39 protein-coding genes and 1 other RNA gene are annotated in these 43,818 nt (G+C 69.3%); 18 read left to right on the top strand and 22 right to left on the bottom strand.

Annotated elements, in window-relative coordinates; genetic code table 11:
- Positions 1-216: 216 nt before the first annotated feature.
- On the bottom strand, positions 217-444 hold the full coding sequence (locus D7W82_RS15145; protein ID WP_014397861.1) for a hypothetical protein: 228 nt from the start codon (positions 442-444) through the stop codon (positions 217-219).
- Positions 445-634: 190 nt separating this feature from the next.
- On the opposite strand from D7W82_RS15145, the gene D7W82_RS15140 reads away from it, so the two are divergent.
- The 6 genes from D7W82_RS15140 (at position 635) to D7W82_RS15110 (ending at position 7,462) form a co-directional block, all read left to right on the top strand.
- On the top strand, positions 635-1,576 hold the full coding sequence (locus D7W82_RS15140) for a MoxR family ATPase (protein WP_120619037.1): 942 nt from the start codon (positions 635-637) through the stop codon (positions 1,574-1,576).
- 124 nt (positions 1,577-1,700) lie between these two features.
- Complete coding sequence (locus tag D7W82_RS15135) at positions 1,701-2,651, top strand: branched-chain amino acid transaminase (RefSeq protein WP_120619035.1); 951 nt, start codon at positions 1,701-1,703, stop codon at positions 2,649-2,651.
- Between the two features lie 60 nt (positions 2,652-2,711).
- Positions 2,712-4,049 carry an AAA family ATPase gene (locus D7W82_RS15130; RefSeq protein WP_120619034.1) on the top strand — a complete coding sequence of 446 codons (1,338 nt, stop codon included), beginning with the start codon at positions 2,712-2,714 and terminating at the stop codon, positions 4,047-4,049.
- 120 nt (positions 4,050-4,169) lie between these two features.
- Positions 4,170-5,009 carry a Fic family protein gene (locus D7W82_RS15125; RefSeq protein WP_014397865.1) on the top strand — a complete coding sequence of 280 codons (840 nt, stop codon included), beginning with the start codon at positions 4,170-4,172 and terminating at the stop codon, positions 5,007-5,009.
- Positions 5,010-5,198: 189 nt separating this feature from the next.
- Positions 5,199-6,320, top strand: coding sequence for a bifunctional oligoribonuclease/PAP phosphatase NrnA (locus D7W82_RS15115; RefSeq protein ID WP_120619033.1), 1,122 nt, complete (start codon positions 5,199-5,201; stop codon positions 6,318-6,320).
- Entirely contained in the window at positions 6,317-7,462 is a 1,146-nt protein-coding gene (locus D7W82_RS15110; RefSeq protein ID WP_120619032.1) for a cysteine desulfurase family protein, read from the top strand. The genes D7W82_RS15115 and D7W82_RS15110 overlap by 4 nt, the downstream gene beginning before the upstream one ends.
- Positions 7,463-7,495: 33 nt before the next feature.
- Here the strand turns inward: D7W82_RS15110 and D7W82_RS40955 are convergent, their stop codons facing one another.
- The 3 genes from D7W82_RS40955 to D7W82_RS15095 form a co-directional block, all read right to left on the bottom strand.
- Entirely contained in the window at positions 7,496-7,669 is a 174-nt protein-coding gene (locus D7W82_RS40955; protein WP_199727758.1) for a hypothetical protein, read from the bottom strand.
- Between the two features lie 108 nt (positions 7,670-7,777).
- Positions 7,778-8,770 carry a serine/threonine-protein kinase gene (locus tag D7W82_RS15100; protein ID WP_120619030.1) on the bottom strand — a complete coding sequence of 331 codons (993 nt, stop codon included), beginning with the start codon at positions 8,768-8,770 and terminating at the stop codon, positions 7,778-7,780.
- Entirely contained in the window at positions 8,767-9,693 is a 927-nt protein-coding gene (locus D7W82_RS15095; RefSeq protein WP_120619029.1) for a hypothetical protein, read from the bottom strand. Before D7W82_RS15095 ends, D7W82_RS15100 begins: the two co-directional genes overlap by 4 nt.
- Positions 9,694-9,930: 237 nt before the next feature.
- On the opposite strand from D7W82_RS15095, the gene ssrS reads away from it, so the two are divergent.
- From ssrS to tyrS, 3 genes are all read left to right on the top strand, one after another.
- Positions 9,931-10,123: non-coding RNA, 6S RNA (gene ssrS, locus D7W82_RS15090), on the top strand.
- Between the two features lie 19 nt (positions 10,124-10,142).
- Positions 10,143-10,775 carry a 5-formyltetrahydrofolate cyclo-ligase gene (locus D7W82_RS15085; RefSeq protein ID WP_171424632.1) on the top strand — a complete coding sequence of 211 codons (633 nt, stop codon included), beginning with the start codon at positions 10,143-10,145 and terminating at the stop codon, positions 10,773-10,775.
- 104 nt (positions 10,776-10,879) lie between these two features.
- Positions 10,880-12,142 (top strand): tyrosine--tRNA ligase, encoded by a 1,263-nt coding sequence (tyrS, locus tag D7W82_RS15080; RefSeq protein WP_120565964.1) that lies wholly within the window; start codon positions 10,880-10,882, stop codon positions 12,140-12,142.
- A 31-nt stretch (positions 12,143-12,173) separates the two neighbouring features.
- Here tyrS and D7W82_RS15075 read toward each other — a convergent pair whose 3' ends face one another.
- Positions 12,174-12,998, bottom strand: a complete 825-nt coding sequence (locus tag D7W82_RS15075; protein WP_120619028.1) for an SDR family oxidoreductase — start codon at positions 12,996-12,998, stop codon at positions 12,174-12,176.
- 86 nt (positions 12,999-13,084) lie between these two features.
- Between D7W82_RS15075 and D7W82_RS15070 the strand changes: the two genes are divergently transcribed.
- Positions 13,085-14,188 (top strand): EndoU domain-containing protein, encoded by a 1,104-nt coding sequence (locus D7W82_RS15070; RefSeq protein WP_120619027.1) that lies wholly within the window; start codon positions 13,085-13,087, stop codon positions 14,186-14,188.
- Positions 14,189-14,234: 46 nt separating this feature from the next.
- Here the strand turns inward: D7W82_RS15070 and D7W82_RS15065 are convergent, their stop codons facing one another.
- Together D7W82_RS15065 and D7W82_RS15060 are read right to left on the bottom strand one after the other, a co-directional pair.
- A complete protein-coding gene (locus tag D7W82_RS15065) occupies positions 14,235-20,297 on the bottom strand; it encodes an alpha-2-macroglobulin (protein ID WP_120619026.1) in 6,063 nt (2,020 codons plus the stop codon).
- Positions 20,298-20,348: 51 nt separating this feature from the next.
- Positions 20,349-20,990: an RlmE family RNA methyltransferase gene (locus tag D7W82_RS15060; RefSeq protein WP_120619025.1), complete on the bottom strand. Its 642-nt coding sequence runs from the start codon at positions 20,988-20,990 to the stop codon at positions 20,349-20,351.
- An 81-nt stretch (positions 20,991-21,071) separates the two neighbouring features.
- Between D7W82_RS15060 and D7W82_RS15055 the strand changes: the two genes are divergently transcribed.
- Together D7W82_RS15055 and D7W82_RS15050 are read left to right on the top strand one after the other, a co-directional pair.
- Entirely contained in the window at positions 21,072-21,479 is a 408-nt protein-coding gene (locus tag D7W82_RS15055; RefSeq protein WP_120619024.1) for a hypothetical protein, read from the top strand.
- Between the two features lie 52 nt (positions 21,480-21,531).
- Positions 21,532-21,819, top strand: a complete 288-nt coding sequence (locus D7W82_RS15050; RefSeq protein WP_120576063.1) for a hypothetical protein — start codon at positions 21,532-21,534, stop codon at positions 21,817-21,819.
- Here D7W82_RS15050 and D7W82_RS15045 read toward each other — a convergent pair whose 3' ends face one another.
- Entirely contained in the window at positions 21,820-22,959 is a 1,140-nt protein-coding gene (locus D7W82_RS15045) for an acyl-CoA dehydrogenase family protein (protein ID WP_120619023.1), read from the bottom strand.
- 331 nt (positions 22,960-23,290) lie between these two features.
- Here D7W82_RS15045 and D7W82_RS15040 point away from each other — a divergent pair, with 331 nt between their 5' ends.
- Genes D7W82_RS15040 through D7W82_RS15025 form a run of 4 tightly spaced genes read left to right on the top strand, consistent with a single transcriptional unit; the run spans position 23,291 to position 29,302 of the window.
- Positions 23,291-24,391: an efflux RND transporter periplasmic adaptor subunit gene (locus D7W82_RS15040; RefSeq protein WP_120619022.1), complete on the top strand. Its 1,101-nt coding sequence runs from the start codon at positions 23,291-23,293 to the stop codon at positions 24,389-24,391.
- 36 nt (positions 24,392-24,427) lie between these two features.
- On the top strand, positions 24,428-27,577 hold the full coding sequence (locus D7W82_RS15035) for an efflux RND transporter permease subunit (protein WP_120619021.1): 3,150 nt from the start codon (positions 24,428-24,430) through the stop codon (positions 27,575-27,577).
- Entirely contained in the window at positions 27,577-28,140 is a 564-nt protein-coding gene (locus D7W82_RS15030; protein WP_120619020.1) for a MarR family winged helix-turn-helix transcriptional regulator, read from the top strand. The genes D7W82_RS15035 and D7W82_RS15030 overlap by 1 nt, the downstream gene beginning before the upstream one ends.
- A gap of 52 nt (positions 28,141-28,192) precedes the next feature.
- The gene (locus D7W82_RS15025; RefSeq protein WP_120619019.1) at positions 28,193-29,302 is read left to right on the top strand and encodes a hypothetical protein; all 1,110 of its coding nucleotides are present in this window, start codon (positions 28,193-28,195) and stop codon (positions 29,300-29,302) included.
- Positions 29,303-29,308: 6 nt separating this feature from the next.
- Here D7W82_RS15025 and D7W82_RS15020 read toward each other — a convergent pair whose 3' ends face one another.
- From D7W82_RS15020 to D7W82_RS14980, 9 genes are all read right to left on the bottom strand, one after another.
- The gene (locus tag D7W82_RS15020) at positions 29,309-31,060 is read right to left on the bottom strand and encodes an AMP-binding protein (RefSeq protein WP_120619018.1); all 1,752 of its coding nucleotides are present in this window, start codon (positions 31,058-31,060) and stop codon (positions 29,309-29,311) included.
- 28 nt (positions 31,061-31,088) lie between these two features.
- Entirely contained in the window at positions 31,089-32,006 is a 918-nt protein-coding gene (locus D7W82_RS15015) for a serine aminopeptidase domain-containing protein (protein ID WP_120619017.1), read from the bottom strand.
- On the bottom strand, positions 32,003-32,449 hold the full coding sequence (locus D7W82_RS15010) for a thioesterase family protein (protein WP_120619016.1): 447 nt from the start codon (positions 32,447-32,449) through the stop codon (positions 32,003-32,005). Before D7W82_RS15010 ends, D7W82_RS15015 begins: the two co-directional genes overlap by 4 nt.
- A gap of 39 nt (positions 32,450-32,488) precedes the next feature.
- A complete protein-coding gene (locus D7W82_RS15005; RefSeq protein ID WP_120619015.1) occupies positions 32,489-32,854 on the bottom strand; it encodes a holo-ACP synthase in 366 nt (121 codons plus the stop codon).
- On the bottom strand, positions 32,854-33,813 hold the full coding sequence (locus tag D7W82_RS15000; protein ID WP_120619014.1) for an acyl-ACP desaturase: 960 nt from the start codon (positions 33,811-33,813) through the stop codon (positions 32,854-32,856). The genes D7W82_RS15005 and D7W82_RS15000 overlap by 1 nt, the downstream gene beginning before the upstream one ends.
- The gene (locus D7W82_RS14995; RefSeq protein WP_120619013.1) at positions 33,810-34,106 is read right to left on the bottom strand and encodes a hypothetical protein; all 297 of its coding nucleotides are present in this window, start codon (positions 34,104-34,106) and stop codon (positions 33,810-33,812) included. The genes D7W82_RS15000 and D7W82_RS14995 overlap by 4 nt, the downstream gene beginning before the upstream one ends.
- A 148-nt stretch (positions 34,107-34,254) precedes the next feature.
- Positions 34,255-35,433: a CaiB/BaiF CoA-transferase family protein gene (locus D7W82_RS14990; RefSeq protein ID WP_120619012.1), complete on the bottom strand. Its 1,179-nt coding sequence runs from the start codon at positions 35,431-35,433 to the stop codon at positions 34,255-34,257.
- Positions 35,434-35,525: 92 nt separating this feature from the next.
- Positions 35,526-35,855 (bottom strand): SCP2 sterol-binding domain-containing protein, encoded by a 330-nt coding sequence (locus D7W82_RS14985; protein ID WP_120619011.1) that lies wholly within the window; start codon positions 35,853-35,855, stop codon positions 35,526-35,528.
- A 99-nt stretch (positions 35,856-35,954) separates the two neighbouring features.
- Positions 35,955-36,329 (bottom strand): response regulator, encoded by a 375-nt coding sequence (locus D7W82_RS14980; protein WP_014397893.1) that lies wholly within the window; start codon positions 36,327-36,329, stop codon positions 35,955-35,957.
- 208 nt (positions 36,330-36,537) lie between these two features.
- Here D7W82_RS14980 and D7W82_RS14975 point away from each other — a divergent pair, with 208 nt between their 5' ends.
- Entirely contained in the window at positions 36,538-37,587 is a 1,050-nt protein-coding gene (locus tag D7W82_RS14975) for a sensor histidine kinase KdpD (protein ID WP_120619010.1), read from the top strand.
- A 78-nt stretch (positions 37,588-37,665) separates the two neighbouring features.
- Complete coding sequence (locus D7W82_RS14970) at positions 37,666-37,902, top strand: twin-arginine translocase TatA/TatE family subunit (RefSeq protein WP_120619009.1); 237 nt, start codon at positions 37,666-37,668, stop codon at positions 37,900-37,902.
- Between the two features lie 128 nt (positions 37,903-38,030).
- Here D7W82_RS14970 and D7W82_RS14965 read toward each other — a convergent pair whose 3' ends face one another.
- The 5 genes from D7W82_RS14965 to folE form a co-directional block, all read right to left on the bottom strand.
- The gene (locus D7W82_RS14965) at positions 38,031-39,899 is read right to left on the bottom strand and encodes a long-chain fatty acid--CoA ligase (protein ID WP_120619008.1); all 1,869 of its coding nucleotides are present in this window, start codon (positions 39,897-39,899) and stop codon (positions 38,031-38,033) included.
- On the bottom strand, positions 39,896-40,636 hold the full coding sequence (locus D7W82_RS14960) for a tetratricopeptide repeat protein (RefSeq protein ID WP_120619007.1): 741 nt from the start codon (positions 40,634-40,636) through the stop codon (positions 39,896-39,898). The genes D7W82_RS14965 and D7W82_RS14960 overlap by 4 nt, the downstream gene beginning before the upstream one ends.
- A 146-nt stretch (positions 40,637-40,782) precedes the next feature.
- Positions 40,783-41,523, bottom strand: coding sequence for an RNA polymerase sigma factor RpoD/SigA (locus D7W82_RS14955; protein ID WP_120619006.1), 741 nt, complete (start codon positions 41,521-41,523; stop codon positions 40,783-40,785).
- A 230-nt stretch (positions 41,524-41,753) separates the two neighbouring features.
- Positions 41,754-43,181: an FAD-binding oxidoreductase gene (locus D7W82_RS14950; RefSeq protein WP_120619005.1), complete on the bottom strand. Its 1,428-nt coding sequence runs from the start codon at positions 43,179-43,181 to the stop codon at positions 41,754-41,756.
- Complete coding sequence (folE, locus tag D7W82_RS14945) at positions 43,178-43,747, bottom strand: GTP cyclohydrolase I (protein ID WP_216619233.1); 570 nt, start codon at positions 43,745-43,747, stop codon at positions 43,178-43,180. The genes D7W82_RS14950 and folE overlap by 4 nt, the downstream gene beginning before the upstream one ends.
- Positions 43,748-43,818 lie beyond the last annotated feature (71 nt).

Here is a 43,818-nt window from a genome sequence, read left to right as displayed (position 1 = left end):
ACCCCCGTCCCCGTCCCCGTGGACGAGGAGGCCCCGGAGCGCACCATGGTGATGCAGCTGCCCACCGCCCCCGAAGCCGGTGGGGAGGACGACTGGACGGCGCTCGTCGACGAGCTCGACAAGTAGCCGTCACCCCCCGCGGAAACGACAAGGGCCCGCGCACTCCGTGGAGTGCCGGGCCCTTCGTCCATCTCAAGACGGTCCTACGCCGGCCGGTTACAGCGCCGTGGCCGCCCGTGCCTCACGGATGAGGTCCCGGAAGTGCAGCGCGCCCACCACGTCCCGCACCACCGACACCGGACGGCCTTCTTCCCGGGCCTGCGCCTGGGCCACCCGCCAGCGCTCCAGCAACGTCCGCGTCGCGATGTACGCCAGCACGAGGGGAAAGCCCCCCGGCATCACCACCACCAACACCGCCATCGCCAGCTTCAGCCACGCCCACATGACCCGCGACCTCGTCGTCCTGAGATACGCCCGCATAGATGCACGGTGCATGCCCGCGGTGCGAAAATAGTTACGCACTCTGATTCCGCAGGTTTACAGCTCCCACGGTCCTCAAGAGTGCGGACGGCGCCCCCACAACCCTGGCATTTTTGCCGCAGTCGGCGGGAAACCGTCGGTTAAGTTGACGGGCGTGAGCCCCCCTCGACTGACTTCGGAGATCCGCTCGTTCACCAGCGTGGAGGACGCGGCGCGTCGCCTGGAGGCGGTGGGCTACCTGTCGTCTCCTGAAATCGCCACGGCGGTGTTCCTGGCGGACCGCATGGGCAAGCCCATCCTGGTGGAGGGCCCGGCCGGCGTGGGCAAGACGGAGCTGGCCAAGGCCCTGGCGCAGGCGCTGGACCGGACCTTCCTCCGCCTCCAGTGCTACGAGGGCCTGGACGAGGCCAAGGCCCTCTACGAGTGGGAGTACGCCAAGCAGCTGCTCTACACGCAGCTGCTCAAGGACAAGATTGGCGAGCTGACGCAGGGCACGGCCACGCTGGCGGAGGCCGCGGACCGGCTCGCGTCCGGCGACGCGGTGTTCTTCTCCGAGCGCTTCCTCCTCCCCCGCCCCATCCTCCAGGCCCAGCTGTCGGACACGCCCGCGCTGCTGCTGGTGGACGAAATCGACAAGGCGGATCCGGAGTTCGAGGCCTTCCTCCTGGAGGTCCTCTCTGACAACGCTGTCACGGTGCCGGAGCTGGGGACCATCAAGGCGAAGCATGTCCCGCGCGTCATCCTCACCAGCAACAACGCCCGCGAGCTGTCGGACGCGCTCAAGCGCCGCTGCCTGCACCTGCACATCGACTTCCCGGACCGCGAGCGCGAGCTGAGAATCGTCCGCTCGCGCCTGCCGGAGGTCCCCCAGGTGCTGGCCGAGCAGGTGGTGGAGGCCGTCGCCGCCATCCGCGCGCTGGACTTGAAGAAGGCCCCGTCCATCAGCGAGACGCTGGACTGGGCGCAGAGCCTGGCGCTGCTCAACGCGGAAGCGCTCAGCGCGGACGTCGTCGCCGCCACGCTCAACCTCGTCCTCAAATACGAAGGCGACATCGAGAAGGCCCGCGCCAACCTGCCCACCATCGCGCAGGCCTGACGCAGAGCGCCGCGGATAAAGGACACCGGACAGGCGATCGTTGGCGTTTCACGCTTTGCGCTCCCGGTGTGCCTGGGTACAAGTTCCTCAGCTGTCCCACCCCTAGCCCGAGAGGAACACCCCGATGAGCTCGACCTCATCCACCGTGCTGCGCGCCGAACACATCTGGCTCGATGGGAAGCTGATGAAATGGGACGAGGGCAACGTGCACGTGATGACGCACGCCCTCCACTACGGCCTGGGCGTCTTCGAGGGCATCCGCGCCTACAAGACCCATGATGGCCGGCTCGCCGTCTTCCGGCTGCGCGAGCACATCCGCCGCCTGCTCGACTCCGCGCACATCATCATGCTGCAGATTCCCTACAGCGAGGATGAGCTGATCGAGGCCACGGTGGACCTGCTGCGCAAGCAGAAGCAGCAGTTCGCCAACGGCGCCTACCTGCGCCCGGTGGCCTTCATGGGCGACGGCGCCATGGGCCTGGGCGCGGTGAACCCCACCCGCGTGGGCATCACCGCCTGGGATTGGGGCGCGTACCTTGGCGACAAGGGCATCAAGGAAGGCATCCGCGCCAAGGTCAGCTCCTTCACGCGCAACCACGTGAACGTGAACATGGTGCGCGGGAAGATCACCGGCCAGTACGTGAACTCCATCCTCGCCAAGCGCGAGGCGGTGATGGCCGGCTACGACGAGGCCATCCTCCTGGACATCAGCGGCTTCGTCGCGGAGGCCTCGGGCGAGAACATCTTCATGGTGAACAAGAAGGGCGTCATCAAGACGCCGCCCCTCTCCTCCCCCGTGCTGGACGGCATCACCCGCGACACGGTGCTCAAGCTGCTGAAGGACGCCGGCCACACCACCATCGAGGAGGTCACCGTCACCCGTGACGCCCTCTACATCGCCAACGAGGTCTTCTTCACCGGCACCGCCGCGGAGATCACCCCCGTGCGCGAGGTGGACAACCGCCAGATTGGCGACGGCAAGCCCGGCCCCATCAGCAAGTTCGTCCAGGACATGTACTTCCGCGTCGTGCGGGGCCAGGAAGCCCGCTATGCGGACTGGCTGACCTACGTTTGACGGACAGTCCGTGGACGTGAAGTCCCGGCGGACGGGGGAATCGGGTAGAACCCGTACCCGATGCCTCCCGCCGGCTACGCGTACGAAGACAATCCCTTCAAGCTGGAGAACCCGTCCGTCCTCGACATCGCTCCGGGTGAGCCGAAGTCGCTGGAGGACACGGGACTGAGGATGGGTCTGCTCGCGGACCTGGGCCTCAAGTTCCTCTACTACGCCGGCACCGGGACGGGCGTGGCCATCGCCGAAAGCATGTGCCTGCCCTGGTCCGGCGTGGTGGAGCACGTGGTGGACTTCCTCGCCGCGGAGAAGCTCGTGGACCTGCGCGGCGGCAAGGGCTTTGGCCGCGCGTCCGTGGAGTTCGCCCTCACGGAGAAGGGCCGCGAGTACGCGCGTGACGCCCTCACCCGCTCCACCTACGTGGGCCCCGCCCCCGTCCCGATTGAACAGTACAACGCCCTCATCAGCAGCCAGACGGAGGAGACGCCCGTCGTGGGCCAGGAGGACCTGGTCTCCGCCCTGGGCCACCTCACCGTCTCCGCGGAGCTGATGGACAAGCTGGGCCCGGCCGTGAACTCCGGCCGCTCGCTCTTCCTCTACGGCCCGCCGGGCAACGGCAAGACGAGCCTGGCGGAGGCGATTTCCCACATGTTCGGCGGCGAGGTGTTCGTCCCGCACTGCCTGGAAATCGACAACCAGATCATCAAGGTCTTCGACCGCATCATCCACACGCCCGTGTCGCTGGAGGTGGGCCGCGACGCCAACGGCCGCCGGCAGACCTTCGAAATGGACAAGCGCTGGTCGCTCTGCCGGCGCCCCGCGGTGGTGGTGGGCGGCGAGCTGACGCTGGAGACGTTGGATCTCATCTACTCGGAGAGCACCCGCTTCTACGAGGCGCCGTTCCAGGTGAAGGCCAACGGCGGCATGCTCCTCATCGACGACTTCGGCCGCCAGAAGGTCCACCCCACGGACCTGCTCAACCGGTGGATCGTCCCCCTGGAGAAGCGGGTGGACTTCCTCACCCTGCACACCGGCAAGAAGTTCGAGATTCCGTTCGATCAGCTGCTCGTCTTCTCCACCAACCTGGACCCCAAGGAGCTGGTGGACGAGGCCTTCCTGCGGCGCATCAAGTACAAGATCGAAGTGGGCAACCCGGATGAGGAGTCCTACCGGGAGATCTTCCGCCGGGTGTGCGAGGCGGCGGGCATCCCCTACGTGGACCAGGCCATCACCTACCTGGTGGAGCACTACTACAAGCCGCGCAGCATGGAGATGCGCTCCTGCCACCCCCGCGACCTCGTGTCGCTCATCCGGGACGCCGCCCGATACCGGCAAATCCCGCCAGCCCTTTCAAAAGACCTGCTGGACCAGGCGTGCGAGGTGTTCCTGGTGAATCTCTAGTCGGGTTTTATTTGTTCCAACCGCGCGGAATTTCTAGACTCCGCGTGCCGTTGTACCTCCCGGCGCAGCCTCTGAGAACCAGCGCCCGGGGCGGGCCGGAGCGAGAAGGAGCCGCAGTCCGTGAAGGAACGCTACCAGGACATCGACGAGAAGAACGAGCAGCTGCGCGAGTACCTTGAGATCTACAAGGGCAAGCCGCCAGCGCGTGAGTACCTCGACCGCTTCGAGATGTCGTGGATCTACCACGACGCCGCGCTCGAAGGCGTCGTGTACACGCACCAGGAGCTGATGGCCGCGCTCTTCCCGGAGCGCACGGCGGCGGAAGCCTCCATGATCCCGGTGGTGCTGGAGATCCGCAACCACAAGGCGGTGGCGGACTTCATCCGCGAGGAGGCCGCGGGCGCGAAGAAGCAGTCCGCGCTCACGCTCACCACCATCAAGCGGATGCACGACCTCTTCCTGGGCAACACGCCGGAAGCCCTGGCCGAGCGTGCGCGCATGGAGCGCCGCGAGCGCACGGAGAAGGAGCTGGCCAAGGAGCGCGACCGCGCGGGGCTGCGCAAGGACATGCCCCTGCACCGCACCTACTTCCACGACATCACCCAGCCCGCGAAGATCCAGGCCCGGCTGGAGAAGCTCGTGGACCACACCGCCAGCGCGGAGTTCCGCGAGTTCCACCCCATCAAACAGGCGGCGGTGGTGCAGCACGAGTTCCTGCAGATCTTCCCCTTCACCGAGCACAGCGGGAAGGTGGGGCGCATGTGCAGCAACCTCATCCTGCTGCGCAACGGCTACATGCCCGCGGTCATCCACTCCATCGACCGGCAGCGCTACTACGAGTCCTTCCGCGCGCCCGTGGCCACGTTCCGCACGGTGCTGATGGACGCGATGGAGAACTCGCTGGACAACGGCGTGAAGTACTTCCGCGACCTCGGCCGCAAGTACAAGACGGTGGAGTAGCGCGGCCCGGGGCGGCGTGCCCCCGGAGGACTGGCGAGGGGGCAAGCGTCCCGCCCGTCCTCCGCCGTGGCGTGAAGAACGCGCGGCACGTCGACACCATTGGGGTGTTGGAAACACCCCTGGAACGTCATGGGGAGGACATCCGACTTCTCGAATCCCCGTGCCGGAGGAAGTAAAAGAAGAGTTCCCATGCCCGTCACCCCGTCCCTCCAAAGCCGCCGCGCCCAGCTGCCTGCCGGGAGCGAGCTCACGGAGCCTCCGCCAGCGCGGTTGGCGAAGCTGCCCGCCGCCGACAAGCTGGCCCGCCTGCTCCAGGTGGCCAAGGGTCACCGCCGGGCGCTCATCCTCACGCACGACAACCCGGACCCGGACTCCATGGCGGCGGCGGTGTCGCTCGCCCATCTGCTGGAGCGCAAGGCCGGCATCGAGGCCCACGTGGGCTACGGCGGCATCATCGGCCGGGCGGAGAACGTCGCCTTCGTGCGCGTGCTCCGGCTGCCGGTGTCGCACGTGTCGCAGATCGACTTCAGCCAGTACGACCTCTTCGGCCTGGTGGACACGCAGCCGCCGGTGCGCAACCACTCGCTGCCGGCGCGCTACCGCGCGGACCTGGTGGTGGACCACCACCCGCTGCGCGAGGAGAGCCTGCTGGCCCCCTTCGCGGACGTGGGCGGCGACTTCGGCGCCACCTCCACCATGCTGGCGGAGTACCTGCGGGCCGCCCGGCTGGAGCCGTCCGTCGAAATCGCCACCGCGCTCTTCTACGGCATCAAGGCGGACACGCGGGACCTGGGCCGTGAGACGACCCAGACGGACGTGGACAGCTACCTGTGGCTGTTCCCCCGCTGTGACAAGCAGCTGCTGGGACAGATTGAGCACCCGGAGCTGCCGGCGCGCTTCTTCCAGCTGTTCCACACGTCCATCGAGAAGGCCAAGGTCTACGGCACCGCCATCATCACCGACCTGGAGGAGGTCTACTCCCCGGACCTGGTGGCGGAGGTCGCGGAGCGGATGATGTACCTGGAAGGGATGAAGTGGTCCCTGGCCTACGGGACGTACCGCAACCAGCTCTTCTTGAGCCTGCGCGTGAAGGACCGGCGCATGAACGCGGGGCGCCTCATCCGCGAGCTGTGCGAGGACCTGGGCGGTTCGTCCGGCGGCCACGGCAGCATGGCGGGCGCGCGGCTGCCCCTGTCCGGCAGCGCGAGCAAGCGCAAGGCGCTCAAGCGCGAGGTCGTGTCTCGCTTCCTCGAAGCCTTCGGTGTCTCCGAGGAGCGGCCGAAGTCGCTGCTGTCCGCGCAGGACACGTGATCTACTGGGACCACAACGCCGCCGCGCCGGTGCGCGCGGAGGTGGGCGCGCTGCTCGCGAGGGCCTTCACGGAGGGCGGCTTCGGCAACGCGTCCAGCGTGCACGGTGGCGGGCGCGAGGCCCGGGCCCGGCTGGACGCGGCGCGAGCGAAGGTGGCGCGCGTCCTGGGCTGTGAGCCGAAGGAGCTCACCTTCACCGCGTCAGGCAGCGAGGCGGACGCGCTCGCGCTGGTGGGAGCGTACGCGGCCCGCCCAGTGAAGGACCGCCGCCGCGTGGTGTCCACCACGGTGGAGCACCCGTCAGCGCTGGGCGCGCTCACGCAGCTGGAGAAGGACGGCGCCCAGGTGGTGCGGCTGGCGCCTGATTCCAACGGCCGGGTGCCGCTGGAGGCCGTGCTGGAGGCGCTCACGCCGGACACCGCGCTGTGTTCGCTGATGTGGGCCAACAACGAGACGGGCGTGCTGCAGCCGGTGGCGGAGACCGCGCGCGCATGCCGTCAGCGAGGCATCCTCTTCCACACGGACGCCGTGCAGGCCGCGGGCAAGGTGCCGCTCACCTTGCGCGAAGTGGACGCGGACCTGCTCTCCCTCTCCGCGCACAAGTTCGGGGGCCCCCAGGGCGTGGGCGTGCTCGTGGTGCGCAAGGGCGTGGACGTGCGGGCGCTGACGCCCGGACACCAGGAGGGAGGCCGGCGCGGAGGCACGCAGAACGTGCCCTACGCGGAGGCCCTGGCCCTGGCCCTGGAGCTGGCCGCCGCGGAGCAATCCAGCACCGCCGCGAGGGTCGCGGCCCTGCGAGACACCTTCGAACAGCAGGTGCTCCAGCGGCTTCCCGGGGTGACGGTGAACGGCGCTGGCGCGCCCCGGGTGCCCAACACCAGCAACCTGCGCTTCGAGGGCGTGGAGGGGGAGGCGCTGCTGATGGCGCTGGACCTGGAGGACATCCGCGTGTCGTCGGGAGCGGCCTGCGCCTCCGGTACGCTGTCCCCGTCCCACGTGCTGCGCGCCATGGGCCTCTCCCCCGCCGAGGCGCGCTCAAGCCTGCGCTTCAGCCTGGGCCCCAGCACCACCGGCGCGGAGGTCTCTCGCGTCGTGGACGCGCTGTGCACGCATGTGCCCCGGGTGCGAGCCCTCGGAGGCTGAGGCCCGCGCCTTGAAGCAGGCCTCGGGGGCAGGTCACCACTTCTGGTCGGGCAGGTTCTTCTCGCGGACCTCCGGGTCGGGCTGGCCGTAGCCGGGGATGCCCTCCTTGGCCTCATCGGGCTTGGGCGGGAGCCGCTCGTCGCCGTGCCGCGTCTCGCGGGTGGGCTGCTCCTGCTCGGGCTGCTGCTGCTTTCGCTCGGTCGCCATGGACTCCTCCCGGTGCATGTTCGCGGGAGGAAAGGTCATCATCCAGGGCAGGCGCCGCAGCGGGCTCCACCGGCTGGGAGCCCGGGCGTCAGGGCCCTGCCCGCCCGGCTACCCGTTGTCGTCAGAAGGGCCGTTGGGCGGAGAGCCCCGGTACGCGGGCATCTCGTCCGTGGTGCCGAACAGGCCGCGCACCACCGCCGCGATGGCCAGCGGCGTCCCCACGTTCTCGTCGAAGTGCGGAGACAGCGCCTTCGCGTACTCCTCCGCGGACGCGAAGCGGTCCTCGGGGTTCTCCGCGAACGCGCGCGCCAGCACGTCGTCCAGCGCCTGCGGGATGTCCGGACGCACCGAGCGCAGGAGCCGGTACTTGCGCGACAGGATGCCCGCGAAGACCTCTTCCGGCGTCGAGCCCACGAAGGGCCGGCCCAGCGTGAGCAGCTCGTAGAGCACCACGCTCGCGGCCCACAGGTCCGCCTCTGGCGTGACGGCGCCCTGCAGCGACTCCGGAGACAGGTAGTACGGCTTGCCCAGCACCTCGCCGCCCTGGAGCTTGCCGTCCACCAGCACGCGCGACACGCCGAAGTCGCCCAGCTTGATCTCCCCCACGCGGGAGATGAACAGGTTGGACGGGGACACGTCGCAGTGGACGATGCCCAGCGGCTTGCCGTCCGGGCCGGTGGCGGTGTGCGCGTACGCGAGCGCCTCCAGCAGCACCTTCGCCAGGTACACCGCGAAGTCGACGGGGAGCGGAATCCCGCGCGCCTTGCACCGGCGCAGGATGTGGCCCAGGTCGCGCCCGTCCACCAGGTCCATCACCAGGAAGGACACGTCGTCCAGCATCCCGGCGTCCAGCACCTTCACGATGTTCGGGTGGTCCAGCTGGCGCGACAGCTGCGCCTCGCGGCGGAAGAGGTCCACCGACGCCGGGTCGCGGGTGAGCGCGGGCAGCAGCCGCTTGAGCGCGACCGTCCAGCCTTCGTAGGGACCGGAGCGCACGCGCGCGCGGTACACCTCGGCCATGCCGCCCTTGCCCAGCAGCGATTGGATTTCGTAGTTGCCGAAGACGCGGATGGGCTTCGACACGGGAGTCGGCGCGTTCACGGGCTGGCGCTTCCAGCTCCTTGCGGATCACGGCCCTGGACCCGCTTGCGGCCACGGGCCTGCTTCAACTGCGCCTCGTACACCGTTCCCTCTTTGGCGAACTGCTGGAGCTCGCGCTCCACCAGCACATTGCCCTCCGGCGGAGCCCAGCCTTCCGTCAGCGCCCGCCGCAGCGCCTCCTGGGCCACCCGAGGCTCCTGGGCCGCGCGCTTCACGCACGCCATCCAGAACCAGGCCTCCGCCCGCGCCGGTCCAGGGCCCACGCTGCGCGCCTGCTCCAGGTACTTGAGCGCCTCCGGCTGCTGATTCAGCAGGAAGTGCGACACGCCCATGCCTGTCAGCGCCCAGGCGTTGTTCTTCTCCTTCTCCTGGGCCAGCACCAGCTGGAACTGCCGCGAAGCGGCGATGGGGTTCTGGGCCAGCAGGGACTGCCCCTGCTTCAGGGTCGCCGCCACGTCCACCGGCTCCAGCCGGCGCTGCGCGGCCACCTGCGCGGCCCCACCGGACGGAGGAGGAGGCACGGGAGCCTGCGCCTGACGCTGCTCAGGAGCCTGCGCCGACACGGGCGACAGCGTCGGCGTCAGCGCGGCCCCCTGCTCCGCCGCACGGAGCACCAGCATCCGGTTCTTGGGCAGGGCCGGGGACTCGCAGCTGTCCTCCAGCTTCACCACGCCGCCCAGCGCCCGCTCCTCCACGTTGTAGACGAGCATCACCGGGAAGCTGCGGGACGGGGTGCAGGTGTCCCCTGTCTGACAGAGCGTGAGCTCCCCCAGGAAGACGTTGCCCTGGAAGTCCCCCGTCAGGATCTGCTCGGCGACCGGGCGCTGGCAGGGCCCCCCGGCCGGCGCCGTGCCGACGAGGTGCTCCCCGTCCGAGCGCAACTCGATGGGGCCGAAGGCATCCGCCTGGTAGGTACTGTTCATCTGCGGACCCGCCCAGGCGAATCCGGAGGCGAGGCAGGCTACCGCCGCGAGAGCCAATGTTGGGGTCGGGAGCGACATGTCGGGGACCCGGGCATCATAGAAGTCCACGGGGCGGCTTGTAAACGCGCGAGGACGGCTTGACCGCACGCTTCTCCATCCTTATCATTTTCCCAGAACGCCCTGGGAATTTCCCAGTGATTCTAAGGACTTGTAGCGAGCTTTGAAGCAGTAAAGGTCTGTTCCCTGCGGGGTGCGTGATGCCCAGCAGAAATTCGAACCGATACGTCCATTCCGGGGTCCGTTTCGGTCGCCATGTGCAAGCCCTCCCCCTTCACCGGGGATGAGGGAAGCCTGCGGTGACATGATTTCGGTCCCCACCTGGCTTCTAAGGGTTCAATGGACGCTGGACACACGGCTCGGCGGGGGACTCTTTCTTTGGAGCGGCGGCGGTGAGCGAGACGGCGGCGGATACGGTGGCGGCGGCGGCGGAGAAGAAGGTAACGCTTCGTGAGGAACTGACGGCGCGCCGCAAGGCGATGACCAATGACCTCATCGACGAGCGTGGCCTCAAGGTCCAGTCTCGATTCCTGGCATCGCCCTACTATCAGAATGCGCGGACGGTAGCCCTCTACGCCCCCATCCGGGGCGAGGTGCCTACCCGGGACATCCTCATCGCGGCGCTGCAGGACGAGAAGATCGTCTGCTACCCGCTGTCCCACGTGCACGGGCGCATCCTGGCCTTCCGGGCCATCAAGTCGGAGAGTGAGCTGGAGCCGGGGCGCCTGGGCGTCCGGGAGCCCACGAACTCCTCGGATTTGATCGCGGTGGATCAGATCGACCTGTTCGTGGTGCCCGGTCTGGGCTTCAGCCCGGACGGCAAGCGGCTGGGGCGCGGCGGTGGCTACTACGACGCCACCCTCAAGGCGGCCAGCTCGCGCAGCCGCCGGGTGGGTCTGGCCTTCAACGACCAGATCGTCCAGGTGCTGCCCACGACGAGCGACGACGTGGACATGGATCAGATCGTCACGGAGAGCCAGACGCTGCGCGGCCTGTGCCGCAGCTTCGACTTCCTGGACACCTGACCGGTACCTGAGCCGCGGGACAGGCGGGGTGACAGCCACGGGTGGGGCGGACATGGAAGTCCCGCCCTGCCCGTCGTCTTTTTTGGGCTAGTGTCCGCGGCGCCATGAACCCGGACGCACTGCGCAAGGCGACCCCCGAAGAGCAGTTCGAAGAAGTCACTCGCGGCACCGTGGATTTGCACGTGCCGGAGGACCTGAAGAAGAAGCTCCAGCGCTCGTATGACAAGGGCAAGCCGCTCGTCATCAAGGCGGGCTTCGACCCCAGCCGTCCCGACCTGCACCTGGGCCACACGCTGCTGCTCACGCGCATGCGGCGCTTCCAGGAGTTCGGCCACACGGTGGTGTTCCTCATCGGTGACTTCACCGCGCTCATCGGGGACCCGTCCGGCAAGAACGCGGCCCGGCCTCCCCTCACCCGCGAGCAGGTGAAGGTCAACTCGGAGACGTACAAGCAGCAGGTCTTCAAGGTCCTGGACCCGGACAAGACGGTGGTGAAGTTCAACTCGGAGTGGCTCGACGCGCTGGGCACCGAGGGGATGATCCGCCTGGCGGCGCGCTACTCCGTGCAGCGCATGCTGGAGCGCGACGACTTCAAGAAGCGCTACCGGGAGAACACCTCCATCGCCATCCACGAGTTCCTCTACCCGCTCCTGCAGGGCTACGACTCCGTGGCGCTGAAGGCGGACGTGGAGCTGGGCGCGACGGATCAGCTCTTCAACCTGCTCGTCGGCCGGCAGCTGATGAAGGAAGAGGGCATGGAGCCGCAGGTCATCATGACCGGCCCCATCCTGGAGGGCCTGGACGCGAAGCTGGTGGACGGCGTCATCACCGGCTCCAAGATGTCCAAGAGCCTGGACAACTACGTGGGCATCGACGAGCCGGCGGACAACATCTTCGGCAAGTTGATGAGCATCACGGACGACCTGATGTGGCGGTACTACAAGCTGCTCTCCGCCATGCCGCTCAAGCAGGTGCTGGAGCTGGAGGAGCAGACGAAGTCCGGCGCGGCGCACCCCAAGGCCGCGAAGGTCGCCTTCGCGCAGGAGATGGCCGCGCGCTTCCAGGGTGAGGAGGCCGGCCGCAAGGCGGCGGAGGACTTCGAGAAGCGCTTCGCCAAGAAGGAGCTGTCCACGGAGGACCTGCCGCTCGTGGAGGTTTCGCTCGCGGGCGCGGAGAAGCTGCTCGTCACGAAGCTGCTGCCGGAGACGAAGTTCGTCGCCTCCGCCACCGAGGCCCGCAAGATGATGGGCCAGGGCGGCGTGAAGGTGAACGGTGAGAAGGTCACCGACCCCAAGGCGGAGCTGGGGGCCGGCGAGTACACCGTGCAGGTGGGCAAGCTGAAGGTCACGCGGGTGAAGCTGTCCTGACGTGCCGCGGCGGACGCCGCCCGGGCCTGCTTCAAGGCGCGGGCGGCTCCTTCGGCAGCGCGCCTTCGTACAGCGCGGCCGAGCGCCCCATCATGAAGCCGTGGGGCAGCAGCTTCATCAGCGTCGCGAGGAAGCGGTTGAGGACGCCGGGCACGCAGAGCTCGCGGCGGTGCACGAACGCCTCCACGGCGATGCGCGCGCACGCCTCCGCGGACATGATGCCCACGTCGCCCGCCTTGAACTTCCGGTCCAGGCCGGACACCGACAGCATCTCCGTGGCGATGCCGCCGGGCGCGAAGACGGTGACGGACACGCCCGCCTTGCGCAGCTCGTAGGCCAGGCCGCGTCCGTAGCTGATGACGAACGACTTCGTGGCCGCGTAGGCCGTCTGGTACGGCAGCGGCGCGAAGCCCGCCGTGCTGGCGACGAGCATCAGCGCCCCGCCTCCGCCCTGCTTCGCGAAGTGCGCCCCGAAGCGCTGCGACAGGCGCACCACGCTGGTGATGTTGGTGGCGAGCATCGCGTCGAAGGACTCGGGCGGCTGCTCCAGCGCGTGGCCGAAGTAGGTGACGCCCGCGTTGAGGATGACGCCGTCGACGGTGCGGCCGGACGTGGCGGTCTCGAAGACGCGCGCGGCGTCGCCGGGCCGGGTGAGGTCCGCGGAGAGGGGCAGCACCTGCACGCCGTGCGCGGACTCCAGCTCCGCCTTGAGCGCGGTGAGCCGGTCCTCGCGGCGGGCGACGGCGATGATGTGGGCGCCGTGCTCCTTCGCGAGCAGGCGGGCCATCTCCAGCCCCAGGCCGGACGACGCGCCGGTAATGAGCACCCAGCGGCCTCGGAAATTCATCGGTTTCATATCGGGCGCGTTTATTTCGCGGTGCGGCGCCGGGCGCAACCGGGGAACAGCGGGCTTCGGGCGCCCCTGTTAGAGTCGGGCGCACCATGCGCCTCTCCGGGTCGCTCGCCTGCTTCTTCCTGGCACTCTCCACTGCCCCCGTCGCCCTCGCGGGGAGCGGCGTCTTCGTCACCGAAGAGGCCGTGGACGCGGTGGACCAGCCCGAGTCCGCCAAGGTCGTCTTCTCCGTGCAGCCGGGCGTGTCCTATCCGCTCATGAAGAAGGGCGGCCCCGACCGAGCGTGGTGCAAGCTCCAGGGTCCCAAGGCCGAGGGCTGGGTGCTCTGCGATGGCACGCCCACGGATGCCGTCCAGAAGGCGCCGGACACGGACGCGCTCGTGCGCGCGGACCATGAGAACACGCGCCAGCAGCAGGCGGCCCGGGCCGACAAGGCCGCTGAGGTTGATGAAGAGACGGTGGCGGTGCGCGCCCCCGCGGGCCGCGCGGCGGCTCCGGGCGACGCGGCGGCGTGCGCGAGCACGTGTGATCAACCGCCCCTCTTCGCCAAGGCCCCGGCGCTGTCCGCGATGGACCGCGAGGTGTTGGATTTGTGCCCCGCGCGCCCCGACGCGAGCGTGAGCGCCGGGGACGTGCAGCGCTTCTTCGCGAAGCACTACGACGACGCGCGGATGCAGCGCGCGCTGTCCGCGGCGGGCCGTCCGGGATCGCGGCAGGCAAACATTGAATGGCTCACGAGCCTGTGGGTGAGCACCGGCCCGCGCAACGCGTTCACGCACGTCTTCTGCGGGGACGACTGGCAGCGCGGCCCGATTGGCGGCCTCCACTTCCTGCCCCGCTACGCGCAGCTCGAGGCGGAGGGAAAGGTCTGCTACCAGGGCCCGGTCCGGGGTGAGGACGCGGTGCGCGGCGAGCAGTACCTCATCCGCTTCAAGGGGCTGTCGCCGTGGTCCTGCGGCGTGAAGCGCACGGGCGGGTTCTCGACGTCGCAGGACGCGGTCTCCATCGCCGCCATCGGCACCCGGGCGTTCGCGCGCTGCTGTGCGCGCGGCGGGGCGAAGAAGGAAGGCGGCGTGTACTCGGCGCCGGACGTGGGTGGCGGCAACTGGCGCATCTGGTGCGGCACGCGCAACGGCACCTACGGCATCGCCACGCTGCACCCCACCGACGAAGCCGCCACCTGCGCGGAGTAGCGGACCGGCGCCACGACGGAGCGCCGGTCCCCTGCCCTGCTGAGGCCTACTGGGCCTTGTCCACGGTGAGCATCGTGCCCGTGGAGTACGCGGTGAACTCCGGCGCGTACATGGACTGCACCGTCGCCGGGCCCACGCGGAAGGTGCCCGCCATGTTCGCGCGCAGCCGGTACTTGAAGTTGTACTCACCGGCCGGCAGCGCCTCGAAGAAGAAGTTCGTCCCCGAGTCGCGCGTCTCCTCGTACCAGACGATGCCCAGGTCCCACTTGTGGCGGGACCGCGCGTTCTCCGGCTCCAGGCCCGCGGCGCGCGGGTCCCTCAGGTGCACGTACTCCGCCGCGTGCTTCGCGCGCAGCGACAGCTGCACCTCCACCTCGTCGCCGGGCCGCAGCCGCGCGCCGTCGGACAGCGGGCGCAGCAGCGTCTGGTTGCCTTCGCGGATGCGCACGAAGTAGCGGCGCGACACCTGGAAGAAGTCACCGCGCTCCTCCTTGGGCAGCTGCTCCGTGGAGAAGTGCCACGTGGCGGACGCGATGGCGAAGCCCGGCGTCGTCTTCTCCACCACCGTGGTCGCCGTGGCGGCGTTCACCTCCGGACCGGGGACGACCACCTGGTTCTTCTTCCCCGTGTACACGTCCGGCGAGAAGCTCAGGGTCACCGCCTTGGAGCCCACCGTCACCTTCAGCTCCTCGCGCGCGGACAGCGAGCCCTCCGCCTCCATGTAGTTCACCAGCGCGTAGAGCGCCTCCGCCGTGGCGCGCGTGGACTTCCAGTGGTTCACCTTCTTGTCCAGGAGCAGCCACTGCACCAGGCCCGCGCGGCGGGGGTCCTTCGGGCGCAGCTCCGACAGCGTGCGCAGCGCGAAGGCGTGCGTCTCCGTGGAGTCGTTGTACCAGAGCCAGCCGCGGTCCTCCGGCGCCCAGTACGTGCCCAGGTCCTGCGTCGTCTTCGCGGAGTCCATCACGCTGTCCCAGACCTTCTGCGCGTCCTTCGCGCGCTTCGCCCGGTTCAGCGTGAGGGCCAGGTACCCCTTGAGGTACGGCGAGTGCTGCTTCCAGTGCTTGAAGGAGAAGTCGAGCATGCGCTGCCGCTCGGCCGCCGTGAGCGCCTCGCCCGTGTAGCGCGCGTCCGGATACGCAGACGCCACGAAGTTGAGGAACGTGAGGAACTCCCAGCCCAGGTCCTTCTTCATCAGCCGGTTCGCGTAGTCGTCCCGGAAGTGCTTCGCCAGGTAGCCCCACGCCGGCTCCGTCATGTTGGGCGGCACCTCCACCCCGTGCTCCATGGCGCGCGACAGGCCGTGCAGGATGTAGAGCGTCATGTACGGCGACGACGGGCCGCCCGGCCACCAGGGGAAGCCCCCGTCCGCGTTCTGCGCCTTGCGCAGCTTCTGCTGGGATGAAATGCGCTGGGCCTGGGCCACCTTCGGATCCAGCACGCGCAGGAGCGCCTCGTCGTTTCCAGTTCCTCCCTTCGCCTCGTTGAGCCAGGGCGTCTCCTCCAGCGTCATCTTCCGGTTCGGGTCCACGTCGTCGAAGGTCTCGAAGCGCGTGCCGCGCTCGCTCAGGTCCTTGGCCACCTTCGCCACCGCCGGATACTTGTTGAAGAGGCTGGAGACGATGCCCGTGGACACGAAGCGGTTGAGCGTCTGCTCCGTGCACTCATAGGGGTAGTCCACCAGGTACGGCAGCGCCTGGAGCACGGAGTAGAAGAGCTGCGCGTCCACCGTCACGACGAGCTGCTCGTTCACCCGCGTGGGGTCATCCGACTTCTTCAGGTCCTCGAACGTCAGCGTCCGGCGGTCCTGGTTGTTCAGCATGGCGAAGCGCGACTGCGACAGGTGCATGCGGCCGGGCAGCACCGGCAGGGGCCGCAGCTCGCCGTCGCTGAACGCGCCCGTCTTCGCGACCACGCGGAAGGCCACCGGCCCCACCCGCGCGGGCGTGGTGATGGGGAAGCGCAGGTTCGTCCCCTTCCCCGCCGCCACCGTGAAGGCCTGCGCGGCCGTCTTCACGCCGAACTCCGCGAGCAGGCTCTTCTGCGTGTCCGGATCCACGATGTCGAACGTGAGCTGGCCCTGCTGCGGCTGGGTCCCCGCGTTGTTCACCACGACCTCCAGCTCCGCGCGGTCGCCCTCGCGCAGGAAGCGCGGCAGGTACGGGCGCACCATCAGCTCCTTCACGCTGCGGGTGGCGCGCTGCGTGGAGCCCCCGCGCAAGTCCCGCGTGAGCGCGTGCACCCAGACGTCCCATGCCGTCACCGAGTCCGGCACCGTGAACTCCAGCACCGCCGCCCCGTCCGGCCCGGTGAGCAGCTGCGGAATCCAGAACGCCGTCTCCGCGAAGTTGGAGCGCAGCGGCCCCTCCGGCCCCTCCCCCGGCTCCGGGGCGCCGGGAGCGCCCTTGATGATCTGGATGATCTCCCGCCGCTTCTGCTCCAGCACCCGGCCGGTCTTCGGCGCGGACTCCGCGGTGGACGGCGCGGGCGACGGCGGCGGTGGCGGGGGCGGTGAAGCGTCAGCTTCCCGCTGGACGGCCCCGGGCTTCATGGCGCGCAGGCGGCGGCCTCCGTAGTAGTTGCGGTAGCCCGGACCGCCCAGCCCGTAGCCGTCGCCGAACCTCAGCGTGTCGTCGCGGAGCTCCGGCTCGGCGGGTCCCCCGCGGATGAGCTCGTCGAAGAGCCAGTCCGCGCCGAAGACGCCACCGGAGGCCCGGAAGTCCACGTACACCGTCTGCTGCGGATACAGCTGCGCCACCTGCGGCGGCGTGTGCGGTCCGAAGACGTTGAGCGACTGATCGTACATGTACGCGAGCAGCTCCGCGGCCCCCGCCTCCAGCTTCGCGCCCTTCGGCCCCTTCACCGTCACGCGGAAGGTCTCCTTCGCGCCGGGCCGCAGCGTGTCGCGGAACGTGGCGAACTCCAGGCTCAGCTCCTTGTCATCGAAGGGCACGGCCACCGTCTGCTGGAAGCTCAGCGTCTGCCAGTCGCGCACCATCGAGAGCACCACCGTGAAGCCGCCGCGCAGGGACTCCGTCACCGGGAGCTCCACCACCGCGCGCCCCTGCCCCGCCGTCAGCTGGCGGTGCTCGACGCGATTGCGTCCCTGGTACACGTCCATCACCAGCGGCTGGCCCTCGAACCCGGAGGCCACCATCAGCCGAGCCACCTCACCCACGCGCACGGAAGCGCGCTCCGCCGCCAGCACCGCGGGCAACCCCGCCGGGGCGTGCGCCCCCGCGACCACGAAGTCCCGCTGCGCGGTGGCCTTCTGGCCAAACGCGTCCGTCGTCTCGTAGCGCAGGCGGTACGTCCCCGCGCGCAGCGCCGGCAGCTTCACGGTGGCGACACCGTCCGCCCCATGCGTCACGGCCGCCTGCGCCACCTCCGCGCCGTCGTCCCAGCGCCGCAGCGTCTGCTCCACGTCATAGGCCGTGTCCCAGCGCCCCTTCCGCGCGTCACCCGGCGTGGGCGAAACCTCCCTGGCCGACTGCGCGCCCGCGTCCAGGGGCTTGGGCTGCTCCACCGGAACCTCCGACGGCATCAGCGGACGGCCCGGCGCCTTCAAGGCGATGAGCCGCCAGCGGCCCGGTCCGGCCTGCGGCGCGCCATCCAGGTTCGAGCGCACGAGCCGCACCTCCGACGGGAAGTCCTCGCGAACGAAGCCCACGTCGGAGTCCACGCGGCCCTCCACCGACACGAAGCCCAGGCGGAAGGCCCGGCTCGCGGAGCGGGTCTCACCGCCCTCGTCCGTCAGGTCCGCCTCCACGCGGTAGCGCCACGACATGCCCTGGGCCTTCGCCAGCCGCTCGTCCGCTTCCGGCGTGAACGCCACCGTGAAGCCGCCGTCCTCGCCCACGGTGGCCGTCCCGGAGGCCACCAGCTCCGTGGTGGCCGGGATGCGCTCCCAGAACCACCAGCTCGGCAGCACCGGCTCGCGCGACACGCGCCACTTCACCGCGCCGCGCGTCACCGGCAGGCCGAAGTAGTAGCGGGCCTCGCCCTTGAACGTCGCGCGGCGGTTGAGCCGCAATGCCTCCGGCGCGTCCTTCAGCGTCACCTCGAAGGTGGGCCGCTTATACTCCTCCACGCGCACGCCCGCGTAGCCGCTGGGGCTCGTGCGCACCGTCCAGTGCCCCAGGGCCCTCCCCCCGGGAAGGTCGAACTCGCCCGCCGCCGACCCGAACGTGTTGGTGCGCACCTCGCGCTTCGCCACCTCCTGGCCATTGGCGTCCACGAGCGACACCGTCACCGCCGAATCCGGCAGGACGCGGTAGCGCTTCGACGCCTCCTCCGGACGGTAGGCGACCACCTTCCACAGCAGCTTCTGCTGGGGCCGGTAGACGGAGCGGTCCGTGTAGATGAGCGTCTGGTCCTGCGGGGCCCACTCGTGGAGGGGGGACAGGTAGAGCGAGCCCGGAAGCAACATCACGCCCCGGCCCCGGCCCAGCACCAGCTCCATGTCCTCGTAGCGGTCGGCGTTCTTGCCCGTGAGCAGCAGGTCGCCGTTCGCGTCGGTGCGGCGGCTGACGGTGGTGAAGCGGCGGGTGCCGTAGTCCGACTTCACCAACCGCACCTCCACGTTCGGAGCGGCAGCCCCCGTGGCCCCGTCCACCACGTGGATCTCCGCCTGGTTGGGGCTCGCCTTGCGCACCGTCACCGCCCAGGGCGACACGGACATCGGCAGGGAGAGGATGCGGCTGTTCTTCTTCGCGAAGTCCTCGCGCGTGGACAGGACGATGAGGTACGCGCCCGCCTTGAGCGCCGGTGGGGTCACGAACGTCTGGTGACGCTGGAAGTCCGGCGTGGGCGGCAGCGCCATGCTCCACGAGGCCTCCGGCTTGCGCGACGCCACCATGCGGAGCATCTCCGCGGTGGAGGGGTACAGCGACAGGTCCTCGCCGGGCTTCGCGAGCCGTGCCTCCACATCCAGCGCGTACGCCCGGAAGTACACCGTGCCCACGTTGCGGTGGCCCACCAGGATGGAGCGCTTGCCGGGCCCGTCCACCTGCATCCCGGTCGCGTACAGCTCCGGCGCCTCCAGCCTGCCCACCAGCGCCGCGCACTGCACGCCGCCCACCGACTTCGGCCACGCCTCCGCGCCCGCCTTCGCCAGGGCATGCGCGGTGATGGCGCGGCCCGCCTTCTCCTCCAGCTCCGCGAGCTGGTTCTGGCCCTTGGACCACCACGGCACGTCCCGGAAGCCCTTCAGGTGCGCGGCCAGGTGCTCCCGGATGCGCCGCTGATCCGCGGCGTCGGTGAACGACGTCGTCAGCACTTCGTAGCGCCGCAGCCGCGCCTCCAGCGCCGCCTCGCGCCGGCCCGCCGCCAGGTGCCACGCCTCCAGGTCCCCCAGCACCGCCGCCACCTTCATCAGCGGGTGCGCGGAAGGGTCCTTCAGCTCCACCTTCGGCGTACCCTCCAGGAGCGCGCCCAGGTCCAGCCGGTACACGCCCTGCTCCTGCTCCGGGCGCCACAGGTCCGTGTCGTCCAGCGAGTCCACCCACAGGTACGTCACCGCGTCGCGCACCGTGGAGCGGATGCCCTCCGGATACGTGTTGGGCTGGATGTACTCGGACAGCCCCTTCACCGGCTCGGTGCCGAACTTCTGCCGCGACTCCCAGACGGCGGCGTACGTACGCTGGATCTCCGCCGAAAGCTGATCCTTCGTCCACGCCTTCAGATCCACCGGCCCGGAGGACACCACCTGCTCGCGCTGGCCGATCTCGTAGCTGTACGCCTGCTGATAGTTCGCGAGCACCGCCGCGTAGAACAGGTGGAGCGTGGCCTGCTGCCTCAGCCCCTCCGGCCAGGGCTGCTCGCGCAGGAAGCGCACCGCCGTCTCGTAGCCGTGCAGCCGCGTGCGCAGCTGCACCGTGCGCACCAGCGCGCGCGTCCACTCGTCGGCGTCACCCCGGGCCTTCGCCGCGGCGAGCCGGGCCTCGGCCCCCTGCGCGGCGGACTCGACCTTGTCGTCCTCGACGAGCGCGTCGATGGCCTTCCACGTCGGGGGCGCCTTCGCCGCGGGGGCCGCCACGGACACGGAGGACAGCGCGAGGGACAACAGGCACAGGACGACGGCGGCGGTACGCGGGCGCGGTGGAGAAGACATAGGGGCGGCACTCTAGACGCCGCCCGCGCCCGTGGCGTTCCCTTCGCTGTTTCAGGTCGCCGCGGGAGCCGGGGCCCGGCGCCGCAGACCCACCACGTAGACCTCCATGCTGGCGCCGCGCGTGGCCTCCGGACGGACGATCTTCACCTCTTCGAAGTGCTTGCGCACCTCGTCACGGAAGGCCTCGAAGTCGCCCCCCATGAAGACCTTGGCCACGAACGTGGCGCCGGGCCGGCCGCGCGTGGCGGCCACCTCCAGCGCCTTGCCCGCGAGCCGCAGGCTGCGCGCCTCGTCCGTGCCCTTGATGCCGGACGTCTTGGGCGCCATGTCGGAGATGACCGCGTCGTAGGGGCCGTCGTACAGCGCGGCCAGCTTCGCGTCGAAGTCGTCCGCGAGCACGTCCAGCACCGCCGTCGTCACCCACTTCTGGGAGAAGGGCCGGATGGCCGCGATGTCCACCCCGATGACGCGCCCGTTCATCCCCACGGCGTCCGCCAATATCTGGAGGAACCCGCCCGGCGCCGCGCCCAGATCCAGCACCGCCGCGCCCTTCTTCACGGACGACGGGAAGCGCTTGAGGATCTCATCGACCTTGAACGCGGAGCGCGCTCGCAGTCCCTCTTGCTTGGCTTTCTGGAAATAGTGGTCTTTAGGACGGTAGGGCTTGCCCATGTCAGAAGCCGTCCCTAGCATCCGCTACTGTCTTCGGAAAGCCGGAGCAGTCGCGGCCTGTCGGCTGGCCGCGCCCACGGACTTCACCGGAGGGTTGGTGGCATGGGCACCCGGAGCGTGACAGCGGCCTTGTGCATCTCCCTGCTCTTCGCGGGCGGGGCGGCGTTCTGCTACGCACGCGCGGAGGCCCTGCAGGCGGAGGGGCGCTGGCTGATGGCCCGGGGCAGCGCCCAGGCCTCCGACTTCGCCCAGAAGCTGGACGGCACCTCCGTGGACGCCCAGCTGAAGACCTTCAAGGAACGCCGCGGCGTGATGGAGCAGGCCCACCGCTGGCAGCGCGGCATGCTGCTAGGCATCATGGCAGCCGTCCTGTCCGGCCTGTCCGCCTACGTCCTCTTCCTCCTCAAGCGGCTGGACGACCAGCTCCTGGACGCCACCGGCGAGCTGCGCCGGCCCCAGGAAGCCACCTCCCTGCCCACCCCGGCGTTCGCGCCCAGCGTCCAGCGTTAGGCCCGGACTCTGGCAGGATGTCCCCGTTACCGTCCTGACGGGGAGGACCGCCATGCCCGGATGCGCGCACTGCGGACACGCACTCGACATCATCGCGAATCAAGTGGGCCGCCGCGACACGTGTCCCGGCTGTGAAGAGGACCTGCGCTCGTGCCGCAACTGCCGGCACTTCGACGAGTCCGTGGCCAAGGCCTGCAAGGAGCCCTTCGCGGAAGCGCCCCGCGACAAGGACGAGGCCAACTTCTGCGAGCTCTTCCAGCTGGGCGAAGGTGGCCTGCACCAGAAGGCCTCACGCGACGCGATGGTCAGCGCCGCGGAGGCCCTCTTCGGCAGGAAGTAGCTAGAAGCCGTACAGCTTGGAGATGATCTCCTTCATCACCTCGGACGTGCCGCCGCCGATGGTGATGAGCCGCACGTCGCGCCACATCCGCGCGATGGGCGTCTCCTCGATGTAGCCCATGCCGCCGAAGAACTGCTGGCAGTCGTAGGCCACGCGCTGGGCCAGGTCTCCGGCGAACAGCTTCGCCATGGAGATCTCCTTCACCGGGTTCTCCTTCCGGTCGTAGAGGTCCACCGCGTAGTAGTTGAGCCGCCGCGCCGCCTCCACCGCCGTCAGGTGCTCCACGAACTTGTGGCGCCACACCTGGAATTTGATCAGGGGCCGGCCGAACGCCTCGCGCTCGTTGCCGTACTGGAGGGCGTCCTCCAGCATCCGGTCCATGCCGCCCACCGTGGTGATGGCGCCCACCAGGCGCTCACCCTGGAAGTTGGTCATGATGTGGTAGAAGCCCTGGTTCTCCTCGCCCAGCACGTAGCGCGCGGGGATGCGGCAGTCCTCGAAGTAGAGGATGGCCGTGTCCGAGGACAGGTTGCCGATCTTGTCCAGCTTCTTGGAGACGCCGAACCCCTTCACGTCCGTGGGGAATGTCACCAGCGAGATGCCGCCGTAGCCCTCCTCACCGGTGCGCACCGCCAGCGTGATGAAGTCCGCGCGCGTGCCGTTGGTGATCCACATCTTGGAGCCGTTGATGACGTAGTCGTCGCCGTCCCGGCGCGCCGTCGTCTTGATGCTCGCCACGTCCGAGCCGCACCCCGGCTCGCTCACGCCCAGCGCCGCGATGCGGTCACCCTTGAGCGCGGGCTCCAGGAACTCGCGCTTCTGCTCGTCGGTGCCGATCTCGTTGATGATGGGCGTGGCCATCTGGCTCTGCACCAGCAGCGCCATGTTCACGCCCGCGTTGCGGCTGCGCGACAGCTCCTCCGCGAACGCCGTCACGTACCAGTAGTCCAGGCCGCTGCCGCCGAACTTCGGGTCGTGGTTGATGCCCAGGAAGCCCAGCTCGCCGCACTTCTTGAACAGCTCGCGGGGGAAGATGCCTGCCCGGTCCCACTCCAGACCGTAGGGCGCCATCTCCTTCTCCACGAAGGCGCGCACCGTCCTGCGAAACGCCTCGTGCTCCTCGGTGAACGGGTTGAGCATCGCGAGTCCTTGGGGTTGTCCCGCTGCGGGTTGATTCGCGAGTCAATAACAGGCGCCCGGCGTCAGCCACAAGCGACGCGCCCCGTCCCCTCCCTGCCCGACGCCCGCCTTCCTGGTGACGCAGCGCGCTGGCCCCGGTGTTGTGAAGAAGCTTGAAGGCCTGGAGGGCAGGCGGCCAACCCCGCGGGATGACTGGGGAGTGGATAGTCCGCACTCCGGAGTATCCTCTTGACAGATAATCGAGCGTCGGTAATTTCTAGCCCACAAAGAATTAGCCGGAGCAGGAGCCAGGGCGGGTGTCCCGCCGGCGACCCGGCAGGAGTTCGGACGCGTGAATCAGCGAATCTTGGCTGCCGTGGTGGCCGTGGCGGTGTCGACGGCGGGGTGCTCGAAGGCGGGCGCGGAGAAGGCGCAGCTTCCGGCTCAGCAGGAAGGCTCCAACGCGCTGGGCGTCAAGGCCATCACCCCGGCCACGGAGCTGGAGCAGAACGTGACGCGCGTGACGGGCCAGGTCCGCTCCAAGCAGGAGGCCGTGCTGGGCCCCCAGGCGACGGGGACGCTCGCGAAGGTGAACGTCCGGGTGGGCGACAAGGTGAAGAAGGGCGACGTGCTGGCGCAGCTGGACACGTCCAACGTGTCCATCGCGGTGGACCAGGCGAAGGCGGCCAAGGACATGGCGGAGGCCGCGCTGCAGCTGGCCACCAGCAACCTGGAGCGCACGCGCAAGGTGGCCGAGTCCGGCGGCGTCGCGGCCAACGCGCTGGAGCAGGTGGAGATTGGCCAGAAGCAGGCCGCGGCCCAGGCGGCGCAGGCCGGCGCGGCGTACCGGCTGGCGGTGGAGAACCTGCGCGACCACAGCATCATCGCGCCCTTCAACGGCATCATCACCGCGCGCACGAAGAACGTGGGTGACTCCGTGGCGATGACGCCCTCCACCCCGGTGTTCTCCATCGTGGACACGGACGGGCTGGAGATCCGGATGATGGTGCCGGAGTCCGTCATCGACAACGTGACGCCGGGCATCGTGACGCCGGGCACCGTGAACCCCAGCGGCATGCGCTTCGAGGCGAAGGTGGCCAACGTGGGCGCCGTCATCGACGCGCAGAGCCGCACGGTGGAGGTGCTGGCGGACGTGACGGGCAAGACGGAGCACCCGCTGCGCCCCGGCGCGCTGGTGGAGATGGACTTCTCCAAGGCCGCGGGTGACGCGGGCAACGGCCTGTTCCTGCCGGCGCAGGCCGTCAGCAGCAAGGGCCAGGACGGCTTCGTGTGGGTGGTGCAGGACGGCACCGTGCGCAAGCGCGACGTGCGCGTGCAGCGCGTGCTGCCCGGCTACGTGAAGGTGCTGCAGGGCCTGACGGCGGAGGAGCGCGTGCTCGCCGACGCCTCGCTGGACGTCAAGGAGGGGACCGCCGTGCGCGTCGCGCAGTAGCGGTCCCTCCTCCCCTCTTCTTCCCTGGGTACCTGAATGCTCAAGACCTTCATTTCACGGCCCATCTTCACCGCCATGCTGATGCTGGCGGTGGTGGTGTTCGGCCTGTTCGCCTATCCGAAGATCGGCGTGGATCAGTTCCCCGACGTCGACTTCCCCGTCGTCACCGTGACGACCATCCTCCCGGGCGCGGACCCGGAGACCATCGAGAAGAACGTCTCCGACCCGCTGGAGGAGGCGCTCAACACGCTCAACGGCGTGGACACGCTCAAGTCCATCAACGTCGAAAGCGTTTCGCAGATCGTCGTGCAGTTCAAGCTGTCTACCAAGGTGGACATCGCGGCGCAGGACGTGCGCGACCGCGTGCAGGCCACGTTGAGCAAGCTGCCGGACGAGGTGGAGACGCCCGTCGTGGAGAAGTTCGACATCGGCGCGGCCCCCATCATCACGCTGGCGCTCGCGGGCGCCCTGCCGGTGGAGGAGCTGACGCGCGTCGCGGATGACATCGTGAAGCCGGCCCTCCAGCGTCAGCAGGGCGTGGGCAGCATCGACATCGTCGGTGGCCGGGAGCGGGAGATCCAGCTCGTGGTGGACCCGCAGCGGCTGCGCGGCTTCGGCCTGGCCATCAGCGACGTCAGCCAGGCGCTCAAGGCCCAGAGCCTGGACGTGCCGGGTGGCCGCAGCATGGACAGCGGCCGTGAGCGCATCGTGCGCCTCACGTCCGAAGCGAAGAGCGTGGACGAGATCCGGAACATCATCATCACCAGCACGGGCGGCTCTCCCATCCGCGTGCGCGACATCGCGGAGGTGGTGGACGGCCCCGCGGAGCAGCGCTCGGGCGCGAAGAGCGGCGAGCGCAGCGCGGTGGCGCTGGTGGTGCGCAAGCAGTCCGGCTCCAACACGGTGCAGGTGGCGGACCTGGTGCAGGAGTCGCTGGCGGACATCAACAAGTCGCTGCCCGCGGGCGTCCAGGTGGAGACGGTGACGGACAACGCGCGGTTCATCCGCTCGTCCATCCACGCCGTGCAGGAGGACCTCATCCTGGGCGGCGTGCTCGCCGTCCTCATCGTGCTGGTGTTCCTGCGCAACCTGCGCTCCACCATCGTGGCGGCCATCGCGCTGCCGGTGTCCGTGGTCGGTACGTTCGCGGTGATGGCGGCGCTGGGCTTCACCTTCAACATGATCACGATGCTCGCGCTGACCCTGTCCATCGGTCTGCTCATCGACGACGCCATCGTGGTCATCGAGAACATCGTCCGTCACATGGAAGAGGGCGCCTCGCCCATGCAGGCCGCGCTGGAGGGCGCCGGACAGATTGCCCTCGCGGTGCTCGCGGTGACGCTGGCCATCGTGGCGGTGTTCATCCCGGTGGCCTTCATGGACGGCATGATCGGCAAGTTCTTCTACCAGTTCGGCGTCACGGTGGCGGTGGCCACGCTCATCTCCTACGTGGTGTCCATGACGCTCACGCCGATGCTGTCCTCGCGCCTGCTGCGTGAGCACGGGCACCCGACGGGCATCTCCGCCGCGGTGGAGAAGGTGCTGGTGGGCATGGAGAACGGCTACCGGAAGATCCTGGGTGGCATCCTGCGGCACCGCGCCCTGACGATGATCGTCGCGGTGGTGGTGCTCTTCGCGACCTTCGGCCTGGCCCGCTTCCTCAAGTTCACGTTCATCCCGGAGCAGGACAACGGCAACATCAAGCTGACGGTGGAGCTGCCCATCGGGTCCACCATCCAGGAGACCCAGACGCAGCTGGACACCTTCGCGGCCCAGGTCCGGACGCTGCCGGGCATCGCCTCCACGTTCACCACCGCGGGCGGCGGCGTGCAGGAGGAGGTCCACAAGGGCGAGGTCCTCATCAACCTGATGCCGGTGAAGGAGCGCGCCTTCAAGCAGAGCGAGCTCAAGGCCTACCTGCGCCAGAACATCCACCCGCCCAAGGGCATCACCGTGGCGGTGCAGGACGTAACCGCGGTGTCCGGTGGTGGCGCGCGCTCGCAGCAGGTGCAGTTCAACCTGCGCGGCGACAACTGGAAGGAGCTGACCGAGTCCGCGGTGAAGATGCGCCAGGCGATGCTCCAGAACCCGGGCCTCACCGACGTGGACATGACCTACCGCTCCGGCAAGCCGCAGTACGACGTGCAGGTGGACCGTGAGCGCGCGGCCACGCTGGGCGTGCCGGCCGCGTCCCTGGGCCAGACGCTGCGCGCCTACCTGGGCCGCGACAAGGTGCTGGACTACCGCGAGGGCGGTGAGACGTACGAGGTGAAGCTGCGCCTGCCTCCGGAGACGCTGGCCTCCGCGGACGCGCTCGGTCAGCTGGCCGTGCGCGCCCCCACGGGGCAGCTGGTGGAGCTGCGCAACCTGGCCCGCATCGTCCCCGCGGAGGGGCCGGTGCAGATTGACCGGCAGGCGCAGAAGCGGCAGGTCACCATGCTGGCGAACCTGAAGGAGGGCTACGCGCTCTCCGACGCCATCACCTACATGCAGGGCTACGCCGCCAAGGAACTGCCCAAGAGCGTCACGGGCGAGCTGGAAGGCAACGCGAAGGAGCTGGGCAAGTCCGTGGCCGCGTTCGGCACGGCGCTGCTCCTGGGCATCATCCTCATCTACATGATCCTCGCGGCGCAGTTCGAAAGCCTCATCCACCCGTTCACGATCATGCTGTCCCTGCCCTTCGCCTTCATCGGAGCGATTGGCGGCTTGCTGATCACCGGCCAGTACATGTCCATGTTCGCCCTCATCGGCGTCATCATGCTCATGGGTCTGGTGGTGAAGAACGGCATCCTCCTGGTGGACTTCACGCTGCAGGTCCGTGAGAAGGGCCGCACGGCGCACGAGGCGCTCCTCGAGGCCGCCCCGGTGCGTCTGCGCCCCATCCTGATGACGACCATCGCGATGATCGCCGGCATGATCCCGGTGGCCATCGCGAAGGGTGACGGCGCGGAGACGCGCGCGCCCATGGCCATCACCATCATCGGCGGCCTCATCACCTCCACGTTCCTCACGCTGGGCGTGGTGCCGGTGGTGTACTCGCTGCTGGATCAGCTGGCCGCGCGATTCAAGCGCAACAAGGGCAGCGACCCCGGCTTCGCGGGTGGCTCTGGCACGGCGCACGGTCCGTCCAACCAGGACCGTGAGCGAGAGGCCGCGGCGGCCGCGGCCCGCGTGGAGACGGCCTGATGCGCCGCCCCACCTCCATCACCTCCCCCCCGGAGTCCGACGTGCGCTCCGAGGGGAAGGACGAGGCCGGCGACGAGATGGCCGTGATGGAGCGACTGCTCCAGGAAGGGGACCAGTCCACGCCGGACTCACGCCGCTTCCTGGGGCTCATCCGGGAGCTGGCCCACTTCCGCTCCCTGAGGGATCCGCTGGCGAGCCTCTGCGACGACATGCGGCTGACCCCCACCCAGGTGCACGCGCTGGGGTGGCTGGGCATGGATGGCCCCATCCAGGTGGGCGTGCTGGCGCAGCGCATCGGCATCACCAAGAAGACCATCACCGGAGTGGTGGACCGCCTGGAGGACATGGGCATGGTGGAGCGCGGGCGGGACGCGGAGGACCGCCGCGCCGTCACCGCGAAGCTCACCGACCGGGGCTGTGAAATCTACAAGGTCATCCAGCTGATGACGGACGCGGGCATCCGGCGGTTGATGGGCCTGCTTCCCGAGGATGACCGCGAGGCGCTGTTCGGCATCATCGAGCGGATGCTCGCCCGGATGAAGGCCGCCGCTCCGCAGCGCTGAAGACAGCCCCCAGGTGCGTGGACGGGCGCGGGCTGCGACACTGCCCGCGCCCATGCTCCCCTCCTTCGTGGCCCTGCTCGGGCTTGGCCTGAGCGCCGCTCCCCCGCCCTCCCCCGCTTCCGCTTCCGCGTCCGCGGTGCTCCACGCGCAGTGCCGCGCGCACGCGGCGGATCCGTCCAGGCCCTGGGCGCTCGCGCACGGCATGGACCTGGACGGCAAGGCCTTCCGCGCGCGGGATGGCCGCGCGGCCTCGGACGCCATCGTCGCGGGGTTCCTGCGCCGCGACGCGCCCGACGCGGGAGGCACGGCCCGCTACTTCTTCGATGCCTTCACCCCGGACGGCACGCCCGTGGAGCCCCACCCGGCGCTCCAGGTGAAGACCCTCCTGCTCGCGGGTTACCCGCGCTCGCATGCGTTCCCCACGGCGTGGGGCAAGGTGACGCTGCGGGAGCTGGTGGGCTCGCTCCAGCACGGCTTCCGCCCCGCGCTCGCCGCGTCGCCGGACGGGGCCTGGGCGCTGGACGCGCTGTCACACGTGCTGGAGCCCGGGGGCTCGTTCGTCAACGGCGCGGGGGAGACGGTGCGCATGGACGCGGTGATGGACACCGCGCTCGCCACGCTGGAGTCCGCGAACGCGGAGCTGCTCCGGGGCATGAAGGCGGGCCTTCCCCAGGTGCCCAAGAACAAGCAGGGCATCTACGCGCACCCGTGTGGCGGGCTCCACTTCTTCCAGGCCGTCGCGGGGTGGGCGCGCTTCCCTGCCGTGCGCAAGGCGTGGGGCCCGCGGCTGGACGCGCAGGTGGACGTGCTGGTGTACCGGCTGGGCTCGGAGGCGAAGCAGTACGAGGCCGCGCTCACCGCCGCGCCCGCGTACCGCGTCCCGGTGCTGGTGCAGATGGTGAAGTTCTACGGCCACTTCCTGGAGGCCCTGGGGCGCTACCGGGACGAGACGGGCTGGAAGCCCACGCCCGCGCAGGCCCGGGCGGTGGCGGAGGCGAAGGCCGCGCTGGAGCACGCCACGCAGAGGCTGGAGGCCACGGGCGCCTTCCGCGACACGGAGGCGCTGTCCCGGAAGCAGCCCCAGCTCGCCCTGGACCTGGTGGGCGACGCGTGCCACGCGGCGCGCGGCTGGGACCTGTGGGCCTCCTCGAAGGCCCGCTGACTCCCATCAACGCCCGCCCTGACGCTGGCCTCCCGGCTTGAGCCGCAGGAGTCCCGCGGAGAGCGCCGCCTTCCCGGAGGCCATCCACCGCCGGCCCCGCTGCCGCGCGACCATCACCGAGCCCAGCACGAGCCGCTGCGCGCGCATCCGCAGCAGGTCCGCGCGCAGCTCCCTGGGCGTCACGGTGCGGATGCGGCCCTGCTCGTAGGCCTCGGTGATGGCGCGGCGCTGGAGCTTGCCGCTGCTCGTCTTCTGGAGCTGGCCGTAGCGGATGAAGAGGACGTCTTGCGGCGCGAGCGTCACGCCCACCGTCTCCAGCACCGACTGGCGGACCTGCTTGCGGCTGTCCTCCAGGCGCTCCAGCGCGGACGGGTGGTTCACCTCCGCCAGCACCACGATGCGCCCCTGGGACTGGATGACGGCGGTGCGGCCCGGGCGGATGAAGCCCAGCCGCTCCACGGCCTGCTCGAAGTCCCCGGAGAAGAAGCTCTGGCCGTTCACCTTGATGCGGTCGTTGATCCGCCCGGTGATGAAGAGCTCGCCCTGCTTCTGGAAGCCCAGGTCGCCCGTGGCGTAGAAGCCGTCGTCGCCGCGCAGGGGCCGGTCATCCAGGAAGTACGACGGCGCCAGGCTGCCACCGCGCAGCTCGACCTCTCCCAGCTCGCCTTCGCCGCACAGCTGTCCATCCTCCGCGCGCAGCCGCACCTCGAACTCGGACAACGGGCGGCCCACGGAGATGGCCGGCTGGCCATTGGGCGCGGTGATGACGCTCACCTTCTGGCCTCGCGCCACGCTCGCGACAATCAGCACCGTCTCCGCCATGCCGTAGCAGGGCATGAACACGTCGCGCCGCAGGCCGCACGGGGCGAGGATGTCCAGGAACTGCTCCAGGTTGGGGATGTTGATGGGCTCGCTGCCCAGATAGATGCCCTGGACGCTCGACAGGTCCAACCGCTTCAGGTCGTCCGCGTCCGCCGACTTGAGCGACTTCAGCGCGTAGTCGATGGCGAAGTTGGGGATGACGGAGCCCGCCACCCGCTCGGAGGAGATGAGCTCCAGCCAGCCCAGGGGGTCCATCAGGAACGACGCGGGCTGGGACAGCAGCAGATCATTGCCCGCCGCGAGGCAGGTGAGCAGCCCGCCGATGAGCCCCATGTCGTGGTAGAGCGGCAGCCAGCTCGTCACCCGCTCGTCGACCGTGCGGTAGTCGTGCCGGATGATCATCCGCAGGTTCGCGGCCAGGTTCTCGTGGGTGATGGGCACCCCCTTGGGGAACGACGTGGACCCCGACGAGAACTGCACGAACGCCAGCTCCCCGGGCGCCACCTCGCGCAGCTTCGCGCCGGGACGCTTCGCTCCCGCGGGAGGCAGCGGCAGCCGCTCCAGGGACAGCTCCAGCCCGGCCAGGCTGGGCACGTCCAGCACCACCGAGGCGCCGTAGCGCTCACGGATGCGCGCGAGGAAGTCCCGGTAGGGCCCCTTCGGCGTGCTCAGGATGTACGGCTTCACGGACAGGGGCACCGCGCCCAGCTCCATCAGCCCCAGGAAGGAGAAGATGACGGACGAGGAGGTCTCGAAGGGCAGCACCACGCGCGTGCCCGGCGCCACGCCGCGCGCGCGGAAGTGCTCCGCCGCCCCCGCCACCCGGGAGGCGAACTCCCGGTAGGGCACGAACTCCGACGGCGCGACGAAGTCGTCGTAGAGAAACAGGCCGCGCCGCGGATCCACTGACTCCAACCGCTGGATGATGTCGAGCATTCGAAAAACCTCCCCTCCTCCGGGTCCTTCAGTGCGCGGGCGCCACCTGACGCATCCACGCGAGCACGCGGGGCAGCACCTCCGCGCGGGCGCGCTCCCCGCGCACCACGTCGAAGTGGCCCGCCTCCCAGCTCAGCCCCTGCGCGCGCCCCAGGACGAACAGGTCCTTGCGGGCGCTGCCCAGGTGGGCCACCAGCTTCTCCACGCGCTGCGGTGACGCATGGAACACGTCCGCCGCGCCCACGCCCGCGAACACCGGCAGCGTCACGTTGCCCAGCTCTCGCCAGTAGTCCGTCGCGCCGTCCGCGCTGCGGAACGCGCCCGTGGGCGCCCAGTCCGTGAACTGCCGCATCACGCCCGCCGGTTCGTCCCAGGGCCCCTGCTTCAGCGCCTTCGCCGGGAAGCGGCCCAACAGCCCCGCCACCGCGGACGAGAAGCCCAGCTGGAAGCGCTTCTTGAACCCGCCGTCGCTGTAGTCATTCACCGCCGAGGACAGCGTGCACACGCCGGACAGCGACGCCTGGAGGGACGGGTCCACGCCCAGGGCCGCCAGCGCCGCGTAGCCCGCCATGCTGTGGGCCAGGAGGAACAGCGGCCCGGTGTGACGCGCGCGCACGGCCCGCACCAGGTCCGGGAGGTCGTGGCGCACGTACGTGTCGAAGCTCCAGTCGTACGCGCGCTTCGCGGGCCAGCGGCTTTTGCCATGCCCGCGCAGGGACGCGACGTACGCCACGCAGCCCGCGTCCACGAACGTGCGCGCGGCCCCGCCACCCTGCCCGTCCAGGAAGAAGCGCCCGTCGGAGAACAGCCCCGGCACGAAGAGGACCCCGGTCGCGGAGTCCGGCGTCCCGGACCTTCGCGCCTCCACGACGTGCAGCGCGTGCTCCTGGGACGTGGGCACCCAGAGGTCCTGCGACGTGAGCTCCGGCTTCGCGTGCGTGCTCATGGAAGCGACTCCTCGACGACGGCCACCGGTGCGCGCGCGGCGTCCAGGAACTGCTGCAACGACGCGAGCGACCGCTGCCTCGCGTCCAGGAAGGCCACGCTCACCAGCGCCTCCACCGCCACCGGCCCGTCCGCCGCCAGGAACACGCGCTGACGGAACCGCGCGCGGTAGTGGAGGCCGTCTGGCTCCAGCTCGTCCGCCGCGGGCGACTCCAGCTCCGTGCGCACCACCACCTCGCCCGGCGGAATCTCCCGGCGGTAGTCCACCTCCACGCGCGACACCACGGCCACCACCGGCCCCCCGCGCCTCAGCCCCTGCCGCTCCAGCCAGGCCCAGCGGCCGGCCTCCAGGTACTCCAGCGTGGTGGCGTTGTTCACGTGCCCCAGGGTGTCCAGGTCATTGGGACGCACGCGCAGCGTGAGCGACGACTCTTCGAAGTGCACGGAGGGATGTCCTTCGGCTGCCGGGGGAGGACAGCGACTTCAGGGGGACGGAGCGCGCGTCACGATGACCACCGTCGAGACGAACCCTCCGCTATGCGACAGCGATACAGCGACCTGCAGGCCCTCGCGCGCCAGGTGCGCCGCGAGCGTGCCGTGAAACCGGAAGCGCGGCGCGTGCCGGGCGTCGTGGACGAGCTCCGCGTCCGTCCAGAACCAGCCGTCGACCGCGGGCAGCGCCTTGAAGAGGGCCTCCTTCGCGCTGAAGCCCGCCGCCAGGCTCTGCAGCGGGTCCGCCGCGCGCTCGAAGTGGGCGAGCTCCGCGGCGGTGAAGAAGACGTCAGGCTCCCGCAGGGCCCGTGCGCCCTCCAGCTCCGAGGTGGCCTGGAGGTCGTGGCCCAGGCCCATCAGCACCCGACGAGGTCCATCCAGGTGTCCTCCAGCTCCTCTCGCGACGTCACCGTGATGCCGGTGATGCGCTTGAGCGCGTGGAAGATGAGCTGCTCCTTCTTGCGCAGCGCGTCCGGCGCGTAGAAGCCCTCGCGGTGCTCCAGCTGATCCCACCAGTTGACGTGCGTCTCCCGGTTCTCCACGCGCTCGCGCTTGCTGCCGTGCACCTCGCCGCCGTCGCGCAGGAACAGGTGCGCCACCGCGAACGCCTCCTTGGCCTTGTACGCGCCGCTGTCCACCAGCGCCTTGGCGAAGGAGATGAAGTAGTTCATGTGCTGCACTTCGTCCGCGGCCACCTGCTTGAAGAGCGCGCGCAGGCCCGGGTCCTGGACCATCTGCGAGCACTGGCCGTAGTCCACCGCCGCCACCACCTCGGAGATGGACAGCAGCGTGAGCGTGCGCAGCATGTCGTCGTCGGGGAAGACCTTGCGGAACTCCATGAAGGTGGCGTCGGTGATGGGCTCCAGCCTCAGCACCGTGGACAGGCGGTTGAACGCCGTCTCGTGGTGCGCCTCCTCCTCGTTCCAGTAGCGGCTCCACGTGCCGCACGCCTGCATGATGGCGGCGACGGTGGGGTTCGTCTCCTGCCACCGGCGGCACTCCTGGTCCGCCAGCCGCTCCAGCCGGTCCGCGCCCGGCTTCGTCGTCAGCTCCGCCCGCCCCGCGTTCCACACCATGTGCCGGTCGGCTTCGCCCACGTGCGCGAAGTCCACCTGCGCGAGCAGCTCCACCACGCTCCAGCGCCGCGACTCATGCAGCCGCTGCTGCTCCCAGGTGATGTCCACCAACGACAGGCCCCGCTCGGTGAGGGCTTCGTACAGCTCCGTCAGGATGGCCGGGCGGCCTTCGCGCGGGAGGAGTGCGAGGGGAGCGGCGGCCGCTTCTTCTTGCTCGAGGATGCGCACCAGGACGCTCATGCCGACTTCCGCTCCGGGTTCGTGACTTCGCCCATGAACACCGCCAGGACCTTGGACACCGGCGTATCCAGGGACAGCGCTGGCAGGCGGACCCGGAGTCCAAAGTCCTTGCGCAACCCGTTGGAGGTGCGGGCAAAGGCTTCCATCAAGTCCACGCTGTTGGTCATCCGCTCGGAGCGTGTAATCAACGCCGCGAGTGTGAGGTCCTCGGAGAACAATTCCGACTCCGTGAGTCCTACGTTCTCGGCGAACTTCCGCCGGATATATGACTCGAGCTCCTGCGCGTCGGGCACGGAATACCTTCCTTCCCAGGGCTTGAAAGTCGATTTTCCAGTCCGAAAACCGGAAAGTTCTAACTGTGGCTCCAGCGCTGTCAATCAGCAACGGGTCACTTTGGATCCGCGCACGAACCCGCCCTCACAGGTTCGTTTTACGGGTCATTCATGCAATCAGGCGCGAGATTTCCTCAGCTGTGAAACCCGCCTCTTCCAGGACGGCGCGCGAGTGCTGTCCCAGCGTGGGAGGCGGGCGCAGCGGGACGTCACCCATGCGCAGGGGCGTGAGCAGATGCGTGACGCGGATGCCGCGCTGCGCATCGTCCGTCTCCACGAAGAGGCCGCGCGCGCGCAGCTGCGGATCCGCGAGCACCTCGTCGCCTTCCGCCACCGGCTCCACGCAGAACTCCGCGCCGGAGAGCTGCTCACGCCAGTGCGCCAGGGGCTGGCTCGCGAAGATGCGGGTGAGCTCCGCCTTCACGCGCGCGCCGTCTTCACCGCCCGAGTACGCGTCATCCAGCAGCTCCGGCCGGCCCAGCTTCGCGCAGAGCGCGCCGAAGAACTTGGGCTCCAGCGCGCCCACCGCGAGCCAGCGGTCGTCCGCGGTGCGGTACAGGCCATAGCTGGGATAGCCGCCGTTGAGCGGCTCGCTCCCGCGCTGGAGCGGCGCGCCCTCGTTCCCCATGAACAGGCGCGAGGCCAGGTGCAGGTGGAGGAACGCCAGCGCGCCGTCCGTCATGGACACGTCCACGAGGCGGCCCACGCCGGTGCGCTCGCGCTCGTGCAGCGCGGCCAGGATGCCCACCAGCGCGAAGAGGCTGCCTCCGCCGATGTCCGCCATCTGCACGCCCGGGAACGCGGGCGCGCCACCGGCCTCGCCGCCGTAGCCCAGCAGGCCCGCGCGGGCCACGTAGTTGAGGTCGTGCCCCGCCTTGAGCCGGTCCGGCCCCGTCTGGCCGTAGCCGGAGATGGCGCAGTAGATGAGCCGCGGGTTCTTCTGGCGCAGCACCGCTTCGCCCACGCCCAGTTTGTCCATGACGCCGGGGCGGAAGCTCTCCACCAGCACGTCGTAGTGGGGCACGAGGCGCAGGAGCGCGTCACGGCCCTCGGGCGTCTTGAGGTTCAGCGTGAGCGAGCGCTTGTTGCGGTGCAGCCCGTAGTAGAGCGCGCCCTCCCCGTCGCGGTGCGGCGGCATGTGGCGGGTGGCGTCCCCCACGTCCGGGTCCTCCACGGTGTCCACCGTGGCGCCCAGGTCCGCGAGCACCAGCGTCGCGTACGGGCCAGGCAGCAGGCGCGACAGGTCCAACACCCGCAGGCCTGCGAGGGGGGAAGACAGCTCGGACATGGGAGGGGGGCTCCAGGGGGAGGTGGAGACATGCAGACGGCGCGTCCCCGCCAAGGGTGACGCGCCGTCGGTACGGCAAGAGACTCAGAGGCTCAGGCCAGCAGCTTCGCCAGCTTCATGGCGAGGCCCATGTCCATCGGCTTGAACTTGAGCTTGCCCTGCATGGCGGCCATCTGCGGGTTCAGCTTGCCCTCGCGGATCTTCACGAAGTCGTCGTTGCTGACGGTGACCGTCATCTTCGACGCGCCGTTGAGACCCTCGGACACCCAGCCCTCCGTCTTGGTGGTGTCCAGCGTCCACTTGCCGCCACCGTCACCGGAGACGTCGAAGTGGATGACGGCGTTGATGTCCTTCGCCAGCTCCGGCTTCGCCTGAAGCTTCTCGGGAATCTGCCCCTCGATGATGTCCTTCGCGGTCGCCATGACTCGCTCCTTGGTTTTCAGTGTTGATTGGTGAATCAGGCCTGCGCGGACCGTAGTGGCGCCCCACCGCCCTGGTCAAGCACGGCCACGGGGGCGTGCTCAAACGCGCGAGGTGTCCGCCGAGGGGTTGAGGGACTGTCGCACCATCGACAGCAGGTCGTTGAGCTCGAAGGGCTTGGCCAGGTGACCCATGGCGCCAATGTCCTTCGCCTTGCTGCCGACGTTGCGGTCCGCGCTGAGGACGATGATGGGGATGCCCGCGAAGTCCGGCTTCTGGCGCATGCGCTGGGCGAACTCCCAGCCGTCCATCACCGGCATCATCAGGTCCAGGAGGATGAGGTGCGGAGGGTCCGGCTCCAGGCGCTCCAGGGCCTCCTTGCCGTTGCGCGCACGGCGGATCTCGAAGCCTTCGGCCTCCAGGATTTCGGAGAGCGCCTCCAGGATGTCGGGATCATCGTCCACGACGAGCACCACGGGTGCGTCAGCATGCTGTGCGTTGAGCGAGGTCAGAGGTGTCTCCTCGATACCGCTTCCGGAGATGGATCATCCACCATCACTGGCCCCCTGGGTGCAAGAAATCAAGGGTCCCGCGGACGGAGCCGGAGCCCGTTGCAAAACCGACAGTCACTGCGCACCCTTCCGTTGATTCGAGGCACGGCCAGGGGAGGTCCGCGTGACGTGGATGGGGGAGACGCCTGGAGGCAACGAAACCGCGCCGGGGCTCGCGCTGCTGCCCCGCCAGGGGACACCCCGCCTGCTCGGTCCCCTGCTCCTGGAGTACCTGGGGCTGGAGGCCCTGCCTCCCATGTCGGCCGTGACGGGCATCGAGGGGCTGATGGCCGCCGTGGGCTTCCGCCGCAAGAACGGCGAGCGCAACCTCTGGGAGCGCCAGGAGCGCATCCTGCTGGTGGGCGAGGAGCCGCTGGAGGACGGCGGACGCCTGGTCTGGGCGCTGCCGGTGCCCTGGAGCACGGAGCCGGCCTCCCCCAGGGTGCCCCAGGCTTCCCCGCCGGGCGAGCGCGTGGAGGACCGCGTGCGCTTCCTGTCGCTCGCGTCGCACGACCTGCGCGGCTCGCTGGCCAACATCCGCTCGTACGCGGCGCTGCTGCTCAACGGGCGCATCCCGCTGGAGCCCAAGGCGCAGCGCGGGCTGGAGACCATCCTGCGCAACGCGGACCGGGCGCTCTCCTTCGCCCAGGACTTCTTCGACTCCAGCCGCGCGGACCTGGGCGCGCTGGCGTGTGAGCGTGAGCGCCAGCCGCTGCTGCCCATCCTGGATGCCGCGGTGGAGCGCACCCGGGCCGCGGCGTCCGCCGCCAACGTGGGGCTGGAGCTGGACACGCTGCCGGAGCTGCCCGACGTGACGGTGGACGCGGGCCGCATCCAGCACGCGGTGGAGGCGTTCGTGCACCACCTGCTGGCACGCACGCAGCCGGGCGAAGCGCTCCACGTTCGCGCCGAGCGGCTGGGGCACCAGGTGCGGGTGGAGGTGCGCCGCGACGGCGCGGCCGTTCCGGAAGAGGACATCACCGCTGTCTTCCAGTGCGAGGAGCGCGCCTTCCGCGAGCGCAAGCTGGAGGATCCGCTGCGCGTCTTCCTGGCACGGCAGGAGGTGGAGGCCCACGGTGGCCAGGTGGGCGCCCAGGCGGACGCGAGCGGCACCACCCTCTTCCTCACGCTGCCCTTATCGCTGCCAGCGGAACTCGGGCATCCAGCGGGCTGGCAGGCGTGAGCCCCGGCCGCCGGAGTTGCTAGCGCGACCCACCTCCCACCGGTATGCTCCCCCGCGCATTTCGTGAGGAGCGAAGCCATGGGATTGAAGCTTCCTGAGATTCTTCTGATTTTCGCGGCGCTGCTGCTGCTGTTCGGCGGCTCGCGGTTGCCGCAGCTCGGCTCGTCCCTGGGCAGCGCGCTCCGCAACTTCAAGCGCGGCTTCTCCAGCGACGAGGAGAAGGACGACGCTTCTGACAAGAAGTCCGGCACGCTGTCCGCGTCCACCACCGTGGACAAGGACGTCGCCGCCAAGTCGCCCAGCTCCCACGCCTGATTCGCCCGTCCGGGTGGGCCCGGGAAGGCCCCGCCCCTGACGTCACACCCTCGCTGAACGCTCACCCGTGACGCCCGTACCGTGACCGCTCGAAAGCGGCCAGGGACGGGCGTCGGGCTTTTGGTGCGTCAGTCCATGACCTTCGCGCCTTCGTACATGGCGTCGATGGTCTTGATGTACTTCTGGCTGGCGACCTTGCGCTTCACCTTGAGGGTGGGCGTGAGCTCACCGGACTCCTGCGTGAAGTCCGCGTCCATGACGGCGATCTTCTTGATGCTGGAGTACGGGGGGATCTCCGCGTTCACCTTCTTGATGATCTCCTCGACGGCCGCCTTGATCTCCGGCCGCTGGGAGTTCTGCGCGTAGGTGCCCACCGCGATGCCCTTGTCCTCCAGCAGCTTGCGCGCCGGGTCCTCGGACACGGTGATCAGCGCCACCAGGAACGGCCGCTTGTCGCCGTACACCATGGCCTGGCTGATGAGCGGGAAGGTCTTGAGCGTGTTCTCGATGTTCTGGGGCGCCACGTTCTTGCCGCCCGCGGTGACGATGATGTCCTTCTTGCGGTCGGTGATGCGCAGGTAGTTGTCGGAGTCCACCTCGCCGATGTCGCCGGTGTGGAACCAGCCGTCCGGCTCCAGCACCTCCGCGGTGGCGGCGGGGTTCTTGTAGTAGCCCTTCATCACGCAGGGGCCACGCACCAGGATCTCACCGTCCGCGGCGATCTTGATCTCCGTGCCCGGCACCGGCGGGCCCACGGTGCCGATCTTGATCTTCTCCACGCGGTTGGCGTTGCACGGGGCGCTCGTCTCCGTGAGGCCGTAGCCCTCCAGGACCTTGAGATCGAGCAGGTCGAAGAAGTACGCGATCTTCCGGGACAGCGGCGCGCCGCCGGAGATGAAGATGCGCATGTTGCCGCCCAGCTTCTCGTCCAGGGTCTTGCGCACCTTGGAGAAGACGAGCTTCTTCGCCAGGCTGAACTGGAGCGAGCTGTACTCGCGGCCCTGGCTCTTGGCCTCGGAGTACTCGTCGAACAGGCCGAAGGCCCACTTGAAGAGCTTGCCCTTCACGCCGGGCGCCGCCGAGCCGTTGGCCACGACGTTGTTGTAGACCTTCTCGAACACGCGCGGCACGGACGGCAGCACCGTGGGGCGCGTCTCCGCCAGGTTCGCGAGCAGCTTGTCCACCGACTCCGCGATGATGAGGCGGAAGCCCATGGACAGCCACGCGGCCTTCACCACCTGGGCGAACACGTGCGCCAGGGGCAGGAAGAGCATGACGGAGTCCTCCGGCTTCATCATGCCCATGGCCTGGGTGGCCTTCGCTTCGTAGGCCCAGTTGCCGTGGGTGAGGATGACGCCCTTGGGGTCGCCCGTGGTGCCGGAGGTGTAGACGAGCAGGTTGGTGTCGTCCGACTTCACCTGGGAGACGCGCTCGGTGAACGCGGACTCGGCGGCCTGGGGGATGCCCTTGCCGGAGGCCACCATGTCCGCGAGCGACAGCTCCTTGTCGCCGGAGATGGGGCCTTCGAAGACGATGATCTTCTGCAGCGTGGGGATGTCCCCCAGCTTGGAGCGCACGCGGGACAGGCGGCCCGCCTGCTTGGCGTCCTTCTCGTCGTTGTCGACGAGCAGCAGCTTCGTCTCCGAGTGGTTCAGGACGTAGCGGCACTCATCCGGCGTGTTGGAGCCATAGATGGGCACCGTGATGGCCTGGGCCGCGCTGATGGCCAGGTCCGCGATGATCCACTGCAAGCTGGTATTGGCGAAGATGGCGACCCGGTCCCCGGGCTGGACGCCCTGGGCGATGAGGCCCGCCGCCTGCGCCTTCACGTCCTCCAATACCTGCGCGAACGTGACGTCCTGCCAGCGCCCGTCCTTCTTGTGCGTCACGCCTACCTTGGAGGCGTTCTGGGCCCGCTGAACGAGCAACTGGACGAGGTTCTGCTCCTGCGTCCCGCCCGCCGCGGGAGCCGTCGTGACCTGACTCTCTGCCCTCACTTGAGCTCCTCCTGGATGTCGGCATCCACCTTCTTGGCCCACTGCTGCACGCGCTGCCCCTCAGCGGGGTTGTACGCGGTGCTTCCCTGCTTGACCTTCTCGATTGCGGCGCTCGCGTCCTTCGCCTTGCCGTCCTTCAGCAACGTCTCGGCCAGGTAGTAGTGCGCGCGCAGCGACTGCGGAAACCTGGCGATGGCCTTCTGGTAATACTCGGCGGACTTGCCCAGGTCGCGCTTGGGCCAGGGCAGTTCATAGAAGTAACGCCCCTTCACCAGCCAGGGACCGCCGTACTCATACGTGGCGTCGAGCTTCAGCGCGGTGTCCAGGCGCTCGTTGAACTTGCCCTCCAGCCCGTCGCCCAGCGCCTTCATGATGCCCACGGCCTGCGAATAGGAACCAATGCCGCAGGCGGCGAAGTAGTAGCCCTCCACGCGCGCCGGCTGGAGCTTGGAGGCCTTGTCCCCGGCCTCCCAGGTCTGCTTGCCCAGGACCATCTTGAGCTTCTTCTCCGTGGCGCCGTCCGCCTGCCACTGGAGGATGCGCGCCTTGCGCCACGCCAGGTCGAAGTCGTCCGGCGCGGCCTTCAGCGCCTCGGACACTTCCTTGTCCAGCGCCTTCACGGACTCCGCGTCACTGCGCTTCGCGTACAACGCGTCAAGTTGGTCGAGCAGCGCGGGATCCGCGGCGTTCGCCGGGATGGCCCAAAGCACCCAAAGGGCAAGCAATTTCAAGCGCATCGAAAAGCCTTAGCACGCACGCTCGCCTACCATCAACCGAACGTACCAGACGCAGCGCGGCAAAAACGAAGACGGGACCGGCAAGGTGCGAACACCCCGTCAGGTCCCGTCAGCGATGCGACAGATGCTGCTTTTCCGCTTCCGCTTCAGGCCGCGTCGGCGGTGGCGGTGTGCTCCTCGTTCTCGTTGAACGCGATGAGGTAGCGCTCCAGGAAGTTCTTCGTCTTCAGCTCCACCTGGCGCACGCGCTCGCGCGACACGCCCCAGCGCTGGCCCAGCTCCTCCAGCGTCAGCGGCTTGTCCTGCGTGAGGCGCTCCTGGAGGATGTCCCAGCCCAGGTCGCCAATGCGCTTGCGCACCTTGGACAGGGCGTCCTGGATTTCGGTGTCCTGCTCGCGGGAGAGGAACGTCTCCTGCGGGGAGGGACCGCCGTCCTCCAGCCGGTCGAGGAAGGTCGTCTCGCCCTCCTCGTCGATGGTGGCGTCCAGCGAGAAGTCCACCATGCTGCCGCGCTCCGCCTCGCCGCCGCGCACCTGGCTGCGGTTGTCCTTCAGGTAGCGGGTGATGTAGGCGCGGATCCACCACACGGCATAGGTGGCGAAGCGCACGTTCTTCTTCGGGTCGAAGTGCTCGATGGCCTTCATGAGGCCGACGTTGCCTTCCTGGATGAGGTCGTCCAGGCGGGCCCCGCGGTTGGCGAACTTCTTCGCCACGGCGACCACGAAAGCGAGGTTGGAGCTGGCGAGCGTCTGTCGGGCGCTCTCGTCACCCTTGCGGGCCTGGCGGGCCAGCTCGTACTCCTGTTCACGCGTGAGCTGCTGGTGGCCGCCCAGGTGACGCAGGTAATGCGAAAGGCCCTCTGCCGCGTACTTCGTCGAGTTGGCCATGATTTCCCGTCCTTCCGTTCGTAACTGCCGGACGCGATGAATCCCCCGACGAACCGCGTCCATCTGTCACTAGGACGCGCAACGGCGGAAAGGGTTTCTCATTCCTTCCAAGAAGGGCGTTTTGCCCTCTCACCCTTGTCAAAAGCCCGTCACGCACTCGCACTTCCGGGCCCTTGGCAGCGCGCGACGCGACGGGTGGGACAGCACCTACGTTTCCGGTCACGAAGTCTTCAACGCTTGAGCGCGGGGAAGATTTTCTCGGGATTGAGCAGACCTGATGGATCGAAAAAGGCCTTCAGGCGGCGCTGCAGTTCCAGCAGCGCGGGCGCCTGCTCCAGCGCCAGATATTCCCGCTTCGCGTGCCCCACGCCGTGCTCACCGGTGATGGTGCCCCCCAGCTCCACGGTGAGCATCAGCATGCGGCGCAGCGCCTCGTCCACGAGGGGGCGCTGGCTGGCACCTTCGTACAGGATGTTGGCGTGCAGGTTGCCGTCGCCCGCATGGCCATACGTGGCCACGGTGAGCCCCAGCTCCTCGCCCATTTTCTTCAGCCGCTCGATGATTTCGGGAATTTTCGAGCGGGGCACCACGATGTCCTCGGAAATCTTGGCGGGCTTGAGCGCGCGCAGGGCCGGGGAGATCACCCGCCGCGCCGCCCACAGCTTCTCGCGCTGGCTGTCGTCCTGGGCCACCAGGGTCTGGGTGGCCCCGTGCTGATTGCAGATATCCCCCAACAGTTGGAGCTCCGCGAAGACGCCCTCGGCAGTGTTGCCGTCGACCTCGGCGATGAGGGCGGCGCCCGCGCCTGGGGGGAACTGGAAGCTGCCCCGGTGCACGATGGCCTGGACGGCGACCTCGTCGATGAGCTCCAGGCAGCGCGGCAGGAGGCCGGCGGCGAGCACCGCGGAGACGCCTCGCGCCGCGTCCAGCACGGAGGGGAACACCACCAGCGCGGTCATCACCTGGCGGGGCAGTGGAATCAGCTGCACCGTGATCTCGGTGGCCACGCCGAGCGTGCCCTCGGAGCCCACGAAGAGCCCCACCAGGTCATAGCCGGCCACGCCCTTGATGGTGCGCCGGCCCACGCGCAGCACCTCGCCGTCCGGCATCACCCACTCCAGGCCGATGACGTAGTCGCGCGTGACGCCGTACTTCAGGGCGCGCGGGCCGCCGGCGTTCTCCGCCACGTTGCCGCCCAGCGTGCAGAACTCCCAGGAGTTCGGATCCGGCGGATAGAAGAGCCCCTGCGCCTCCACGGCCTTCATCAGGTCGCCCGTCACCACGCCGGGCTCCACCACCGCGGTGAGGTCCTCCCTGGAGATGGAGCGGATTTTGTTCATGCGCTCCAGGCTGACCGCCATGCCGCCCTTCAGGGGCAGCGAGCCGCCGCTCTTGCCGCTGCGCGCGCCGCAGGGGGTGAAGGGCACGCCGTGCGCCTGGCACGCCTTGAAGATGGCGGACACCTGCGCGGTGGTCTCCGGCAGGAGGACGGCGTCGGGCCGGTACACGCCGCTGTCGGACTCGTCGCGCGCGTAGGCGTCGAGCGTGGCCTCGTCGCGCTTCACCTGGCCCTGGGACAGCACGGTTGTCAGGGCCTCCAGCACCTTCGCCACGCGCTCGGGCGCCACCCGCTCGAAGGTCTGGGAGGCGGGGTTCATCGGCCCGCTCCCGTGCGAGCCCCCAGCCGGGCCCACAGCTCGCGGCGCAGGGGGCCGTCGCGGCGCAGGCGCCCTTCATAGGCCTCCGCGTGGGTGACGGCGTCGCGCTGGTGGTCGGCCCGCAGCCGCAGACACGCCTGCTCCGCCTCCAGGATGCAGGCGGTGGCGGGACTGTCGAGCACCCGGGCGAGCGAGCGCGCCACCTGCCGCGCCAGGTCCTCCTGGAGGATGAGCCGGTGCGCGAAGAGGTCCACCAGCGCGCCGATGCGCCCGAAGCCCACCACGCGCGAGCCCGGCACATAGGCCACGTGCGCGCGGCCGGTGAAGGGCAGGAGGTGGTGCGGGCACATGGAGTGGAAGCGCAGGTCCGTCACGACCACCAATTCGCCGGAGGAGTCCGCGGGCGCGGGGTAGGTCTTCCCGAGCGCCTCCTCGGGCGTGCGGCCGTAGCCGTCGAGGAAGCCGTTCGCCCACACGTCGGCCACGCGCGTGGGCGTGTCCACCAGGTTCACGTCCTGGAGGTCGAGCCCCGCGGCGGTGAGGAAGTCGCGGACCGCCCGGGCCATACCGGCGGGGTCGGGGCTGTCCCTTATACACATCTGACGCTGCCGACGATCGCATAAGTGTAGATCTCGGT

The organism is Corallococcus sp. CA049B (assembly GCF_003611685.1).
GTDB classification, from domain to species: Bacteria; Myxococcota; Myxococcia; order Myxococcales; family Myxococcaceae; genus Corallococcus; species Corallococcus coralloides.
Note: the sequence above shows the minus strand (reverse complement) of the source record. Positions and strands in the feature narration are given on the sequence as shown.

What these genes read in the sequence shown, in the direction of transcription:
- D7W82_RS14970 (WP_120619009.1), top strand. Translation starts at nt 37,666, where the DNA reads ATGGGATTGAAGCTTCCTGAGATTCTTCTGATTTTCGCGGCGCTGCTG.
- D7W82_RS15060 (WP_120619025.1), bottom strand. Translation starts at nt 20,990, where the DNA reads ATGCTAGGGACGGCTTCTGACATGGGCAAGCCCTACCGTCCTAAAGAC.
- D7W82_RS15005 (WP_120619015.1), bottom strand. Translation starts at nt 32,854, where the DNA reads ATGGGCCTGGGCCACGACCTCCAGGCCACCTCGGAGCTGGAGGGCGCA.
- D7W82_RS14960 (WP_120619007.1), bottom strand. Translation starts at nt 40,636, where the DNA reads ATGCGCTTGAAATTGCTTGCCCTTTGGGTGCTTTGGGCCATCCCGGCG.
- D7W82_RS15020 (WP_120619018.1), bottom strand. Translation starts at nt 31,060, where the DNA reads ATGCTCGACATCATCCAGCGGTTGGAGTCAGTGGATCCGCGGCGCGGC.
- D7W82_RS15145 (WP_014397861.1), bottom strand. Translation starts at nt 444, where the DNA reads ATGTGGGCGTGGCTGAAGCTGGCGATGGCGGTGTTGGTGGTGGTGATG.
- D7W82_RS15075 (WP_120619028.1), bottom strand. Translation starts at nt 12,998, where the DNA reads ATGAAACCGATGAATTTCCGAGGCCGCTGGGTGCTCATTACCGGCGCG.
- D7W82_RS15050 (WP_120576063.1), top strand. Translation starts at nt 21,532, where the DNA reads ATGCCCGGATGCGCGCACTGCGGACACGCACTCGACATCATCGCGAAT.
- D7W82_RS15000 (WP_120619014.1), bottom strand. Translation starts at nt 33,813, where the DNA reads ATGAGCGTCCTGGTGCGCATCCTCGAGCAAGAAGAAGCGGCCGCCGCT.
- D7W82_RS14955 (WP_120619006.1), bottom strand. Translation starts at nt 41,523, where the DNA reads ATGGCCAACTCGACGAAGTACGCGGCAGAGGGCCTTTCGCATTACCTG.
- D7W82_RS15030 (WP_120619020.1), top strand. Translation starts at nt 27,577, where the DNA reads ATGCGCCGCCCCACCTCCATCACCTCCCCCCCGGAGTCCGACGTGCGC.
- D7W82_RS15035 (WP_120619021.1), top strand. Translation starts at nt 24,428, where the DNA reads ATGCTCAAGACCTTCATTTCACGGCCCATCTTCACCGCCATGCTGATG.
- D7W82_RS15095 (WP_120619029.1), bottom strand. Translation starts at nt 9,693, where the DNA reads ATGAACAGTACCTACCAGGCGGATGCCTTCGGCCCCATCGAGTTGCGC.
- D7W82_RS15015 (WP_120619017.1), bottom strand. Translation starts at nt 32,006, where the DNA reads ATGAGCACGCACGCGAAGCCGGAGCTCACGTCGCAGGACCTCTGGGTG.
- D7W82_RS15070 (WP_120619027.1), top strand. Translation starts at nt 13,085, where the DNA reads ATGCGCCTCTCCGGGTCGCTCGCCTGCTTCTTCCTGGCACTCTCCACT.
- tyrS (WP_120565964.1), top strand. Translation starts at nt 10,880, where the DNA reads ATGAACCCGGACGCACTGCGCAAGGCGACCCCCGAAGAGCAGTTCGAA.
- folE (WP_216619233.1), bottom strand. Translation starts at nt 43,747, where the DNA reads ATGGCCCGGGCGGTCCGCGACTTCCTCACCGCCGCGGGGCTCGACCTC.
- D7W82_RS15055 (WP_120619024.1), top strand. Translation starts at nt 21,072, where the DNA reads ATGGGCACCCGGAGCGTGACAGCGGCCTTGTGCATCTCCCTGCTCTTC.
- D7W82_RS15130 (WP_120619034.1), top strand. Translation starts at nt 2,712, where the DNA reads ATGCCTCCCGCCGGCTACGCGTACGAAGACAATCCCTTCAAGCTGGAG.
- D7W82_RS15135 (WP_120619035.1), top strand. Translation starts at nt 1,701, where the DNA reads ATGAGCTCGACCTCATCCACCGTGCTGCGCGCCGAACACATCTGGCTC.
- D7W82_RS15025 (WP_120619019.1), top strand. Translation starts at nt 28,193, where the DNA reads ATGCTCCCCTCCTTCGTGGCCCTGCTCGGGCTTGGCCTGAGCGCCGCT.
- D7W82_RS15065 (WP_120619026.1), bottom strand. Translation starts at nt 20,297, where the DNA reads ATGTCTTCTCCACCGCGCCCGCGTACCGCCGCCGTCGTCCTGTGCCTG.
- D7W82_RS14975 (WP_120619010.1), top strand. Translation starts at nt 36,538, where the DNA reads ATGGGGGAGACGCCTGGAGGCAACGAAACCGCGCCGGGGCTCGCGCTG.
- D7W82_RS15045 (WP_120619023.1), bottom strand. Translation starts at nt 22,959, where the DNA reads ATGCTCAACCCGTTCACCGAGGAGCACGAGGCGTTTCGCAGGACGGTG.
- D7W82_RS14950 (WP_120619005.1), bottom strand. Translation starts at nt 43,181, where the DNA reads ATGAACCCCGCCTCCCAGACCTTCGAGCGGGTGGCGCCCGAGCGCGTG.
- D7W82_RS14985 (WP_120619011.1), bottom strand. Translation starts at nt 35,855, where the DNA reads ATGGCGACCGCGAAGGACATCATCGAGGGGCAGATTCCCGAGAAGCTT.
- D7W82_RS15115 (WP_120619033.1), top strand. Translation starts at nt 5,199, where the DNA reads ATGCCCGTCACCCCGTCCCTCCAAAGCCGCCGCGCCCAGCTGCCTGCC.
- D7W82_RS14990 (WP_120619012.1), bottom strand. Translation starts at nt 35,433, where the DNA reads ATGTCCGAGCTGTCTTCCCCCCTCGCAGGCCTGCGGGTGTTGGACCTG.
- D7W82_RS40955 (WP_199727758.1), bottom strand. Translation starts at nt 7,669, where the DNA reads ATGGCGACCGAGCGAAAGCAGCAGCAGCCCGAGCAGGAGCAGCCCACC.